56 protein-coding genes and 4 tRNA genes (1 of these 60 cut by a window edge) are annotated in these 55,867 nt (G+C 46.2%); 34 read left to right on the top strand and 26 right to left on the bottom strand.

Translation table 11 applies throughout. The features are described 5' to 3' along the window. Both CBI31_RS08380 and soxA read left to right on the top strand, forming a co-directional pair. Positions 1-183: the 3' portion of a thiosulfate oxidation carrier complex protein SoxZ gene (locus CBI31_RS08380; RefSeq protein ID WP_088525960.1), read on the top strand. It extends 147 nt beyond the left edge of the window; only the last 183 of its 330 coding nucleotides appear in the window; its start codon lies off the left edge, out of view; the stop codon is at positions 181-183. Positions 184-190: 7 nt separating this feature from the next. Then, positions 191-964, top strand: coding sequence for a sulfur oxidation c-type cytochrome SoxA (soxA, locus tag CBI31_RS08375; protein WP_240553866.1), 774 nt, complete (start codon positions 191-193; stop codon positions 962-964). Between the two features lie 8 nt (positions 965-972). Here the strand turns inward: soxA and CBI31_RS08370 are convergent, their stop codons facing one another. The 3 genes from CBI31_RS08370 to CBI31_RS08360 form a co-directional block, all read right to left on the bottom strand. Further along, the gene (locus CBI31_RS08370) at positions 973-1,371 is read right to left on the bottom strand and encodes a hypothetical protein (RefSeq protein ID WP_088525958.1); all 399 of its coding nucleotides are present in this window, start codon (positions 1,369-1,371) and stop codon (positions 973-975) included. Continuing rightward, a complete protein-coding gene (locus tag CBI31_RS08365; protein WP_088525957.1) occupies positions 1,349-1,762 on the bottom strand; it encodes a surface-adhesin E family protein in 414 nt (137 codons plus the stop codon). The genes CBI31_RS08370 and CBI31_RS08365 overlap by 23 nt, the downstream gene beginning before the upstream one ends. 77 nt (positions 1,763-1,839) lie before the next feature. Continuing rightward, a complete protein-coding gene (locus tag CBI31_RS08360; protein WP_088525956.1) occupies positions 1,840-4,299 on the bottom strand; it encodes a penicillin acylase family protein in 2,460 nt (819 codons plus the stop codon). A gap of 134 nt (positions 4,300-4,433) precedes the next feature. Between CBI31_RS08360 and CBI31_RS08355 the strand changes: the two genes are divergently transcribed. Together CBI31_RS08355 and CBI31_RS08350 are read left to right on the top strand one after the other, a co-directional pair. Beyond that, positions 4,434-4,522 (top strand) — tRNA-Leu (locus tag CBI31_RS08355). 148 nt (positions 4,523-4,670) lie between these two features. Then, positions 4,671-5,015: a hypothetical protein gene (locus CBI31_RS08350; protein WP_240553864.1), complete on the top strand. Its 345-nt coding sequence runs from the start codon at positions 4,671-4,673 to the stop codon at positions 5,013-5,015. A gap of 3 nt (positions 5,016-5,018) precedes the next feature. On the opposite strand, the gene CBI31_RS08345 is transcribed toward CBI31_RS08350, so the two are convergent. The 5 genes from CBI31_RS08345 to CBI31_RS08325 are packed head-to-tail and all read right to left on the bottom strand — an operon-like array spanning position 5,019 to position 9,161. Further along, positions 5,019-5,432, bottom strand: a complete 414-nt coding sequence (locus CBI31_RS08345; protein ID WP_088525954.1) for an ExbD/TolR family protein — start codon at positions 5,430-5,432, stop codon at positions 5,019-5,021. 2 nt (positions 5,433-5,434) lie between these two features. Further along, complete coding sequence (locus CBI31_RS08340) at positions 5,435-6,127, bottom strand: MotA/TolQ/ExbB proton channel family protein (RefSeq protein ID WP_088525953.1); 693 nt, start codon at positions 6,125-6,127, stop codon at positions 5,435-5,437. A gap of 8 nt (positions 6,128-6,135) precedes the next feature. Next, positions 6,136-6,822, bottom strand: coding sequence for an energy transducer TonB (locus CBI31_RS08335; protein ID WP_088525952.1), 687 nt, complete (start codon positions 6,820-6,822; stop codon positions 6,136-6,138). After that, positions 6,819-7,625, bottom strand: coding sequence for a glutamate racemase (gene murI, locus CBI31_RS08330; RefSeq protein WP_088525951.1), 807 nt, complete (start codon positions 7,623-7,625; stop codon positions 6,819-6,821). The genes CBI31_RS08335 and murI overlap by 4 nt, the downstream gene beginning before the upstream one ends. A 12-nt stretch (positions 7,626-7,637) precedes the next feature. After that, positions 7,638-9,161 carry a fumarate hydratase gene (locus CBI31_RS08325; RefSeq protein ID WP_088525950.1) on the bottom strand — a complete coding sequence of 508 codons (1,524 nt, stop codon included), beginning with the start codon at positions 9,159-9,161 and terminating at the stop codon, positions 7,638-7,640. A 165-nt stretch (positions 9,162-9,326) separates the two neighbouring features. On the opposite strand from CBI31_RS08325, the gene acs reads away from it, so the two are divergent. From acs to CBI31_RS08300, 5 genes are all read left to right on the top strand, one after another. Then, positions 9,327-11,300 (top strand): acetate--CoA ligase, encoded by a 1,974-nt coding sequence (gene acs, locus CBI31_RS08320; RefSeq protein ID WP_088525949.1) that lies wholly within the window; start codon positions 9,327-9,329, stop codon positions 11,298-11,300. 48 nt (positions 11,301-11,348) lie between these two features. Continuing rightward, positions 11,349-11,439: transfer RNA gene (locus tag CBI31_RS08315), tRNA-Ser, on the top strand. Positions 11,440-11,535: 96 nt separating this feature from the next. Next, on the top strand, positions 11,536-11,841 hold the full coding sequence (locus CBI31_RS08310; protein ID WP_088525948.1) for a YciI family protein: 306 nt from the start codon (positions 11,536-11,538) through the stop codon (positions 11,839-11,841). 60 nt (positions 11,842-11,901) lie between these two features. Next, entirely contained in the window at positions 11,902-12,219 is a 318-nt protein-coding gene (locus tag CBI31_RS08305; RefSeq protein ID WP_088525947.1) for a toxin-antitoxin system TumE family protein, read from the top strand. A 36-nt stretch (positions 12,220-12,255) separates the two neighbouring features. Next, on the top strand, positions 12,256-12,606 hold the full coding sequence (locus CBI31_RS08300) for an HVO_A0114 family putative DNA-binding protein (RefSeq protein WP_088525946.1): 351 nt from the start codon (positions 12,256-12,258) through the stop codon (positions 12,604-12,606). A 1-nt stretch (position 12,607) separates the two neighbouring features. Here CBI31_RS08300 and CBI31_RS08295 read toward each other — a convergent pair whose 3' ends face one another. Beyond that, the gene (locus CBI31_RS08295) at positions 12,608-13,201 is read right to left on the bottom strand and encodes a 3-keto-disaccharide hydrolase (RefSeq protein ID WP_088525945.1); all 594 of its coding nucleotides are present in this window, start codon (positions 13,199-13,201) and stop codon (positions 12,608-12,610) included. A 129-nt stretch (positions 13,202-13,330) separates the two neighbouring features. Here CBI31_RS08295 and CBI31_RS08290 point away from each other — a divergent pair, with 129 nt between their 5' ends. From CBI31_RS08290 to nadB, 4 genes are all read left to right on the top strand, one after another. Next, the gene (locus tag CBI31_RS08290; protein ID WP_088525944.1) at positions 13,331-13,549 is read left to right on the top strand and encodes a hypothetical protein; all 219 of its coding nucleotides are present in this window, start codon (positions 13,331-13,333) and stop codon (positions 13,547-13,549) included. A gap of 173 nt (positions 13,550-13,722) precedes the next feature. Then, on the top strand, positions 13,723-15,525 hold the full coding sequence (locus CBI31_RS08285) for an NAD(P)H-dependent oxidoreductase subunit E (protein WP_206075477.1): 1,803 nt from the start codon (positions 13,723-13,725) through the stop codon (positions 15,523-15,525). A gap of 1 nt (position 15,526) precedes the next feature. After that, positions 15,527-18,421 carry a formate dehydrogenase subunit alpha gene (gene fdhF, locus CBI31_RS08280; protein WP_088525943.1) on the top strand — a complete coding sequence of 965 codons (2,895 nt, stop codon included), beginning with the start codon at positions 15,527-15,529 and terminating at the stop codon, positions 18,419-18,421. A gap of 79 nt (positions 18,422-18,500) precedes the next feature. Beyond that, the gene (gene nadB / locus CBI31_RS08275; RefSeq protein WP_088525942.1) at positions 18,501-20,156 is read left to right on the top strand and encodes an L-aspartate oxidase; all 1,656 of its coding nucleotides are present in this window, start codon (positions 18,501-18,503) and stop codon (positions 20,154-20,156) included. 5 nt (positions 20,157-20,161) lie between these two features. Here nadB and CBI31_RS08270 read toward each other — a convergent pair whose 3' ends face one another. The 6 genes from CBI31_RS08270 to pgi all read right to left on the bottom strand — a co-directional run bounded on the left by CBI31_RS08270 (position 20,162) and on the right by pgi (position 25,749). Then, complete coding sequence (locus tag CBI31_RS08270; RefSeq protein ID WP_112218919.1) at positions 20,162-20,434, bottom strand: BrnA antitoxin family protein; 273 nt, start codon at positions 20,432-20,434, stop codon at positions 20,162-20,164. Further along, positions 20,394-20,606 carry a BrnT family toxin gene (locus CBI31_RS08265; RefSeq protein ID WP_240553881.1) on the bottom strand — a complete coding sequence of 71 codons (213 nt, stop codon included), beginning with the start codon at positions 20,604-20,606 and terminating at the stop codon, positions 20,394-20,396. The genes CBI31_RS08270 and CBI31_RS08265 overlap by 41 nt, the downstream gene beginning before the upstream one ends. Before the next feature lie 225 nt (positions 20,607-20,831). Beyond that, positions 20,832-21,686, bottom strand: coding sequence for a carboxylating nicotinate-nucleotide diphosphorylase (gene nadC / locus CBI31_RS08260; protein ID WP_088525939.1), 855 nt, complete (start codon positions 21,684-21,686; stop codon positions 20,832-20,834). Positions 21,687-21,689: 3 nt separating this feature from the next. Continuing rightward, positions 21,690-22,817, bottom strand: coding sequence for a quinolinate synthase NadA (nadA, locus tag CBI31_RS08255; protein ID WP_088525938.1), 1,128 nt, complete (start codon positions 22,815-22,817; stop codon positions 21,690-21,692). 38 nt (positions 22,818-22,855) lie between these two features. Further along, the gene (locus tag CBI31_RS08250; protein WP_088525937.1) at positions 22,856-24,241 is read right to left on the bottom strand and encodes a phosphomannomutase/phosphoglucomutase; all 1,386 of its coding nucleotides are present in this window, start codon (positions 24,239-24,241) and stop codon (positions 22,856-22,858) included. 8 nt (positions 24,242-24,249) lie between these two features. After that, positions 24,250-25,749: a glucose-6-phosphate isomerase gene (gene pgi / locus CBI31_RS08245; protein ID WP_240553862.1), complete on the bottom strand. Its 1,500-nt coding sequence runs from the start codon at positions 25,747-25,749 to the stop codon at positions 24,250-24,252. A 100-nt stretch (positions 25,750-25,849) separates the two neighbouring features. Between pgi and CBI31_RS08240 the strand changes: the two genes are divergently transcribed. Together CBI31_RS08240 and CBI31_RS08235 are read left to right on the top strand one after the other, a co-directional pair. Continuing rightward, a complete protein-coding gene (locus tag CBI31_RS08240; protein WP_088525936.1) occupies positions 25,850-26,983 on the top strand; it encodes an NAD(P)/FAD-dependent oxidoreductase in 1,134 nt (377 codons plus the stop codon). Between the two features lie 20 nt (positions 26,984-27,003). After that, a tRNA-Ser gene (locus CBI31_RS08235) sits at positions 27,004-27,093 on the top strand. 30 nt (positions 27,094-27,123) lie between these two features. On the opposite strand, the gene CBI31_RS08230 is transcribed toward CBI31_RS08235, so the two are convergent. Next, positions 27,124-28,362, bottom strand: coding sequence for a CaiB/BaiF CoA transferase family protein (locus CBI31_RS08230; protein WP_088525935.1), 1,239 nt, complete (start codon positions 28,360-28,362; stop codon positions 27,124-27,126). Between the two features lie 77 nt (positions 28,363-28,439). Between CBI31_RS08230 and CBI31_RS08225 the strand changes: the two genes are divergently transcribed. Both CBI31_RS08225 and CBI31_RS08220 read left to right on the top strand, forming a co-directional pair. Continuing rightward, on the top strand, positions 28,440-29,429 hold the full coding sequence (locus tag CBI31_RS08225; protein ID WP_088525934.1) for a Bug family tripartite tricarboxylate transporter substrate binding protein: 990 nt from the start codon (positions 28,440-28,442) through the stop codon (positions 29,427-29,429). 9 nt (positions 29,430-29,438) lie between these two features. Then, entirely contained in the window at positions 29,439-30,236 is a 798-nt protein-coding gene (locus tag CBI31_RS08220) for an enoyl-CoA hydratase/isomerase family protein (protein WP_088525933.1), read from the top strand. A 16-nt stretch (positions 30,237-30,252) separates the two neighbouring features. Here CBI31_RS08220 and hemW read toward each other — a convergent pair whose 3' ends face one another. The 3 genes from hemW to rph are packed head-to-tail and all read right to left on the bottom strand — an operon-like array spanning position 30,253 to position 32,793. Then, complete coding sequence (gene hemW, locus CBI31_RS08215) at positions 30,253-31,437, bottom strand: radical SAM family heme chaperone HemW (RefSeq protein WP_420812077.1); 1,185 nt, start codon at positions 31,435-31,437, stop codon at positions 30,253-30,255. Beyond that, positions 31,437-32,027, bottom strand: a complete 591-nt coding sequence (gene rdgB / locus CBI31_RS08210; RefSeq protein WP_088525932.1) for an RdgB/HAM1 family non-canonical purine NTP pyrophosphatase — start codon at positions 32,025-32,027, stop codon at positions 31,437-31,439. The genes hemW and rdgB overlap by 1 nt, the downstream gene beginning before the upstream one ends. Before the next feature lie 34 nt (positions 32,028-32,061). Continuing rightward, positions 32,062-32,793, bottom strand: a complete 732-nt coding sequence (gene rph, locus CBI31_RS08205; protein ID WP_088525931.1) for a ribonuclease PH — start codon at positions 32,791-32,793, stop codon at positions 32,062-32,064. Between the two features lie 54 nt (positions 32,794-32,847). On the opposite strand from rph, the gene CBI31_RS08200 reads away from it, so the two are divergent. The 4 genes from CBI31_RS08200 to CBI31_RS08185 all read left to right on the top strand — a co-directional run bounded on the left by CBI31_RS08200 (position 32,848) and on the right by CBI31_RS08185 (position 37,096). Beyond that, complete coding sequence (locus CBI31_RS08200; RefSeq protein WP_088525930.1) at positions 32,848-33,774, top strand: YicC/YloC family endoribonuclease; 927 nt, start codon at positions 32,848-32,850, stop codon at positions 33,772-33,774. Positions 33,775-33,790: 16 nt separating this feature from the next. After that, positions 33,791-34,429, top strand: a complete 639-nt coding sequence (gmk, locus tag CBI31_RS08195) for a guanylate kinase (RefSeq protein ID WP_088525929.1) — start codon at positions 33,791-33,793, stop codon at positions 34,427-34,429. A 45-nt stretch (positions 34,430-34,474) separates the two neighbouring features. Beyond that, positions 34,475-34,678, top strand: coding sequence for a DNA-directed RNA polymerase subunit omega (gene rpoZ / locus CBI31_RS08190; protein WP_088525928.1), 204 nt, complete (start codon positions 34,475-34,477; stop codon positions 34,676-34,678). 84 nt (positions 34,679-34,762) lie between these two features. Beyond that, the gene (locus CBI31_RS08185) at positions 34,763-37,096 is read left to right on the top strand and encodes a RelA/SpoT family protein (protein WP_420812078.1); all 2,334 of its coding nucleotides are present in this window, start codon (positions 34,763-34,765) and stop codon (positions 37,094-37,096) included. A 14-nt stretch (positions 37,097-37,110) separates the two neighbouring features. Here CBI31_RS08185 and greB read toward each other — a convergent pair whose 3' ends face one another. Further along, a complete protein-coding gene (gene greB, locus CBI31_RS08180) occupies positions 37,111-37,611 on the bottom strand; it encodes a transcription elongation factor GreB (RefSeq protein ID WP_088525926.1) in 501 nt (166 codons plus the stop codon). An 18-nt stretch (positions 37,612-37,629) separates the two neighbouring features. On the opposite strand from greB, the gene CBI31_RS08175 reads away from it, so the two are divergent. The 7 genes from CBI31_RS08175 to CBI31_RS08145 all read left to right on the top strand — a co-directional run bounded on the left by CBI31_RS08175 (position 37,630) and on the right by CBI31_RS08145 (position 44,640). Next, positions 37,630-37,706 (top strand) — tRNA-Arg (locus CBI31_RS08175). Between the two features lie 132 nt (positions 37,707-37,838). Beyond that, a complete protein-coding gene (locus CBI31_RS08170; protein WP_088525925.1) occupies positions 37,839-39,002 on the top strand; it encodes an ABC transporter permease in 1,164 nt (387 codons plus the stop codon). Then, complete coding sequence (locus tag CBI31_RS08165) at positions 39,002-39,778, top strand: ABC transporter ATP-binding protein (protein ID WP_088525924.1); 777 nt, start codon at positions 39,002-39,004, stop codon at positions 39,776-39,778. The genes CBI31_RS08170 and CBI31_RS08165 overlap by 1 nt, the downstream gene beginning before the upstream one ends. Next, entirely contained in the window at positions 39,775-40,707 is a 933-nt protein-coding gene (locus CBI31_RS08160) for an MlaD family protein (RefSeq protein WP_088525923.1), read from the top strand. The genes CBI31_RS08165 and CBI31_RS08160 overlap by 4 nt, the downstream gene beginning before the upstream one ends. Beyond that, positions 40,704-41,330 (top strand): PqiC family protein, encoded by a 627-nt coding sequence (locus CBI31_RS08155; protein WP_088525922.1) that lies wholly within the window; start codon positions 40,704-40,706, stop codon positions 41,328-41,330. The genes CBI31_RS08160 and CBI31_RS08155 overlap by 4 nt, the downstream gene beginning before the upstream one ends. Before the next feature lie 44 nt (positions 41,331-41,374). After that, on the top strand, positions 41,375-42,160 hold the full coding sequence (locus tag CBI31_RS08150; RefSeq protein ID WP_088525921.1) for an SDR family oxidoreductase: 786 nt from the start codon (positions 41,375-41,377) through the stop codon (positions 42,158-42,160). Next, a complete protein-coding gene (locus tag CBI31_RS08145; protein ID WP_088525920.1) occupies positions 42,157-44,640 on the top strand; it encodes an ABC transporter permease in 2,484 nt (827 codons plus the stop codon). The genes CBI31_RS08150 and CBI31_RS08145 overlap by 4 nt, the downstream gene beginning before the upstream one ends. Here the strand turns inward: CBI31_RS08145 and CBI31_RS08140 are convergent. Genes CBI31_RS08140 through CBI31_RS08125 form a run of 4 tightly spaced genes read right to left on the bottom strand, consistent with a single transcriptional unit; the run spans position 44,623 to position 46,846 of the window. Continuing rightward, on the bottom strand, positions 44,623-45,159 hold the full coding sequence (locus CBI31_RS08140; RefSeq protein ID WP_088525919.1) for an RDD family protein: 537 nt from the start codon (positions 45,157-45,159) through the stop codon (positions 44,623-44,625). The genes CBI31_RS08145 and CBI31_RS08140 overlap by 18 nt on opposite strands. A 27-nt stretch (positions 45,160-45,186) precedes the next feature. Next, positions 45,187-45,804: a DUF3106 domain-containing protein gene (locus CBI31_RS08135; RefSeq protein WP_088525918.1), complete on the bottom strand. Its 618-nt coding sequence runs from the start codon at positions 45,802-45,804 to the stop codon at positions 45,187-45,189. 14 nt (positions 45,805-45,818) lie between these two features. Further along, positions 45,819-46,280: a DUF3619 family protein gene (locus tag CBI31_RS08130; RefSeq protein WP_088525917.1), complete on the bottom strand. Its 462-nt coding sequence runs from the start codon at positions 46,278-46,280 to the stop codon at positions 45,819-45,821. Then, positions 46,277-46,846: an RNA polymerase sigma factor gene (locus CBI31_RS08125; protein ID WP_088525916.1), complete on the bottom strand. Its 570-nt coding sequence runs from the start codon at positions 46,844-46,846 to the stop codon at positions 46,277-46,279. The genes CBI31_RS08130 and CBI31_RS08125 overlap by 4 nt, the downstream gene beginning before the upstream one ends. A 192-nt stretch (positions 46,847-47,038) precedes the next feature. On the opposite strand from CBI31_RS08125, the gene CBI31_RS08120 reads away from it, so the two are divergent. From CBI31_RS08120 to CBI31_RS08095, 6 genes are all read left to right on the top strand, one after another. After that, positions 47,039-48,826, top strand: coding sequence for an acetolactate synthase 3 catalytic subunit (locus tag CBI31_RS08120; RefSeq protein WP_088525915.1), 1,788 nt, complete (start codon positions 47,039-47,041; stop codon positions 48,824-48,826). Then, positions 48,826-49,317, top strand: coding sequence for an acetolactate synthase small subunit (gene ilvN / locus CBI31_RS08115; protein ID WP_088525914.1), 492 nt, complete (start codon positions 48,826-48,828; stop codon positions 49,315-49,317). Before CBI31_RS08120 ends, ilvN begins: the two co-directional genes overlap by 1 nt. Before the next feature lie 56 nt (positions 49,318-49,373). Beyond that, positions 49,374-50,390, top strand: coding sequence for a ketol-acid reductoisomerase (ilvC, locus tag CBI31_RS08110; protein ID WP_088525913.1), 1,017 nt, complete (start codon positions 49,374-49,376; stop codon positions 50,388-50,390). 43 nt (positions 50,391-50,433) lie between these two features. After that, entirely contained in the window at positions 50,434-51,081 is a 648-nt protein-coding gene (locus CBI31_RS08105; RefSeq protein ID WP_088525912.1) for a phosphatidylserine decarboxylase, read from the top strand. A gap of 27 nt (positions 51,082-51,108) precedes the next feature. Then, positions 51,109-51,972, top strand: a complete 864-nt coding sequence (pssA, locus tag CBI31_RS08100) for a CDP-diacylglycerol--serine O-phosphatidyltransferase (protein ID WP_088525911.1) — start codon at positions 51,109-51,111, stop codon at positions 51,970-51,972. A gap of 229 nt (positions 51,973-52,201) precedes the next feature. Continuing rightward, positions 52,202-53,749 (top strand): 2-isopropylmalate synthase, encoded by a 1,548-nt coding sequence (locus CBI31_RS08095; protein ID WP_088525910.1) that lies wholly within the window; start codon positions 52,202-52,204, stop codon positions 53,747-53,749. A gap of 16 nt (positions 53,750-53,765) precedes the next feature. Here the strand turns inward: CBI31_RS08095 and CBI31_RS08090 are convergent, their stop codons facing one another. Both CBI31_RS08090 and CBI31_RS08085 read right to left on the bottom strand, forming a co-directional pair. Further along, a complete protein-coding gene (locus CBI31_RS08090) occupies positions 53,766-54,356 on the bottom strand; it encodes a lipid-binding SYLF domain-containing protein (protein WP_088525909.1) in 591 nt (196 codons plus the stop codon). 38 nt (positions 54,357-54,394) lie between these two features. Beyond that, complete coding sequence (locus CBI31_RS08085) at positions 54,395-55,783, bottom strand: efflux transporter outer membrane subunit (protein ID WP_161491195.1); 1,389 nt, start codon at positions 55,781-55,783, stop codon at positions 54,395-54,397. Positions 55,784-55,867 lie beyond the last annotated feature (84 nt).

The raw sequence follows: 55,867 nt of genomic DNA, 5'->3' as shown, positions 1-55,867 counted from the left end.
CGTGTCTTTACGTGTAGCTATAACAATGTTGAAGTGTTCAAGGCCGACTTCTATCCTGGTATCGGCGCTAATCCACTAATTATTTTTACTACCATTGCAACGGAATCAGGAACCCTAGAGTTCAAGTGGCTTGGCGATGATGGCTATACAGCAGTTAATCAAGCCCGTATTACGGTTGTCTAGGAGCTCTGTGCGCGTAGCAAGATCTCTTTGTTTTACGGCTTTTTGCTGCTCCGTGTTATTAGCGGCACCAGCTTCTATAGCTGCCAACACCAAGCAATCTAGTTACGAGCTCATGTCTGCTGAAAATAAGGCGATGCAGGATGATCCGTCTCTTAACCCTGCAATGTTTTGGGTCGCAGAAGGCGAAAGCTTATGGCAAACCAAACTAGGCCCAAAAAATATGGCCTGTACTAGTTGTCATAGCGATGCCAAAAAATCAATGCGTGGTGTGGCAACCCAATTTCCGAAGATGGTCAAAGGTAAGCTGCAAACTCTGGAAGGGCAAATTAATCAATGTCGATCTACAGCACAAAATGCACCAGCACTTGCTTATGAGAGCAAAACCTTGTTGGCCTTAACTGCTTATGTTGCAGTTCAGTCAAAAGGAATGCCGATTACTGTCAAAGAAACGCCAACCAATCAAGCGGAATTAAAAAAAGGCCGTCAGTGGTTTAACGAAAGAATGGGGCAGCTTAATTTATCTTGTGCTCAATGTCATGATGATAGGTCGGGATTAAAGCTGGGTGGTAGTCTAATACCGCAAGGCCACCCCAATGCATACCCCATTTATCGCTTGGAATGGCAAACCTTGGGATCTTTACAGCGCCGCTTACGTAATTGTATGAGCGGGGTGAGGGCGCAGCAGTTTGAGTATGGTTCGCCTGAAATGGCTCAGCTAGAACTCTTCTTGATGTGGCGAGCCAGGGGCATGCCTTTAGAGGCTCCAGGGGTCAGGCCTTAGCCAGAGGGTTACTGCTTGACTACTTCCATACTTTGATCTGCAGGACCCAATAGGGGTGTGCTGTTATCAGTTACCTTCGGTACGGATATTTCCATGCAGATGGGCTGTCCTGAGAGCGGGTTAAAAAAACTACATTCTTTTTTGGTGGCTGCTGACGCTGCATGCTCTAAGGGAGATTTACCCGTGGCTGCAGTGGATGCAAGGCTTGCCGCTGTTGCTGGGCTTGAAACTGCAGCAGTAGCTACGGCACTTCCAGTTGTACTAGCGGCAGTTGTGCCAGAAGCGCCAACAGCTGCAAGTGGAGCAATACAACCCTGTAAACCTAGACTACAAAAGATGGGGATTAGGCAAACCCCAAAATTGAATTGAGACTGCGTATGCAGGCTATTTTCTTTGGCAGACAACATTAAATACTCCGGCTGTCCATGACTCATTAATGATCGGTTCAAACTTGCTATCAGGAGTATTGTTATCAGAAACTACTTTGCCAGTACCTTTGCTTCCAGAAAATTCTTTAAAGGCAATTGGGCGATAACTAATCTCAGGACAGCTATATTCATTAAGGCCAACAATAGAATTTACAGTCTCTTTATTACTTGGATTTTTTCCAGGTTTCTTCAAATCCAACATTGACATGACTTGTGTCTTCTCGCCACTAGTCCTCACGGTATCTAAATCAACATAAACAACCATCACCTCGTTAAAGCCTAACTCTTTCCATTCCGCATAGGCATTACCAATGCCAGACATCGATGCGGTAAAGATGGTAGCAGTAATTAAGTGAGTCAATTTTTTCATGGGTCAAAGTCCTAATGAGTGACTGATTTATTGCAATAAGACATTCTAAACGCCATAGCTAGCACTTCTAATAAGTCTTATTTGTTATTCAATTCTAGCTGCCGTTTACTGCTTTCGGGCTTCATTTGTAATGGGAGGTATTCACTCTTCGCCCATAGAGTGTTCATATTACGATAGAGCTTGCTTTGAACCCATCCTGATTGGCCGGTCTGATAGATAAAGAGTGATTTTTCTAAATCAGATAGGTCATAAACAGCTCGCATGCTGGGGCCCTGGACAGTCTCATACGGATTCTGAGATTTTAGAAACTCAGGCCTTCCAACATTGACAGTGTAGGCATCACCAGGGAAGGGCGTTGTAATATTAAAGAGACTTCCCAATACAGGAACTTTGCTGAGTGGACGATGTTCTGAAATGGCAATATGGGCTTTGCCCCATGACCAACTTTTTGGATCATTACCGTACTCTTTGCTTAAGTACTCCAGTGCCTTATCAAAGGCATTGTTGGATGACTCCAAACATGATTCCACGGGTTTTGTTTTGGGATCATCACACCAAAGGCTATCGGGGCTTTGTAATGCCAGCAACAAAGGCTGTCTAAAACTTCGTGAACCATAATTCTCAGTAAAGAGATAACTTAAGCGTGAGAATAGATTGCGAGTAAGCTGATCGGCCCAGGCGTTAAAAATGAGAGCGCCAGCACTATCGACTTTCATATCACCATCAAAGTTCTGAATGATTTCTTGTGCTTGAGAAGCTAGCTTATGACTTGGCTTACTGGATTTAAATAAACCTAATAGTGGCGTAGCCCCTAGCGATAGCGTATCTGCCTGCATCGTTTTCATGTAATCAAGATCATGGCTATTTCTAGATTTAATGAGCTCAGCGATGCGGTCGTAACGCGTTGGCAAATCCCAGTCAGCTGTTAATGGATTTGGATCATTGGTGGCAATAATTCTTTGATTGGCTGTAGCAAGCCATCCTTGTTCTGGGTTATTGCTAGCTGGTAATTGCTCAAAAGGAACATAGCCGTTCCAATCAAATTGTTTTTCCCACCCGAGGGCAGGGGCAACACCATATAAGCCCTGATGCAAGATGCGTTTAGGCGCAACACCTGCTGCCTGATAGATGATATTGCCTTCGGTATCTGCCATTACAACGTTTTGCATTGGGGCATAGTTTTTGCGAAGCGCTTGTTTAAATGAATCAAGATCTTTTGCACGATTCATTTCTAAAAGGCCTACGACGGATTGATTTTCAATATCCAATGCTGTCCAGCGCAGGGCTAAAGCAAATCGTTTGGTATCGATACTTCTTTTAGCGCGTGCATGGGAATCAGAGATCACGGGCCCGTGACGTGTTTCCTTCACTAAGAAGGTTAGAGAAGGAGCGCCTTTGATATCAATGATTTCTTGATGCACCTTAAAAGGTAAGAGTCCATCTGGACCGCGATACATACCCGGATTATTAAGGTCAATCTGCTCAATATATAAATCTTGAACATCAGGATTGGTATTGGTAAAGCTCCAGGCAAACTTATCCGTTCTTCCAAGGACAACCGCTGGTATGCCTGGTAGGGTGCTACCAATCACATTCATGCCGGGCGCATCGAGATGGGCAAAATACCAAATCGCTGGGGCCGATAATCCCAAATGAGGATCATTCGCTAGCAAGGGCTTCCCGCTAGCGGTGAGCTTGCCACTCAGGGCCCAGTTATTTGATCCAATACCCTCTTTACCGCCAGGAAGCCCGAAAGAGCCAAGCTCGGTAGAGGGAAGATTTTTCGATTTACCTTCAGCAGGTCCTGCCGCAGGATTAAAGATATTGAGATCTTTGTACATCTTAGCGAAATCGATATTACTTACAGGTGAGCCTGGTTCGAATGAAGGCAGGATTTCCCAGATTTGTTTAGTCGTGAGGAACTGGGATAGTTCAAGTCGTTGCAATTCTTTATCCCAGTTGCCGCCAAGATCGTATGCCATCATTAACATCCAGGCAACACTATCAGTAGGCGACCAATGTCCAGGCTTCGAACCTGTTAAGAAATACTCTACTGGTAGTGCCCAGCCTAGTTGGGCGTTGCCAGTATTCACGCCATCGGCATAAGCTTGGAGCAAACGTTTAGTGGCAACGGGGTAATGATCAAATTGACGCTCGGCGGCGCGCTTAACGCCGAGCGTGCGAATAAAGCGATCAATTTTGACAGTCTCGTTCCCTAAAATTTCAGAGAGGCGGCCACTAGCTAGGCGTCGATTCACCTCCATTTGCCAGGAGCGCTCGGTAGCATGCAGATAACCTAAGGCAAATATTGCATCGGTTTGTGAATTCGCTTTAATGTGCGGAATGTCAGACTCATCAAAGGTAATGATTACCGAGTCACCGATGCCTTTAATGACACGCTTGCCTGAAGGGGAGCTCTGGGCCGAATACAAATAGGCGATTGTAGTGATTAAGCAGATCGCCAAGACACTAGCAATAATCCAAAAAACCGGGCGCAAGAGCTTGCCAAGTCCGGTTAATTTGCTATCCAATTTCATGGCAACAGTTTAGTGGTTTTGGCTTGCACAAGCCACAAGTCAGCCTAGGGCTTGCTTCCTGAGGCTTTCTGGGCTTGCGTGCTAAAATTTGACTTGTCTTGATTTATTTAGCGCAGCAGTTTCTGTTTGTGCGAGCCCGAGTGGTGAAATCGGTAGACACAGCAGATTTAAAATCTGCCGACTCAAAAAAGTCGTGCCGGTTCGATTCCGGCCTCGGGCACCATCAATTCAGTCTTTTCCTCTTTCAGATCTTGAGAAAATTACATTTAATCTTCCTCACATTACTTTCTTGCACAGTTACTTCGGTGATGGGGCAGTCTGCTTTCTTTGGCTGCAAAAGATCTGAAAAGGATTATGTTGAAGAGTATTCAATGCAACTGACGCTTGCTTCTAAAACCCAGAAAGCAAAAGTCTATTTGGATGGCCGAGATTTGGATCAGTCTGATTCCTTTGGGGCACAAGTCGTTAAGAGTGTGACACTTGCCAAGCCGAATATTTTTATAGTGATAGAGGCGAATTTTGCACCCGAAGATATTATGGGTGTTGTATATCCCGCTGGCACAGTGTTAACCCACATTACCCTAGATCCGGCTACCGGCAAATTAAAGAAGGTTGAAAAAATACAGGGTGGTATCTTGGGTGCATCTTTAGGAAACGGAACTCACACAAGTGAAGAAACCTGTTTCCCAGCCAAGGCACCTTCAAAACCTAGGTAAGACTTAATCAGGTTCAGTTACAAAGCCCAACTTCGTCAAGCCAGCGCGACGAGATGCGGCCAATACTTGAGCGACATACTCATATTTCACAGATTTGTCAGCACGCAAGTTTATTTCTGGTTGCGGCTCTTTTTGAGCAGCTTTCTGCGCATATCCATCAAAGGTTTTTAAGTCAATAGCAGTGCTATTCCAAAAGATTTGACCTTTACCATCAATCGTTAGTTGCACAGATTCTGGCTTTACCTCATTACGTACGCTATTGGCTTTGGGAAGTTCGATCTTGACTGCTTGCTGGATGACAGGGAGGGTGATGATGAAAATAATTAATAAGACCAACATCACGTCAACCATCGGCGTCATATTGATCTCAGACATGATGCTGTCATCACTTCGATCATCTTGGATATTAAAAGACATATTTATTCTCCAGATTTAACGCGGGCACCAGTAGCAAAATAGGCCAGAAGGTCATTTCCAAAGCGATTAAGATCGGCAACCATTAATTTGTTAGCGCGATTAATGGTGTTGAAGGCTAATACCGCCGGAATCGCCACTGCTAATCCAAGGGCAGTCATGATGAGGGCCTCACCAATCGGGCCTGCAACCTGATCTAGCTGCGCGCTGCCAGAGCTGCTAATTGCAATGAGGGCGTGATAAATGCCCCATACCGTCCCAAATAAGCCGATAAATGGTGAGATCGCACCAGTCGATCCAAGAAAGGTAAGCCCTTTCTGAAAGCCTGCAGCAATACCATCAATACTGTTCTTTAAGCTTCTAGCCATCCACTCGGAGTAATTGAGTGTTTGTAATAGCTCACGATGATCATGTGCTTGATTTTGATGATGTGCAGAAGCGGTAGCTGCAGATTTGGCAAGATGATAGAAGGGGTTTAGGCCTTGATTGCTAAATGACTGCAGACCTTGCTCATACGATGTCGCTCTCCAGAATTGATCTAACTCAGGCTTCAGTTTGCGAATGTTGCGCAATTCCCAAAAGCGAGTTAGCAAAATGACCCAAGTAATGATTGAGCAGACGAGAAGTGCAATAGCCACAAAGCGGGTAACGAAATCGCCCTCAAGCCAAAGATTTGCTATGCCAAATGGTGTATTCATAATGATGTTTACTTAAGATTAAATTTAATTAAGAGATTGGTGGAAATTCTTTGTGGTGAACCATTCACCAAATAAGGCTTAAAGCGATAACGTCTCCCGATTTCAGTTGCTGAACGATCAAGCCTTGGGAAGGAGCTTGATTGCAAAAGGACAACATCTTCTACATTACCATTTTGATCAATAATCAAACGCACTATCACCGTACCTTGTTCGCCAGATCGCTTTGAGAACGACGTATAGTAAGCATCTGCATCAGGTTGATAGAGCACCTCCAGTTTACCAATGTCAGTTTGAATCGGTGTGCCACTCGTGCCCCCACTGGTTGAGGGGGCAACAGCAGCGCTTTGAGGCTGGGAGTCGCTCTTGGACTCTGCTTGCTTTTGGGTAGCTGTCGATTGTTTGGGCTCCGCTTGCTCAGGTTTTAGAGTTAGCTTTTCTTCTATCTTTTTCTTGGGTTCTTCTTTTGGCTTTGGCGGTGGCGCTTTAGCTGCGGCTGGAGCCTCTTGGCTTTTAGCTGGTGAAGGACTTACTAAATTTGCCATGACCCGATCGTCATCCATCTTGGGTGGACGAGCGCTGAGATGGATGAACTCTAAAGCCGGCAAAGCATGTAATACCAAAACAATCGCAATAATGATGCGTTCTGATTTGGTAAATGGCAGACGGGAGCTCAACCTTTGTAAGAGGGTGCTCATGACACATCACCCAACAACACAGTACTAGTGAAATGAAGATTCAAATCACTTGATAGTAGATCTTTAGCCATCGTTAGCAGTGATGCCTCATTCTTGCTGCTGATGAAGGCAACAGATCCACGTTCTTCAGAGTCAGGATTTAGACCTAAGCTTTCGAGTTGACGCCCAAGCTGTCTTACAACGGCATCACTAGTATCAATCAAGGTGATGGTGTCACCCAATAGCTTGCGAATGGGTTTTCTTAAAAAAGGGTAGTGCGTACAGCCCAGCACTAAGGTATCTGAGCCTGCATCTAAGATGGGCTCAAGATGCTTGCCTAATAAATCGAGCGTTTCTTCGCTATTTGCTTTGCCAGCTTCAATCAGAGGTACTAGACCTGCGCCAGATTGTTTAATGAAACGACAGTTACTAGGAAGAGTTGCTAATAGGGCATTAAATTTATCGCTGTTCAGAGTGGCTTCAGTAGCTAAGACGCCCACGATGCCATTTTGAGATTGCATGGCTGCTGGTTTGATTCCTGGCTCAACTCCAATGATTGGAATGCTCAGCTCAGCACGAATCTGTTTGATTGCTTCGGCTGTCGCAGTATTGCAAGCGATCACAATGGCATCACAGCCCTTACTTGCTAAGTATTTACAGAGGATCAGGCTGCGGGCTGCAATCCACTCACTAGATTTTTCTCCATAGGGTGCATTGGCTGAGTCCGCAAGATAAATATAGTCATGCTGGGGAAGCTGGCGCAAAGCCTCATCCAATATGGATAAGCCTCCTACCCCAGAATCAAAAACCCCAATGAGTGCCAATGCAGTGCTAGCTTAGATAATCTTGACCGGAATGCCGGCAATTTTTACTTGCCATTCTTTTGGGCCAGTCTCGTGCATTGAGATGCCTTCAGAGTTCACGGCAACGGTCACCGGCATGTCTTTGACATCGAATTCATAAATGGCTTCCATGCCTAAGTCGGCAAAGCCAACTACTTTGGCAGACTGAATGGCTTTTGATACCAAGTAAGCAGCACCACCTACGGCCATTAGATAAGCAGATCGATGCTTCTTGATCGCTGCGATTGCTTCTGGACCACGCTCAGCTTTACCAATCATCGAAATTAAACCTGTCTTGGCGAGCATCATCTCGGTGAACTTATCCATGCGAGTAGAGGTCGTAGGGCCTGCGGGGCCTACTGCTTCGTCACGCACAGGATCAACAGGGCCAACGTAATAAATGATGCGGTTCTTAAAGCTCACTGGCAATTCTTCGCCCTTAGCTAGCATATCTTGGATGCGTTTATGAGCGGCATCACGACCAGTCAAAATCTTGCCATTCAATAACAGGGTATCACCTGGTTTCCAGCTTGCTACCTCTTCAGGGGTCAGCGTATCAACATTGACATGCTTCGATTTTTTAGTATCAGCAGTCCATGTGACGTCTGGCCAATCAGACAATGAAGGTTTTTCTAACTTAGCAGGACCATCGCCATGCAAGTGGAAATGAATGTGACGGGTAGCCGCACAGTTCGGAATCATTGCCACTGGCAGAGATGCAGCATGCGTTGGGTATTCCATGATCTTGATATCGAGGACAGTTGCCAAGCCACCGAGGCCTTGCGCACCAATACCCAATTTGTTTACTTTGTCATAGATCTCAAGACGCAGCTCCTCAGCACGAGTCTTCGCGCCACGGGCAATGAGTTCTTGAATATCGACTGGGCCCATCAAAGATTCTTTTGCCATCAACATGGCCTTCTCAGGAGTGCCACCAATACCAATACCCAGAATGCCAGGAGGGCACCAGCCAGCTCCCATGGTTGGAACGGTTTTCACTACCCAATCCACAATCGAGTCAGAAGGATTGAGCATCACCATCTTGGCTTTGTTTTCTGAGCCACCACCTTTGGCGGCGCAAATCACTTCAACATCATCACCCGGAACAATTTCATAGTGGATGACAGCAGGGGTGTTATCACCCGTATTTTTACGCTTGCCAGCTGGATCAGCTAAGACCGAAGCGCGAAGCATATTTTCTGGGTTGAGGTAGGCGCGACGCACACCTTCATTGACCATATCAGAAACACTCATCGTGGCATCAGGCCACTGAACATTCATACCAATTTTGAGGAAGACAACGGCAATACCAGTGTCTTGGCACATCGGGCGGTGGCCTTCAGCGCACATCCGGCTATTGGTCAATATTTGCGCCAAGGCATCTTTAGCAGCTGCACCTTGTTCAAGTTCGTAAGCCCTGCCCATGGCGCTAATGAAGTCCTTGGGGTGGTAGTAAGAAATGAACTGAAAGGCATCTGCAACGCTTTGAATGAGGTCGTTTTGTTTGATATTTGTCATGGTTTTCTGCTTAATTTTTCAGGTTTGCGCTATTTTAAGGGTTTGCCATAGAGCAAATCCTGGGTGTTTTCACTTATCTTGGAGTGTCGTGAGTGTCTAATGCCACCATTTTGCGACATTTTGGCAAAAATAGACGACTGATTATTTGATTGAGGGCTGTGAAGTATGGAACCATTAAAGCAAGAAAACCGCGTTTTTCACCCACCTGCAGATTTTATGAAGGGTGCTGCAGTTCCTGGCATGGATGCCTATAACAAGCTTTGCGCAGAGGCGAATGCTGATTATGACGGTTTTTGGAGTCGTCTTGCCAAGGAGAATATTCACTGGAAGCAACCTTTTTCAAAAGTATTAGATGAATCCAAAGCGCCTTTCTATAAATGGTTTGAAGATGGCACAACTAATGCCTCTTATAACTGTTTGGATCGCCAAGTCGCAAATGGTTTAGGTGACAAAAAAGCGATTATTTTTGAAGCTGATGATGGCACAGTGACCAACGTTAGCTACAAAGAGCTGCTCGAGCGCGTTTGCAAAATGGCAAACGCCTTACGCAAAATGGGCATCAAGTCTGGTGACCGCGTCATTATTTATATGTCAATGTCGATTGAAGGCATTGTGGCGATGCAGGCTTGTGCCCGTATTGGTGCAATTCACTCGGTCGTGTTTGGCGGATTTTCTGCCAAGTCATTGCAAGAACGTATCGTTGACGTAGGCGCATGCGCAGTGATTACTGCTGATGAACAATTACGCGGCGGTAAAGCTTTGCCACTCAAAGTGATTGTGGATGAGGCTCTTGCATTAGGTGGATGCGAAAAAATTAAAAACGTGATCGTCTACAAACGTACCGGTGGCAATATTCCGATGGTTGCGGGCCGTGACTCCTGGATGCATGAAGTAACTGCCAATGAGGCAACTACTTGTGAGCCAGAGTGGGTCAGTGCAGAGCATCCACTATTTATTCTTTACACATCTGGCTCAACTGGTAAGCCAAAGGGCGTACAACACTCCACTGGTGGTTATCTCTTGTGGGCAATTTTGACAATGAAGTGGACTTTCGATATCAAGCCAGACGACGTGTTCTGGTGTACGGCAGATATTGGTTGGGTAACAGGCCATTCTTACATTACCTATGGCCCACTTGCAGTTGGCGCCACTGAGATTGTGTTTGAAGGTGTGCCGACTTATCCCAATGCTGGCCGTTTCTGGCAGATGATCCAAAAACACAACGCAACCATTTTCTACACAGCACCAACAGCGATTCGCTCTTTGATTAAAGCGTCAAGCAATGATGAGGCTGTGCATCCGAAGAGTTACAACTTATCTTCCTTGCGTCTCTTAGGCTCTGTAGGTGAGCCAATTAATCCAGAGGCATGGATGTGGTACTACGAAAATGTGGGCGGTTCACGTTGCCCTATCGCCGACACCTTCTGGCAAACCGAAACTGGTGGCCACATGATTTCACCATTACCAGGTGCAACGCCAATGATTCCGGGTTCATGCACCTTGCCATTGCCAGGCATTCAGGCGGCAATCGTGGATGAGGCGGGCGCCGATGTACCCAATGGTCAGGGCGGCATCTTGGTTGTGAAGCGTCCGTGGCCTTCTATGATTCGAAATATTTGGGGTGATCCGGACCGTTTTGTGAAGTCGTACTTCCCAGAAGAATTGGGTGGGACTTTATATCTGGCGGGTGACGGTGCAATCCGTAACAAGGACACTGGCTACTTCACGATTACTGGTCGTATCGATGACGTCTTGAACGTTTCAGGTCACCGCATGGGAACCATGGAAATCGAATCTTGCTTGGTGGCTAATCCATTGGTTGCTGAGGCAGCGGTAGTTGGTCGTCCAGACGAGCTCACTGGTGAGGCAATTTGTGTGTTTGTCGTGCTGAAGGGTGGTCGCCCAACTGGAGACGCTGCTAAAAAGATTGCGACTGAACTGCGCAACTGGGTTGGTAAAGAAATTGGCCCCATTGCGAAGCCAAAAGACGTGCGCTTTGGTGATAACTTACCAAAGACCCGTTCAGGCAAAATCATGCGCCGCCTCTTGCGGGTGATCGCTAAAGGCGAGGAAATTACGCAAGATACCTCTACCCTTGAGAATCCAGCGATTTTGGAGCAACTCAAAGAGGCTCTTTAAGCGCTTCTGACTAAAACCCTTTCGGGAAACGTATAATCATTCCTTTCCGGAAGGGTGGATGAGCGGTTTAAGTCACACGCCTGGAAAGCGTGCGTAGGTTAATAGCCTACCGCGGGTTCGAATCCCGCCCCTTCCGCCAAGTAGCATCGAAACCATCTTCGGATGGTTTCTTTATTTCTACTTCCCGTAAGATGCTAGTTAGAAATTCATTAAACAAAATCAACATGGAGACACTATGATTTTTGCAATCTTATTAATGGATCGACCAGGCACCGCACAATTACGAGTAGAGGTAAGACCGGAGCACCGCGCCTATCTTGCTCAGCAGGCGGAGCGGATGGCTTTTGCTGGGCCGCTCACCTCAGAGGATGGTAAAACCGTTGTAGGCAGCTTATTAGGAATGGATTTTCCAAGTAGGGCAGATGTCGATACTTGGTTGAAGGATGAGCCATTTACCAAAGCAGGTGTTTATGAAAAACCGATCATCCATGTCTTTAATAATATGTGGGAGCAAAAGGTTGGATTTCCGCCGGCGAAGTAAAGCCATCGTTTAAGTAGGGATGTTACTTTTGGTATATCATCAGGTGATATATTAGAAGGAATGCGAAAACGTGGGATTGCGACTCTTTTAGATCTTCATCAAGAAGTCATAGATCAGGATGATGGTTACTGGGTGAAGATTGAAGCCTGGGAAGTACAAGCGAGTGATGCAGTGCCACATGGGGTGCGGTATTCATTAACTTTGCACAACCCAAAGGGTTTAAGAATTCTGGGTTATGACAATGCTCATTCTGTGAAGATGAGATCGGGTTACTCTGGAAGAAGGCTGGCATACGATCACAAGCATCGAAGTGCCACTGACCCAGGGATTCGATATGAGTTCAGAGACGCACACCAACTATTGTGTGATTTTTTTTGAAGACGTTGACAGGACCTTAACAGCGGAAAAAGAAATATGAAAATAATCAAAATAGGGATTGCATCACAAAAAGATATTAGGGCGCGCATACTCGCCATTGCTAAAGGCGATCTAAAGCCGAAAGCAGGCGATCCAAAAATATGGTTTACCTCGATGCGCTCTTTGGCGCAGGTCTTGAGTGATGAAAATAGAGCTTTGTTACATGTTATACGTGCATCTAAGCCAGTATCGATTTCTGAGTTAGCAGAACTTACCGGCAGAAAACAGGGGAACTTATCTCGAACATTAAAAACAATGTCGAATTATGGTTTAGTCAAAATGCTACAGGAGGCTAAGGCCTTAAGGCCTGTAGCCTGTGGCGATCGTTACGAAATAACACTTCACTAATTTAAATCGGCTTAATCTCTAACTTCCTAAACTTAATAGTGCCGCCAGCAGATTGCAAAGCGATTGGCCCATCTGCAAACTTACTATCTTTCACATCAACGGTTACTGCGCCGTTCATAGATACTTTTAGCCCAGAGCCGTTAGCAACGATTTCCATCGTATTCCAACGACCGCCGGCTTTATGGATAGGATTTACTTTAGCCACATCCACAATTGCTCCAGTAGAATATTCTTGGCCAGGGCGCGTATCCCAAATATTGACCTCATATGAAGTTGCTGCGGCAATCTTAGTAGAGTCTTGGCAACGAAGAAAGATTCCACTATTGGTGTTGGACTCTGCCCAAAACTCTGCGCGAATAATAAAATTTTTATAACTTTTCGTGCTGACTAAAAATCCATTCGGTTTATTTCCTTCGATGATTCCGTTGCCGATTACCCAATTTGCATTGCCAACAATGTTCCAGCCTTCTAAGCTGACCCCATCAATCAGGTTGGTATAGCCACTAGACGATTGGGCATTTACAGTGTTGATGGAAAGTAGGGCGCTGGCAAAAGAAAAGACAATTGCTGCAATCCGTTGCTGGGTCGATTTCATGAAGTTCTCCCGATTGAATATTGTGATTTTTAATGCTGCCTCCAATGATTATTGTTGCTGAGTTTGCCAAAACATGACAAGTCAATACTTTCCCTTAACCCCCATTCAATAATCCAGTAGACTTCAGGTATGAATTTAAGAAAACTACCCATTCTCCTTGCGGCCACCATGATTGCAATGCTCTCAGGCTGCGGCTCGATTGAATCTGCGGCCCAAGACGACTGCACTTCTATTGGCTGGGTGATTGGTAGCAAGGGCTATCAAGACTGCTTCAAAGCCCGGGTATATGAGCGTAAGCTCGATTACTCTAATCCTCCAGGCGATAAGCCATCCCCATCCCTTTTATAGACTAGGGTAAACCCTTAATTAATTCCCTTGAGCGCCGTCAAGGACTTAAGGGGTGAAATAACCCAAAATCGAGCGATTATTTGAATATCTAGTACGGTAAGTTCAATCTTGCCCAGCTTTGGGATGCTCAGACGCTTAAATGCAATGCCAGTAAAAATTAGAGATTACACACTATGAATCACCCAAAGCCTTCCGATGCAGTTAAAGCCGTTGCGGTTGCTACTGCAGATGATTTAAGGGAGACCATTCGACGCAAGAGTAAACTCAAGGGCCGTCAAGCGGATGATGCTTCATTAGCAGAAGTGCGACAACTGATTGGAGATGCTGTTCATCGTCGTGATTTGTTGATTGAAAATCTCCATCAGCTCAATGATGAGTATCGCGCTTTGCATGATCGTCATTTAGTTGCACTGGCAAAAGAAATGAATTTGCCGATGGCTGAAGTATATGAAGTAGCCACTTTCTATCACCACTTTGAAGTAGTGCGCGGCAACGATCCTGTAGCCGATATCACTGTGCGCGTATGCGATGGGATTGCCTGTGAATTGGCTGGTGCACAAAACCTACTAGCAAAGCTCCCGGAAATTTTAGGCAATCCTAAAGTGAAAGTGATTGCAGCTCCTTGTGTTGGGCGTTGCGAGCAAGCGCCTGTAGTGGTAGTACATCAGTATCCAGTGCTGTTTGCAACGACAGATAAAGTGCAAGCCGCAGTAAAGAATAATTTAATAACACAGCCGATGGCTAAAGATGATGCTGTCTTTGATCCAGCATCATTAGCAGAGCAGGGCATCTCCCACCAAGGCGAAAATCAAGCAGTGTCTCCTGGCTATGTTGGCTACGAGGCTTATCGCGCGCAAGGTGGCTACGCTCTTGCCAAAGAAATTATCGATGGCAAGCGTGATGCGGAAAGCGTCATTAAGGCAATGGAAAGTTCTGGCTTACGCGGTCTTGGTGGCGCAGGTTTCCCAGCAGGGCGCAAGTGGCGTATTGTGAAAGATCAAGTAGCGCCAAAACTGATGGCCGTCAATATTGACGAAGGAGAGCCAGGAACTTTTAAAGACCGTACGTATTTAGAGCGCGATCCTCACCGTTTCTTAGAAGGCTTATTGGTTGCTGCAAACGTAGTTGGTATCGATGCTTGCTATATCTATTTGCGTGATGAATATCACGGCTGCCGTGAACTCCTCGAAGCAGAATTAGCTAAGCTTAAAGCAAATCCCCCATTTACATTACCGACGATTGAATTACGCCGTGGTGCAGGCGCCTACATCTGCGGTGAAGAGTCTGCCATGATTGAAAGTATCGAAGGCAAGCGCGGTGAGCCACGGATGCGGCCACCTTACATTGCTCAAGTGGGTTTATTTGGACGCCCAACACTAGAACATAACTTTGAAACCTTGTATTGGGTGCGCGATATTGTGCAGCGTGGCCCTGAGTGGTTTAGCTCTTTTGGTAGGCATGATCGCAAAGGTTTGCGTAGTTTTAGCGTTAGTGGCCGTGTCAAAAAGCCAGGCGTAAAGTTGGCTCCAGCGGGGATCACGATTCAAGAGCTCATTGATGAGTACTGTGGCGGCATGCAAGATGGCTACAAGTTCTACGGTTATTTACCAGGCGGAGCATCAGGCGGTATTTTGCCTGCCACCATGAATGACATCCCATTAGACTTTGATACTTTGCAGCCCTATGGTTGCTTTATCGGTTCTGCAGCAGTGATGGTATTTAGTGATAAAGATAAAGCGCGTGATATGGCGCTCAATGTAATGCACTTCTTTGAGCATGAGAGCTGTGGTCAATGTACGCCATGCCGTGTTGGCACTGGTAAGGCGGCAACATTAATGCAAGCCAAATCATGGGACCAAGCTACTTTAGAAGACCTAGCAACCGTGATGGTCGATGCATCTATCTGTGGCCTCGGTCAGGCAGCACCTAATCCGATTCGTTGTATTGCGAAATATTTCCCGAACGAAGTAGCCTAATATGAACGCACCAACCAATCCAAAAGAACTCGAATTACCAACCGTAGAGTTCAAGCTAGACGGCAAGACCATAGTTTCCTATGAAGGCGAAACCATTCTCAAGGCCGCCAAACGTCACGGTATTGATATTCCGTATTTGTGCTTCAAAGATGGCTATCGCCCTGATGGCAATTGCCGTGCTTGCGTAGTTGAAATTAATGGTGAACGCACCTTAGCCCCGAGCTGTTGTAGAAGTGCTACCCCAGGAATGGAGATCAAGGCCAATAGCGAGCGCGCTGTTAGGAGTCAGAAACTCGTACTAGAGATGCTCCTCTCCGATATGCCCGATGTAGGCTTTAAGTGGGTAGGGGATAGCAAAGCAGAAGAACTACAGAATCAACATGGTGAGCTCAGTACTTGGGCTACTCGCATGGACGTCACAGTGCGCCCAGAGTTAAAAGCCTTGCGTCGCGAGAAAGTTGCGCACGACATATCCCATCCGGCGATGGCTGTAAATCTAGATGCTTGCATTCAGTGCAACCGTTGTGTCCGTGCTTGTCGTGAAGAGCAAGTCAATGATGTGATCGGCTACGCCATGCGCGGCTCTCATAGCGAAATCGTCTTTGATCTCAATGACCCAATGGGTGATAGCACTTGCGTTGCTTGTGGCGAGTGTGTGCAAGCTTGCCCAACCGGCGCATTAATGCCTAAAGGTTTAATCGGTTCGCAAATGGTTGATCGCAAAGTGGATTCTGTTTGCCCATTCTGCGGCGTCGGCTGCCAAATTACTTACAACGTCAAAGATGAAAAGATTGTGAGTGTAGAGGGTCGCGATGGCCCAGCAAACCATAATCGCCTTTGCGTTAAAGGTCGCTTTGGTATGGATTACATTCATAACCCACAGCGTCTTACTAAGCCATTAATTCGTAAGGCGGGCGTCCCAAAAGACGAGACTGCCACTCAGAACCCTCAGGATTGGTCTAGCATCTTCCGTGAGGCAAGCTGGGAAGAAGCATTGGAAGTTGCTGGTGGTGGCCTGAAGAAGCTGAAAGACAAACACGGTTTAAAAGTATTGGCTGGCTTTGGTTCTGCTAAGGGTAGTAACGAAGAGGCTTATTTATTTCAAAAGCTAGTACGTACTGGGTTTGGTAGCAATAACGTCGACCATTGCACGCGCCTTTGCCACGCCTCTTCTGTAGCTGCATTACTTGAAGGCGTTGGTTCTGGTGCCGTAAGTAATCAAGTGAATGATGTTGAGCACTCGAGCATGATTTTCTTGATTGGCTCAAATCCGACTGCCAACCACCCCGTAGCAGCAACGTGGTTTAAGAATGCCGCTAAACGTGGCGCCAAAATTGTCTTGTGTGATCCACGCAGTACTGAGATCAGTAAGCATGCTTGGCGTACGATGCAGTTCAAACCCGATACTGATGTGGCAATGCTTAATGCGATGATCTATACGATCATTGAAGAAGGCTTGGCTGATCAAGAGTTCATTCAAAATCGTGCCAATAATTTTGAAGCTTTAAAAGAAAATATCAAGGGCTATAGCCCTGAAGCTATGGCGCCGATCTGTGGTATCCCAGCAGAAACTTTGCGTGAAGTAGCAAGAGAGTTTGCGACTACAAAATCGGCAATGATCCTGTGGGGCATGGGTGTGAGCCAACACGTTCATGGTACGGATAATGCGCGTTGCTTAATTGCGCTGGTGAGCATTACTGGTCAAATTGGTAAACCCGGTTCTGGTTTGCATCCATTACGCGGTCAAAACAATGTGCAAGGCGCCAGTGATGCTGGATTAATACCGATGATGTTCCCGAACTACCAACGTGTAGACAATCCAGAGGCGCATGCATGGTTTGAAAAATTCTGGGGTATGCCATTAGATAAAAAGCCTGGCTATACCGTAGTCGAGATCATGCATAAGATCACAGCCCCAGATAGTGATCCCGATAAGATTCGTGGCATGTATGTCGAAGGTGAAAATCCTGCAATGAGTGACCCCGATTTAAATCATGCACGTCACGCATTGGCATCCTTAGAGCATCTCGTAGTACAAGATATCTTCATGACAGAGACCGCTTTACTGGCGGACGTTGTTTTGCCAGCAAGTGCTTGGCCAGAGAAGGTGGGTACAGCAAGCAATACCGATCGTATGGTGCAGATGGGTAAAAAAGCAATTGATCCTCCTGGCGATGCCAAGCCGGATCTTTGGATTATTCAAGAGATTGCAAAACGGATGGGCCTGAATTGGAATTACCAGGGCCCTGATGCCGGCGTAGCTGCAGTCTATGACGAAATGCGTCAAGCGATGCACGGGGCTATAAACGGTATTACTTGGGAGCGCCTGGAAAAAGAATCTAGCGTTACTTATCCTTGCCTTTCTGCTGAAGACCCAGGTCGCCCCATCGTATTTGATGACTCCTTTGCAACTCCTGATGGCAAGGTCAAGCTAGTACCAGCAGATATCATTCCTGCAAATGAGCGTCCAGATACCGAGTACCCATTTGTGCTGATTACAGGACGTCAGTTAGAGCATTGGCATACCGGTAGTATGACAAGACGCGCTACTGTGCTTGATGCGATTGAGCCTATGGCTACTGTCTCGATGCATGGCGAAGATATGACTCAGCTAGGTGTTACTGCTGGTGATGTGATTACTGTGCAATCTCGTCGTGGTGAAGTCGGTATTCATGTGCGTAGAGATGATGGCACTCCAAGAGGTGTAGTGTTTATTCCGTTTGCTTACTATGAAGCTGCAGCAAACTTGATCACCAATTCTGCTTTAGATCCATTTGGCAAGATTCCAGAATTTAAGTATTGCGCAGTCAAGCTGGCGAAGGGTGGGCAGGTAGCTAAGGTGATGGGTTATGGCACCAATAATACTAAGCTCAATCAGGCGGCAATCACCACCTAAGCATTTGCTTTAACATGCGCTAAAACCCAAAAAGGCTTCACTGTTGGAGCCTTTTTGTATTTGCCCAGTAGAATGATCCATGGCCAGTTCAAAACCATCCTCCTCACAAGTCCAAGCTGAGTTACCCGTTCTGATCATTGGTGCAGGCCTTGCGGGCTTAACTGTTGCCTTGCATATGGCTGAGACCCAGCCAGTGATTCTGATGGCTAAGCGTGGTCTAGGTGATGCTGCTACTGCCTGGGCACAGGGTGGCATCGTAGGGGTAGTGGATAAGGAGCATGACAGCGTTGATTCTCATGTTGCTGACACCATCGATGCAGGCGCAGGACTCGTAGTCGAATCTACCGCACGCTATATTGCCGAAGAAAGCGCTGATGCAATTAAGTGGTTGGTAGAGCAAGGGGTGCCATTTACAACCGACGAGTCTGGTCCGATGGGTTTACATTTAACTCGTGAAGGTGGACATAGTCATCGTCGTATTGCACATGCTGCAGATACAACAGGCAAGGCAATTCATGAAGTTCTTTTAGATAAAGCAAGAGCCCATAAAAATATTCAGATCTTAGAACATTGGATTGCGCTTGATCTGATTACCAATCGTCATCTTGATGCTAAGACACAGCGCACTAAACCGAATCGTTGTTACGGCGTATATGCCTTGGATATTAAAAATAATCGTGTAGAAACGATTCAGGCAAAGTCAGTGGTCCTTGCTACTGGTGGCCTAGGAAAAGTATATCGCTACACCAGTAATCCTGATACCGCTACGGGAGATGGTATTGCGATGGCTTGGCGTGCAGGCTGCCGTGTCGGCAATATGGAATTTATTCAGTTTCATCCGACTTGTCTGTATCACCCTAACGATCGCACCTTCTTAATTACTGAAGCTATGCGGGGTGAGGGCGGACTCTTAAAATTACCAGATGGTACTCCTTTCATGTCAGAGCACGACGAGCGTAAGGAGTTGGCGCCACGTGATATTGTTGCAAGAGCAATCGACTTTGAAATGAAAAAGCACGGTTTAGATTATGTTCATCTTGATGCCACCCATTTAGGGGAAGTCTTCATCAAAGAACACTTCCCCATGATTTATGCGCGCTGCTTAAGTCTTGGTCTAGATATTACTAAAGAGCCAATACCCGTAGTGCCTGCTGCTCACTATGCCTGTGGTGGCGTGGTGACTGACCTCAAGGGCAGAACCGATCTACCAGGGTTATATGCAGTCGGAGAAGCTACCTATACTGGATTGCATGGCGCTAATCGCCTAGCAAGTAATTCATTGTTGGAGTGTGTGGTCATTGGTAAGGCCGCCGCAGAAGATATCTCTGGACTTAAAACACCAGCGATGCCAAATCTTCCACTTTGGGATGAAAGTCAGGTGGAAGATGCTGATGAGCAGGTAGTGATTGCTCATAACTGGGATGAATTGCGTTCTTTGATGTGGAACTATGTTGGTATTGTGAGAACCAATCGAAGGCTAGAGCGTGCATTACATCGTATCAAACTCCTGAGATACGAAGTGCAAGAGTATTACGCGAACTTTAAAGTGACGCGAGATCTGATTGAACTACGCAACTTACTTGAGTGTGCCGAGTTGATTGTGAGATCAGCACTCATGCGCAGAGAGAGTAGGGGATTGCATTACAGCCGCGATTACCCTGGTACTTGGGCGGTCTCGTACCCAACTATCTTGACCCCTCAAGCAGAGGGTGCAGAAAGTAAAAAAGAAACTTAGTCAACTTAAAGAGCTCCTTTTAAAACTGCCTCTTTGATATGTTTGCTCAAACGTGTTTGCCATCCCTTACCACTGGCACGTAATCTTTCCAGAACATCAGAATCTAGTCTAAGACTGAGCATTTCTTTCGCGTTCTTAATGGGTGGACGACCAACACCTCTTTTAATAAGGGTATCGCCAATATAGACGTGAGCATTTCTGAACCATTCTTCATCTGCTTCTGGTGCATCGTCTGGATCAACCCATTCTTCCTTCATATTTTTTGATTTCACGTTCATTTGCTCTCCTCATGCTAATGATTCTTCTATTAGAGCCCCTATAGGTCCAAACAATAAATACTGGTTTTGAATCTAGGTAGCCAAATGTTCTGATTCTTAGTTCTCCATAATCTTTTCTATAGTCAATTTGATCCATATGGGACGCTTCAAATATCTCATTTGCTCTAGCCATATCTAAGCCTCGAACGAACAAGGTGATTTCACGCTTCACATCATCAAACTCAATCAAATATCTACCCTATTAATGTATATACATAAATAATTAATGTCAATACAAAAATTGAGAAAAAAGGACTTAACCCAAGCAATGTATGGGCTTTAGTCTAGAAATGAAAAACCCCACTGAATATCGGCGGGGTTTGAAGAGTTTGTCAGCTAACGCCAACGAAGGGGGGTATTACAAAATGCGCATCGAAAAATCAACTGCACTAACATCCTTGGTTAACTTCCCAAGCGAGATGCGATCAACACCAGTCGCAGCAATAGAGCGCATCTGATCTAGATTAATGCCACCAGAAGCTTCTAGCAATGCACGGCCTGCTGTTAAGGCTACCGCTTGCTTCATTTGATCAGTGGTGAAGTTATCAATCAAAATACTTTTAGCACCTGCAGCGAGGGCTTCTTCTAATTCAGAAAAGTTTTCCACTTCAATCTGAATATCAACGCCGGCATTAAGTGCTTGAGCATTCTTGAGCGCTGCAGTGACACTGCCAGCTGCAGCAATATGGTTTTCTTTAATGAGGATGCCATGCCAAAGGGCAAGGCGTTGGTTTTGACCGCTGCCAACACGTACTGCATATTTCTGGGCTTGGCGTAAGCCTGGAATCGTCTTGCGAGTATCTAGTACTGCACAGCCTTTAGGGTTTGGGCTAACGCCTGCTATAGCCTCAACATGCTGGCGAGTGATGCTGGCAGTCCATGAAAGTGTCTGCAGAAAGTTGATGCAAGTACGCTCAGCAGAGAGCAGGGCTTGAGAATCAGCTTCGATATCGCAAACCTTAGTATCGGCTTTCATGAGATTGCCTTCTCGGTAATACCAGGTCACTTTGGCATTGGGATCGAGCTTCTTGAGGGTGCCCTCAAACCAATCCACACCACAGAGAACTGCCGCTTGGCGGACGATGAGTTGAGCCCGAACAGTTTTGCTGGGTACCAACTTAGCAGTCCAATCGCCAGTACCAATATCTTCCATTAGTGCATCAGCAATATTGCGTTGGCGAGCTTGTTCTAGGGATTCGTTGTAATCAAACATAAATTAAGCAGCGCCAATATTCTTCACAAAGCCATGCTGGGCTTTGGCTAGAAGGTCAGGGTGATTCTTAGTGAAATCGAGCATACGATCAATACAGGTCAATGCTTTAGCACGCACCGACTCTTCAATGAAGATTTCGCCAGAGGCGTTCTCCAGGCAATCCAAGATTCCTTGCAAACCATTCATGGCCATCCAAGGGCAGTGGGCACAGCTTTTACAAGTAGCGCTATTACCAGCGGTAGGTGCTTCAATTAATTTCTTGTTTGGAGCCAACTGACGCATGCGATGCAAGATACCTTTATCAGTAGCAACAATATATTCAGTAGCACTACCGTCGACTACTGCTTTGATCATGGCTGAAGTAGAGCCAACTACATCGGCTAAATCAACGACAGCTTGTGGAGATTCAGGGTGAACCAAAATCATGGCATTGGGATGGGCAGCCTTCAGAATCTCTAGCTCAGCAGCCTTAAACTCATCGTGAACAATGCATGCACCATTCCATAACAACATATCAGCGTCAGTTTGCTCTTGAATATATCTACCAAGGTGACGATCTGGCGCCCACAAAATCTTTTTACCTTCCATTTTGAGTTGATGCACGATCGCTAATGCACAGGAGCTAGTGACCATCCAATCGGCTTGTGCTTTTACAGCAGCGCTGGTGTTGGCATAAACCACGACAACACGATCAGGATGCAAAGAACGGAACTTAGCAAAATCAGTTGCATCACACCCTAAATCTAATGAGCAGGTGGCCTCTAAGTCAGGCATAAAGACGCGTTTCTCAGGGCTGAGAATCTTAGCTGATTCGCCCATAAAGCGAACGCCAGCAACAATGAGATTCTTGGCGGGATGATTTTTACCAAAACGCGCCATCTCTAAAGAGTCGGCAACAAAACCGCCGGTTTCCATGGCCAGATCCTGAATGTCACCGTCGACATAATAGTGAGCGACCAAGGCAGCATCTTTTTCAATCAGTAATTGTTTAATGCGAGCAATTACAGATGCCTTTTCAGCACCATGAAGATGGGGCGGCGTCTTTGCCCATGCTTGGGCAGTACAGGTGACTCCTGCAGCATCTTGCTGGGGGTAATCAAAGGCAATTGGGGCGCTAACGGGTGAATTCATACGAAATCTTAATCGAACCTTCGTATTTATGTAGAGAGTTAAAACGGCAACTTCGCATCTGGCTTGGCTGCCAGTAAAACAGCCTTAAACTCCGCCTGAATACGGGCAATTGCCTCTTCACTGTCTGCCTCAAAGCGCATTACCACGACTGGAGTGGTATTCGATGGTCTGGCAAGTCCAAAGCCATCGGCGTATTCCACGCGGACGCCATCGATCGTATTGATGGACTCAGAGGTAGGAAACTTGGCATTCGCTTTGATAGTCTCAAGCAATGTAAAAGGCTCACCTTCAGCGCAAGCGAGTTGTAATTCTGGAGTGCAGATGGCGTTAGGTAAATCATTGAGGGTTTTGTTGGGGTCTTTTTCTTTAGAAAGAATCTCCAAAAGACGTGCGCCGGTGTATAGGCCATCATCAAACCCAAACCAACGGTCTTTAAAGAAGATATGGCCGGACATTTCACCGGCTAGTGGTGCACCGGTTTCCTTGAGTTTTGCTTTCACTAAAGAGTGACCGGTCTTCCACATCAAAGGCTCACCACCATGCACTTTCACATAAGTTGCTAGATTGCGGGTGCACTTGACGTCATAGATAATCTGGCCACCAGGATTGCGAGAGAGCACATCTTTAGCAAAGAGCATCATTTGACGGTCAGGGAAAATCACTTGTCCATCTTTAGTCACAACGCCCAGACGATCAGCATCACCATCAAAGGCGAGACCTAATTCGTTATCGGTAGTTTGTAAGTTTTTAATGAGATCTTGCAAGTTCTCAATATGTGCAGGATCGGGATGGTGATTGGGGAAGTGGCCATCAACTTCACAAAAGAGTTCTTGGACTTCACAGCCCAAAGCTCTAAATAATTTGCCAGCAAATGCGCCACCCACACCATTGCCACAATCAACTGCAATCTTCATAGGACGAGCCAACTTCACATCGCCAACGATGCGCTCTAAATACATTGGGAAGACATCAAAGGTAGAGCGGCTACCTTGGCCGGAAATAAACTTCTTTGCTTCAATTCTTTTGCGCAAAGCCTGAATCTGCTCACCGTAAATGGCGGCACCACCCAAAACCATTTTGAAACCGTTGTAGTTTGGTGGATTATGACTACCGGTGATCATGATGCCCGACTTAGGCTGTTTACCATCAAGTACTTGGTTAGCTCCAAAGTACACCATCGGTGTGGCAACCATGCCCAAGTCAATGACATTGATACCGGTAGAGAGCAAACCTTCGGTTAATGCCTCAATTAAAGAGGGACCAGATAAGCGCCCATCACGACCAATCACAATCTCGGTTTCACCAAGCCCACGCATCTCAGTTCCAAAAGCCTGGCCAATAAGCTTTGCAATGGATGGATCTAAGGTTTCATCAATAATGCCGCGAATGTCATAAGCTTTAAAAATGGAAGGGGATAGCTGCACGGTAAATCCTAACTATTTAATAAATTAATACGCGCTGCGGTAACAGCATCAATATTGTCATTGGCTTCTACATGTGAGTCGCCTAGAAGTGCTTTCTCAATCGGCTTCGCAAGCACTTTGCCATATTCCACTCCAGGTTGATCAAAGCTATTGATATTCCAAAGTGCACCTAGACTAGCAGCACGGTTTTCATAAAGAGCCAAGAGAGCTCCTAGATAAAAAGCATTGAGCTCTGGCAAAAGGATGAGGTTGCTTGGGCGATTACCTGGATAAACATCATTTGGATTCTCAGCCTTTTTGCCGTGTGCTAAGGCTTGGGCTTGAGCTAAACAGTTAGATAAGAGGATGCGGTGATGTGCGACAGCTTCTGGTCGATCACTCATTGGCTTGCGCACTGCAATGAAATCAATAGGGACAACATCACTACCCTGGTGAAGGAGTTGGAAGTAGGAGTGCTGCGCATTGCTGCCTGCACTACCAAAGACTACTGGTGAGGAGTGCTTTACTGGCTTGCCATCTCTATCAACGGACTTACCATTACTTTCCATATCGAGTTGTTGTAACCATTTGGGAAACCAATCTAAGGCATCCGCATACGGAATCGCTGCATAAGCTTTAATACCCATGGCTTCTTGTTGGTGCAATAAAGCTAAAGCCATAATGACTGGCAGATTTTGCTCTAAGGGCGCATTCTTAAAATGCAAATCCATCGCATGAGCACCAGCCAAAAATTGCTCAAAATTTTTGAAGCCATATTGCAAGGCAATAGGAAGTCCAACTGCAGACCAAACTGAATAACGACCACCGACCCAATCCCAAAATGGATAAATATTTTCTTCCGCAATACCAAACTCTCTAGCAGCAGGAATATTGGCAGTGACAGCATATAAAGAATGTGCAATTTGACTATGGGTACAGTCGCTATTTTTGAGCCAATTGACTACTGCCTTGGCATTCATGGTGGTTTCCAAAGTGGTAAATGACTTTGAAACAATGATGACGCGGGTGCTGTTGGGCTGAGCGCGATCCAGAATGCGTGCTAGCTCGGCAGTGTCAATATTGGCCAAGAAGTGCATGCGCATGCCACGACTCGCAATGCCGGGAACATGGGCTAATGCTTCAATGGCCAAGCGGGGGCCAAAGTCAGAGCCACCAATACCAATGTGAATGACATCCGTAATGCCTACCCATTTATTGCAGAGGGCTTCAATACGATGCCATACCTCGGTAACTGCTGGCATAACATCTTTGCCATCGAGCATGACAGGTGATTTAGAAAGATTGCGCAGCGCAGAATGCAAGGCAGGGCGATCTTCGCTTAGATTGATATGTTTGCCGGCAAACATATCGGCAATAAAACCTTCTAGCTTAGATTTGCGAGCAACGGAGAACAGCTTTTCCCACTGTGCCGGACTGATATTTTGGTAAGCAGTATCGAGCACCACATCGACAGCTATATGGGTACTGGCAGCGATATTTTCTGGGTTTTGCATGGTGCTAGAAGACATTTCTAGATTTTATCAAGAAGGACCCCTAAATCTCCTAAAACGCTGAAATTGCTAGGAATTCGGTATATTCCTAGTTATGAATGCAAAGATGGGCAAATAGATGGAGCAAGTTGACTGTGTCGTAATCGGCGCTGGGGTGGTTGGCCTGGCTGTCGCTCGAGAAATGGCTCTCCAAGGCCGTGAAACCATTCTGCTTGAGAGAGAAGGCTCTTTTGGCACCATTAGCAGTGCTCGTAATAGCGAAGTGATTCATGCCGGCATCTACTATCCAAAAGACTCACTCAAAGCAAAGCTTTGCGTTGAAGGCAATCGACTCCTATATGAATATTGTCGTACTCATCTAGTAGGAACTCGGCCTTATGGCAAGCTCATCGTTGCAGAGGACTCACAGATTGATGACTTGCAAGCGATTCTTTACAAGGCCCAAAACAATGGAGTACCTGACATTAAGATGATTTCAGGTGAAGAGGCAAAGCAACTCGAACCGAAATTAAAATGTTCAGCAGCAATCCTTTCTGCAAGCACAGGCATCATAGATAGCCATGCTTATATGCTTTCACTTTTAGGTGGCTTTGAAGATGCCGGTGGCATGATTGCCTACCATTCACCTCTGATCAGTGCAAGGCCTATTGGACAGGGAGCAGAGGGTGGTTTTGAATTAAGCATCGGTGGTCCTGATGGCATGAAATTACAAACGAAATTATTGATTAATTGTGCCGGGATGAGTGCACCGGCGGTGGCTCAAAAGATTGAAGGAATAGAGAAGGATCAAATACCAAAAGCCTACTTTGCAAAAGGGAACTATTTTTCACTCTCGGGTAAATCACCATTTACCCATTTGATTTATCCCATTCCAGAACCAGGCGGTCTTGGGGTTCATCTCACTTTAGATATGGGTGGACAAGCGAAGTTTGGCCCCGACGTGGAGTGGCTTGATATAGACAATGAAGAGCAGATTGATTACACGGTAGACCCAAAAAGAGGGGAAGGTTTCTATGAGGCCGTAAGGCGCTATTGGCCAGAGCTCAAAGATAACTCCTTACAGCCAGATTATTCGGGCGTAAGAGCCAAAATAGTGCCACCCAATAGCGCTGCAGAAGACTTCTGTTTCAATACTCCCCAAGACCATGGCCTGCAAGGACTCTACAACTTATATGGCTTTGAGTCCCCAGGATTAACCTCCAGTATTGCGATTGCTAGGTATTTAGAGGGAAAAATCAAAAATTCCTTATAATCTAGGGCTGAAATCGCAAAGGAAGAGTGGCAGAGCGGTTGAATGCACCAGTCTTGAAAACTGGCGAGGATGAAAGTCCTCCGTGAGTTCGAATCTCACCTCTTCCGCCACAAACATAAGCCCTAACTCATCAGCTTGGACTATGGCGTAAAAGCGCCTCCAGCTTCGAGTGCTTTCAGTTCATCACCAGCGATTCCAAGCTCAGCAAGAACTTCGCTTGTGTGTTCGCCCAGCAAAGGAGGATGCATACGCACCTGCTGGGGTGTACCCATCATCTTGACTGCAAAACCAATATTGGGAACAGTTCCTTCAATCGGATGATCAATGTCCATGCGCATATTGCGATGACGACCATGTTCACTATCAAATGCTTCTGGGTATGTATTAATTGGTCCTGCCGGAATACCTGAAGCTAATAAATCATCTACCCATTCATGGCTCGTTCTAGTGACGAAAGTTTTTTCAAGTTCAGTTGCGAGCTCTAAACGATTAGCTAAGCGCAAAGGGTTGGTTTTAAAACGGGCGTCTTCAATTAACTCGGGACGGCCAATTTTGTCGCAGAGTAATTTCCACAGCTTTTGATTGGTAGCGCCCATCACAAAGTAGCCATCAGCAGCTTTCATAGCCTGATAGGGTGCGCTCATGTGATTTGCAGTTCCAAGCTTATAGGGCTCAACCCCAGTACCCCAATATTGCGCGGTATCCCAGATGGAAAATGCTAAAGCAGAGTCAAATAGCGAGGCGTCGATAAATTGACCTTCACCTGTTTTGGTTTTACCAATGTAGGCAGATAAAATTCCGTAGATCGCGAAGAGCGCGCAACCAATATCAGCTACCGGAACGCCAGCTTTTACTGGCGGGCCATCGGGATAACCAGTCACACTCATCACACCTGACATGGCTTGTGCCATCAAATCAAAACCAGGTCGATCTGCCCATGGGCCGGTTTGTCCAAAACCAGAGATGCTGGCATAAACTAAACCAGGGTTGATGGGTTGAAGTGAAGGGTAATCAATTCCCAGCTTTTTCATGACACCAGGACGATAGTTTTCCACCAAAATGTCTGCTGTCTTCACCAATTCAAAAAAGACTTTTTTGCCAGCCTCGGTTTTGAGATTGAGAGTCAGGCTGCGCTTATTGCGGTTCATGTTCAGAAAGCCCATGCTGTCTGAACCTTTCATCTTGAAACCCATCGCCCCGCGGGTCTGATCACCAGTTCCAGGCGGCTCAATCTTAATGACATCGGCGCCTAAGTCGGCTAAGAGCATGCAGCAGTAGGGGCCAGCCATGACTTGACAAACATCTAGTACCCGCACACCAGCAAGGGGTAAAGGTCTGGTTGACCCCTTTAAAGAAGGGCTGATGGGTGTTTTGCTCATTGTCTCGCTTGTTTTTTATATGATTAGAATGATTATCCAATAGTATCAAAAACGACTTAAATAAATTTGGAGGCTGTATGTTGGTTCAATTACCTAAGTGGGTGCTACGTAGCCTGATTGCTGCAACCCTGAGTTGTGCTTCATTTCTTGCGCTCGCTCAGCAAGCCTTCCCAAGCAAACCGATTCGACTAATCGTCGGATTTGCTCCAGGTGGCGGCACGGATATTGTGGCTAGAGCCATCGCACCGAAGATGGGCGAGATTTTGGGTCAAAGCGTTATTGTTGAAAACAAATCAGGAGCAGCTGGAACGATCGCTGCAGATCAGATCGCTAAAGCTAATCCAGATGGTTACACCTTGTTGGTTGGCCACTCTAACTCCAATGCTATTGCACCATTTGTTTTAACCAACGTTCCTTACAATCCTGCAACCGATTTCACGCCCATTACCTACTTAGGTTATGTGCCAAACGTATTGGTTGTTAAATCATCATTGCCAGTGAATTCCGTAGCGCAATTGATTTCGCTTGCTAAATCCAATCCAGGACAGATGACCTACGGTTCATCTGGTATCGGTAGCACACAGCATTTAGCGGGCGCGTTATTTGGCAAGATTGCTGGCATTCAAATTAATCATGTGCCATACAAGGGTAGTGGCCAAGCCATTATCGATTTGCTTGGTGGTCAGATTACGATGAACTTTGATACTTTGCCTCCAAACTTACAGCAAATTAACCAGGGTGGCCTAAAAGCATTGGCGATCTCTACTCCTAAACGTTTATCAATACTTCCTAATGTTCCAACATTTAATGAAGTCGGCATTACTGGATTTGATGTGACTAACTGGTATTCCATCATGGGGCCTAAGGGCATGGATCCAGCGGTAGTAAATAAGATCGATCAGGCAGTAAAAGCAGCGATGGCGGATCCCCAAATCAAGAAGACATTAGATTCACAGGGATTGCAGCCTGAAGGTCCTGCAACTCCTGCAGCCTTTAGCCTCTTCTTGGCTGGCGAGCTCGCTAAATACCAGCGCTTGGTTAAGAGCTTAAACATTAAAGCTGAATAAGTTTTCTCCATGACAGAAAAAGATCAAGAGGGTAAGGTTGCGCAAGTAGTTCTTGAGTTGCGTGGCAAGATTGCGTACGTTACCTTCGATCATGCAGCTGCGCGTAATGCCATGACGGTAGCTATGTATGAAAGCCTGAAATCAATCTGCCAGGACATTGCTAAGAATCCTGATATTCGGGTGGCTATCTTTCGCGGTGCTGGGGGCAAGTCTTTTGTCTCTGGCAGTGACATTGCGCAATTTACGAGTTTTCAAGATGGTGAAGATGGCGTTCGTTACGAAGCAGCCATTCATGACTATTTAAACCCCTTAGCAACATTGCCAATACCCACGATTGCCGTGATTGACGGAATGGCGGTGGGTGGCGGTCTTGCTATTGCGACATGTTGCGACTTTAAGATCTCCACGCCCGACGCGAAGTTTGGTGTACCGATCGCTCGAACCCTTGGTAACTGCCTCTATCCCGGCAATATCGCCTGGTTGGTTGCTCACATGGGTATGAATATCGTTCGGCGCATGCTGCTCTTAGCAGAAATGATTCCAGCAAACGAACTGAAAGCCCAAGGCTACTTGCTGGCTACGTATGATGCCGATCAACTTGGCAAAGAAGCAGATGCTTTAGCAGAGCGCTTGTCAAAACTGGCACCCATTACTCAAAAGGCTAGCAAACTCATCATGGCCAGAATCATTGCTAACCAACTACCTGATTGCGAAGATCTGATTCGGGAAACGTATGGCAGTGCTGATTTTAAAAACGGTGTCGCTTCCTTCTTAAAAGGTGAGTCGCCCGTGTGGGCTGGTAAGTAATCTCAAAGCTAGCAAGTTACTCTAAGAACATTTCTTGTAAATTGTTCAAGTAGCGAAGACCCAAAGGGGTTGCTTTGAGTTTGCTCGGGTTCTCATCTAATAAACCTTTTTTACTCGCTGCCTCCAGACCTTTGCTAATCACACTCAAAGGCAGGCCAGTGCGCTCACTGAAGGTATTCGTATCAACGCCATCTGTCAGCCTTAAGGTGTTGAGCATAAATTCAAAGGGAAGATCTTTGGAAGCAATGTCGCGGGACTCAATGAGGGCGTTGCCTTTTGTCTCCATGGCCTGCATATAGGTTTCTGGATGACGCTCGCGAACTTGGCGAGTAATTTTCCCCGGATAAGAAATCTTTCCATGGGCACCAGCACCAATGCCCGTGTAATCGCCAAAGCGCCAGTAGTTCAGGTTGTGCTTACATTCCTGATCTTTCTTGGCATAAGCAGAGACTTCATAACGCTGATAGCCTGCTTTGGTGAGGAGTTCTAAATTTTGCTCAAAGATCGCATCAATCTCATCATCATTGGGTAACTTTGGAGGAAAGTTCGCAAAGTAGGTGTTGGGCTCAAGCGTGAGGTTGTAAAGAGAAAGGTGAGGGGTCTTAAAAGACAGGGCAGTCTCTATATCCGATCTTGCCGCCTCAAGACTTTGATTGGGCAAACCATACATCAGGTCTAAATTAACAGATTTGAAGTAATCCAATGCAATTTGGACTGCACGTTTTGCTTCAGCCCCATTATGAATTCGCCCTAAAGCTTTGAGCTGTGCATCTTGAAAACTCTGAATGCCTAATGAAACCCGATTGATCCCAGCTTTAGCAAAGCCAGCCAATTTATCCGCTTCAACAGATCCAGGATTAGCTTCCATCGTAATCTCTGCGTCTGGCTCTAGATTAACTCTGGCACGTACAGCGCAGAGTAATTGATCCATGCCTGCAGCAGATAAGAGACTAGGTGTGCCGCCGCCAATAAAGATGCTGTGTACTTGGCGCCCCCAAATATTGGGTAACTCAGTTTCAAGGTCGGTAATGAGAGCATTGATATAGCGCTGCTCATCAAAACCACCTGTATGTTTTGTGCCATCTTTAATTTGATGTGAATTAAAGTCGCAATAAGGACATTTCTTTTCACACCACGGAAAGTGAATATACAAAGCCAGAGGTGGTAAGGCTGTCAGCGAAATTTTATTCACCATACTCATTAAACACGAGTCTGTAATTGGCTCATGAGCTCGCGCAGCGCTTGACCGCGATGGCTGATTGAATTCTTTTGGGCAGGATCAAGTTCTGCAGCGGTCAGATTGAGTTCAGGTAAGAAAAAATGCGGGTCATAGCCAAAGCCATTAGTTCCTTTTGCTTCATCCACAATGACGCCATACCAGCTAGATTCAACAATCATGGGATTGGGGTCATCAGCACTATTAACTAGCACCAGAGCACAAACATAATGCGCGCTGCGATCAGATTGATTGTTTAATTCAGAGATGAGTTTTCGATTATTGGCGAGATCATTGGCAGGCTCACCAGCATAGCGAGCAGAGTGCACTCCAGGTCTGCCGTCTAAAGCATGAGCGCAAATACCAGAGTCATCTGCTAAGGCAGGTAAACCACTGGCGCTACTCGCATGACGTGCTTTAGCAAGCGCATTCTCTACAAAGGTGTGATGAGGTTCCTCAGCCGCAGGTATGCCTAAGACTCCTTGTGGAATGACTTCAAAATTCAATGGCGCCAAGAGCGCCTGAAATTCTTTCACTTTCCCAGCATTGTTGGAGGCGAGAACGAGCTTATGCATTAACTAATAAATATGAATTATTACCAAGCAATAGTTACTTCAATGCTTCTATTTGTAGCTGGCTTAGTTCCCGAATGCCTTGTTCAGCTAAGTCGAGAAGGGCATTGAGTTCAGTTCTGGAAAATGCTGGGCCTTCTGCAGTGCCTTGAACTTCAATCATGCCGCCTTTGCCGGTCATGACCACATTCATATCTGTATCGCAAGAGGAGTCTTCTGGATAGTCTAGATCTAATACGGGAGTGCCTTGATAAATGCCAACCGAAATAGCGGCAACGCTATCTATGATCGGGTCTTGAGTCAGAGCTCCACTTTTGAGTAAGTGATTGACTGCATCTCGCGCAGCAACATAAGCTCCAGTAATCGAAGCAGTACGTGTGCCACCATCGGCTTGCAAGACATCACAATCTAAATGAATCGTGCGCTCACCCAAAATTTCTAGATTGAAGATGCTGCGCATTGCGCGACCAATCAGACGCTGAATTTCTTGGGTGCGACCAGATTGTTTACCTCGCGCCGCTTCTCGATCACTACGGGTATGAGTAGAGCGGGGCAGCATGCCATATTCAGCAGTAACCCAGCCTTCACCTGAGCCTCTTTTATGTGGTGGCACCTTATCTAGAATGCTGGCAGTACACAGCACCTTGGTATCCCCAAAGGCGATCAGGACGGAGCCTTCAGCATGCTTAGTAAAGGCCCTGGAAATCGTGACAGGGCGCAGGTCTTTTGGCTTGCGGCCGCTTGGACGGGTGATAGATTGGGTGCTCATCAAATTTTGCCTAAAGGTTTGGGTTGGAACAAATAAAGAATCTACAATGTCCCTATGATATCGAGCATGACTGGTTATGGCAGCGCTTCTCGCCAAGTATCCCTAGGGGCTGGCGTAGTTGCTGATCTGCAGGTGGAATGTCGGGCTGTTAACAGCCGCTTTCTGGATTTAGGATTTCGTCTTCCAGACGAATGCCGTGGGGCAGAGCCCGTCTTACGGGAGTTGGTGACTCAGAGCCTTTCTCGGGGAAAAGTCGAATTTAGAGCAGCCTGGCGGATTAATAGCAGTAGCGGAGCTGCCAAAGCCAACCCCCAAGCCCTGGGAGCATTAAATCAAGATCGCTTAGATGCGCTTAAAATCTTTCAATCCCAGGTGCAAAAAACCTTTGCCAATGCTCGAGAGCTCAGTATTTCTGATGTACTCCGCTGGCCAGGGGTTGTTTCTGAGCCGCGCGGCGAGGAAGAGGGTTGGATCGCCGCTACTGTCGAGGCTGGTAAAGCAGCCTTAACGGTTTTAACCGAAAGCCGAAATGCCGAAGGCAAGGCTTTGGTTGGCGTTCTCACCAATATCACAGGCAAGATGCGTGCGATCGTGAAAACGATTGAACCAAAAGTTCCAGAGTATGTGGCTCAGTACCAAGCAAAACTTACCGAACGTTTATCAGAGGCTTTAGCAGTTCAAGAGCAAGCCAAGTCCGGCACAGAGCTGATGGAGCGTATTCGTCAAGAGGTTGTGCTCTATGCAGTGCGTATTGATGTCGCAGAAGAATTTGCTCGCTTAAAAACACATCTACAAGCAGTTGACACTGCTCTGGCTGGCAAAGGCCCTGTTGGTAAGCGTTTGGATTTCTTAATGCAAGAGCTCAATCGTGAGGCTAATACCTTAAGTTCCAAGTCTGTTTCCGAAGAGTGCACCCAGGCCGCCCTGGAACTCAAACTCTTGATAGAGCAAATGCGCGAACAAGTACAAAACTTAGAGTAATCCGTACAATTGAATCATGACTAAGGCAAACCCAACTCCAGCATATCAAGGCAGCATGTTGATGATTGTTGCGCCATCTGGTGCAGGTAAATCTTCTTTGGTTGATGCGCTGCTGCAAGCGGATGCGGGATTGACTCTCTCTTTATCAACTACAACACGATCACCTAGGTCGGGTGAAGTGGATGGCAAAAATTATCGCTTTGTTTCCAAAGAAGAATTCCTTCGCGAGAAAGAACAAGGTCACTTTTTGGAATGGGCAGAAGTGCATGGTCATTTTTATGGGACCTCTAAACCTTGGATTGAATCACAAATGCAAGCGGGTAGCGATGTCGTGCTTGAGATCGATTGGCAAGGGGCGCAACAGATTCGCAAGCTCATTCCCTCCGCTCAGTGGATCTTCATTTTTCCCCCTTCAATTGAAGCTTTAGAGGAGCGCCTTCGTAAGCGCGGGCAGGATGATGAAGCCACTATTGCAAGGCGTTTAGCTGCGGCACACGTCGAGCTGCTGCACGCCCATGAGGCTGACTATATTGTGGTGAATGACTCTTTCGATCAGGCTCTGGTTGATCTTAAGCATATTTTGGCAGCCAGCCGCCTGCGTTCTGGGCCTGCTATGGCCAGAAATCCAGCCCTTTTAAGACGCCTCGGGGTCTAATCAGTTATCCTATGGGTATTGAAGCTAAAGTTAAGTGAGTTCAGCATGGCCCGTATCACTGTAGAAGATTGTCTTAAAACCATCCCAAATCGTTTTGAACTGGTTTTGGCTGCGACTTATCGCGCTCGCCAATTAGTTCAAGGTCACTCCCCACGTGTCGAGTCCAAAGATAAAGCAACGGTAGTTGCGCTGCGTGAAGTTGCAGCTGGTGTGACCGACCGTGACATGCTGACCAAAGTACCTTTGTAATTTAGGAGTTCCGGTGTGGAGCTCCCTCTAGGTACAGCAAAAACATCGGAATTAGTAGGAGGGGTCTCGCCCATTGAATCCTCGATGGGGGCTATCCAAACTGAGTTATTAAATACATCCTCAGATATACCCAAGTACATTCATCAAACCAGCAGTTCACAATCTGTTTTGGCGTCATTGCTAGCGCAATCGAGTCGTCATTTATTCGGGCCAACCTCTGCACCCAGTAAGCCCTTAAAACATCAAGTCGTTTCAATTGAGAATTTACTCTCGAAACTGACTTACTTAAAGCCTGATGAAGTTGTACAAATTAAAAAAGCGTTTCAGTTTGCAGATACTGCTCACTTAGGCCAATACCGCCATAGTGGTGAGCCTTATATTACCCATCCAGTTGCTGTAGCAGAACTCTGCGCTACTTGGCGTTTGGATGCGTCATCCATCATGGCTGCTTTATTGCACGATGTGATTGAAGATACTGGGTCTACCAATGCTGACTTAGTAGAAAAGTTTGGCACTAAGATTGCTGAATTGGTAGAAGGTCTAACCAAGCTCGATAAATTAGAGTTCCAGAGCCATGCAGAAGCGCAAGCGGAGAGCTTTCGTAAAATGTTTATGGCCATGGCGCGTGATGTACGTGTCATCTTAGTCAAGCTGGCTGATCGTACACACAATATGCGCACTCTGGATGCAGTTCCCATGGAGAAGCGCCGCAGGGTTGCTGCAGAAACGATTGAAATTTATGCGCCGATTGCACACCGCTTAGGCTTAAATATTATTTATCGCGACTTACAAGACCTGAGCTTTCGTTATTCCATGCCAATGCGCTTTCGGGTGATTGAGGCATCGGTCAAAAGGGCACGTGGCAATCGTAAGGAAATGATTGAAAAGATTTTGCAAACCTCGCGCTTAGCGTTTGCAAAAGTCAATCTCGAAGTGGATCTGCGTGGTCGTGAGAAAACACTCTATAGTATCTATAACAAAATGCGTATTAAGCACGTGAGTTTTTCTCAGGTTTTGGATGTGTATGCCTTTCGCGTTACGGTACAAAGTATTGATGCTTGCTATCGTGCACTTGGGATCTTGCATTCTCTCTACAAGCCCATGCCTGGCAAGTTCAAAGATTACATCGCCATTCCTAAGCTAAATGGCTATCAATCACTCCATACAACGCTATTAGGCCCATCAGGCGTACCAGTAGAGTTTCAGATTCGTACGGCGGATATGCATGCGGTAGCCGAGGCTGGCGTTGCGGCACACTGGGCCTATAAAGATGGCTCACCGGATATGAGTGAAGTGCAAAACCGCGCTCATCAGTGGTTGCAATCTCTGATTGATATACAAGATAGCAGTGGCGATTCACAAGAATTTCTGGAGCACGTCAAGATTGATTTGTTCCCTGATGCAGTTTATGTTTTTACTCCTAAAGGGCAAATTAGAGCACTTCCGAGAGGGGCTACTGCGCTTGACTTTGCCTATTCCATTCACAGCGATCTTGGAAATACTTGCGTTGCAGTCAAGATTAATGGCTTGCAGCTGCCATTGCGCAGCGAGCTAAAGAACGGCGACATTGTTGAGGTGGTCACTTCAGCCAGCTCACAGCCCAACCCTGGTTGGTTAGTCTTTGTGCGTACCGGTAAAGCCCGCGCATCGATACGACATTCTTTAAAAACTAAGCATTATTCTGAATCATTACAGCTAGGTGAGCGTCTCTTAGCAAATAGCCTTCGTCAGCAAGGTGTTGATGCAGCGCTTCTGACTGCAGAGCTTTGGGAAAAACTCATTCATTGGACGGGTGATAAAACCCGCGAAGAAGCCTGTGTGAATATTGCTTTAGGTCGTAGGTCACCACAAGAGTTAGCCATTCGCCTTAAGATATTGATTGACGATGAAGGCGGCAGTGATCAGATGCGCTTAGGTGCATTAGATTGGATAGCGGCTACCTCAGAAGCGCACCACCATCAGCGTCAGGCTATTTTGGTTGATGGCCGTGAAGGAAACTCTATTCACTTTCAGACTTGTTGTCATCCAATACCAGGCGATAACATCATTGGCTACCTCGGTAAGGGTGAGGGTTTACAAGTTCATACGAATGACTGCCCAGTTGCGCTACGCATGCTCTCAAAAGATGGCGATAAGTGGGTAGAGGTAGAGTGGGGTAAAGAAGTTCATCGTGAGTTTGAAGTAGATTTAGCGATTGACACTCGCCAAGGCAAAGGGGTGCTTGCACGGGTTGCCAGCAGTGTCACCTCTGCGGATTCAAACATCATGAATGTATCGATGGAAGATCGCTACAAGGAAGATTCAGTCACCATTCGTTTTACGATCCAGGTATACGATCGCTTGCATTTATCAAAAGTGATGCGTAGTCTGCGCACCAATCACGATGTCATGCGAGTAACTCGTACCCGAGCAGTTTAAAGTTTGCAAACTGCCTAGAGATACTCGACTGCGAGTATTTCAATCTCAGAAGGACCCGTGGGTGTTTGGATCACAACACTATCTCCCAGCCTTGCTTTAATTAATGCCTTAGCAATCGGTGATACCCAGCTCACATGATTTTTTTCAAGGTCAACCTCTTCGACCCCAACAATGGTGACCACCGTTTCTTTTCCAGCTTCCGATCCCTCCAGTGGGGAGTAGGTCACTGTAGCTCCAAAGAAGACTTGTTCAGCATCCGAATCTCCATTTTTTCGGGCTGAATTATCGACAACTACGGCAAATTCCAGACGTTTATTGAGAAAGCGTATACGGCGATCAATCTCCCGTAGGCGTTTCTTGCCGTAGATATAGTCCCCGTTTTCTGAGCGGTCGCCGTTTGAGGCTGCCCAATGAACCACCTGGACAATTTCAGGCCGATCCACGTTTAGAAGCTTGAGAAGCTCGGCTTTGATGCGTTCGTGGCCAGGGGGCGTAATGTAGTTTTTCTCTTCCATGGCATAATTATGGCTGTTGCGGCTGTAGCTCAGCTGGATAGAGTACTTGGCTACGAACCAAGGGGTCGTGGGTTCAATTCCTGCCAGCCGCACCATCTCATTGAGGGCCTAGTTGAAAAACTGGGCCCTTTTCATATTCATCAAGCCATCACCAGCATCCCTTATAGTTGGGATAAGATCATTTCAAGTTCTGCTAAATAACCCTAATAAAACCCTTTTTGCTGACAATGCCCACCAAAATAGACAGCCCCAGCGCTGATACTTCCATTGCGAAGTGGGTAGCGGTCGACTCGGCTACAGCAAAAATTGTGATTACTGGCAAAGTGGATGTCTATTCACTGGCAAATACATGGACCCAAATACGGTCTGCGCAAGACGAGTGGCTAAAGAAAGCAGGAAGCCATTCCTTAACATTTGATGCTTCTGGTATTTCTTCATTGGATGGTTCAGGCATTGCTTTTTTAATTGACCTAGAAGAGGCCCAGAAAAAAGCTGGCGGCACATTTTCAGTAGTAGGATTAGATTCCCGATATCAGCCGTTGCTAAAAGAATTTGATCCCATCTCAAATTTATTCCCAGTTCCCGTAGTCAGCCCCAAAAGAGGTTTTGTAGTTAGCACTGGAATGGCGGCGCAAAATTTAATCGATGATGCAAAAGGCTTAACCACATTTACCGGACATCTGTCTGCAGATTTGATTTGGTCAGTGCGCAATGTCAAACAAGTGCGTTGGAGCGATTTTGTTAATGCAGCTGTTCAGGCGGGTATTGCTGCCTTACCCATTGTTGGTCTGGTGTCCTTCTTAATTGGCGTCATCTTATCTTTTCAAGCAGCTATTGGTATGAAACAGTTCGGCGCCGTTTCTTTTGTTGGTCCTATAGCGGCCCTCGGTATTGTGCGTGAGATGGGGCCTCTCGTCACGGCTATCTTGCTTGCTGGTCGCTCATCAGCAGCATTTGCTGCTGAGATTGGTACGATGACCGTGAATAGTGAAGTCGATGCTTTAGTGAGCGGTGGCCTAAGCCCAATTCGCTTCTTGGTAGTGCCTCGCGTCCTCGCCGGAATTTTGGTCATGCCGGTGTTAACTTTGTATGCTGACATCGTGAGCATTTTCGCCTCGATGATCACCATGCTGGCATACGACATTCCATTCATTAATTTTTGGAACGGGATGCTGCAGATAGTCACGATTGAAGATATTGGCTCTGGGCTGATCAAGGCCACCTTATTTGGTGTTGTAATTTCTGCCGTTGGATGTTTACGCGGTATGCAAACGGGCACTGGTGCGGCGGCAGTGGGTATATCAGCTACGCGTGCAGTTGTGAGTAGTATTGTCTTGATCGTCCTGGTAGACGGTGTCTTTGCTTATATTTCTTATAAGACAGGGTTCTGATGAGCGCAATAAACAATACCGGCCCTGCGATTGAGGTACAAAACCTGACGGTAGGCTATGGCTCAACCGTACTGATGCAGAACCTTAATTTCACGGTGAATAATGGTGAAATATTTGTGATCTTGGGTGGTTCTGGTTGCGGTAAATCGAGTTTGCTAAAAAATCTCTTTGGCTTGTATCAACCTTTAGCCGGCGATGTGCTGATAGAGGGCCAAAACATTACAAGGGCGCAGGGGGCTGATCGTCAAAGAATTATGACCAGCTTTGGGGTGATGTATCAGCAGGGTGCCTTATTTGGCTCTATGAATCTGTTAGATAACGTGACATTATTTATGCAGGAATACACCCAACTTACCGATGATCAGATGAATCTGCTGGCTCGTTGTAAGCTTGATCTCGTTGGCTTATTACCTTACGAGTCTTACATGCCTAGTGAAATTAGCGGCGGTATGCAAAAGCGTGCAGCCATTGCCAGGGCTATGGCCTTAGATCCAAAAATTCTCTTCTTAGATGAGCCTTCAGCTGGTTTAGACCCCATTACTTCTGCTGATTTAGATAGCACTATTCAAGACTTATCTAGAAATTTAGGTATTACTTTCGTGATTGTGTCGCATGAGCTGGCTAGTATTTATGCAATAGCAGATAAAGTCATTATGTTAGACAAGGGCGCCAAAGGCATGATCGCCGAGGGCGACCCAAAGGTGTTGAGGGATACCAGCAAAGATCCTCGAGTACATCAATTTTTTAATCGCATTATGAGTAAGGACGCAGCATGAGCAATAACTCAAATCCTAATTATTTCCGTCTCGGTGTGTTTGTGCTCGCTGCAATCGGAGTTTTGGTTGCCGTCATTCTCATATTCGGTTCCGGGCAACTCTTTAAGAAATCCTTTATGGTGGAAACCTACCTAAAGCAATCAGTTACCGGATTGGATACTGGGGCTGCAGTGCGCTTTAGGGGTGTAAAGATTGGTCAAGTCACTTTGGTTGGGCTCTCTGGTGATATCTACGAGAAAGATGTTCCATTTGAGAAACGTCTTCAGTACGTAGTAATTCGTATGCAAATCTTTGGTGACAAGGTAACTGAGGACCAAATTGCAGAGTTTGCTAAAAATAATTTACGCGCCCGTGTCAGGTCGATGGGTATTACAGGCGTTAATTATGTTGAGTTTGATTTCTCGAATGCGCCTTCTGACTATAGTCCGCTCTCCTATAGCTGGAAGCCGGCAGACCCTGTTATTCCATCCCTCCCAAATCAAGCTGACGAAATTATTTCTGGAATGCAAAAATTTGTTTCTACGCTAAATCATGCAGACTTTGAAGGCACTCAGAAAAAGTTCGACTCACTATTAGTTAATCTAAATACACTGATGGCAGGTGATGGTAAGGGTAACGAAGGCCTTGTCCGGTCTGTTCAATCCTTAAACGTCATCATCGAGCGGATTGCTAAAGTGACCGATAAGGATGAGCTCAATATTTTGATGCGTGAATTGATTGGCACAATTGTGTCATTGCGTCAAACTGTGGCGAGTATTCAGGGGGATACAGGTGCGACGATTGAAAATCTCAAGCAAACTACTGAGAATCTCAATGAATTTAGTCGTATAGCTAGCCAATCTCCATCGAGCTTGATATGGGGTGAGCCTCCACCGAAAATAGTGCTACCAATGAATGGCACGCAAGGACAATCTGGAGTCCAAAAATGATGAAGCGCATTCTGATAACTGCCCTAGTCTTGAGCCTATTTGCCTGCTCACTACCAACCCGCGCCCCCGTGACTCCAGCCAGTTATATGGTCAATCCTGAGCGCAGCGGTCCACCTCTAAAGAATCGCACAAGCTATTGGCTGAAGATTGGCCCTGTTTCTGTAGCTGCACCATACGATGGGAGATCTTTGGTGTATCGCTTAGGCGATACGCGTTTTGAAAAAGATTTTTATAATGTCTATACAGCGCTACCTGCCGAAATGGTTTCAAATGCGGAGCGCCAATGGATTAATCAGTCAGGCATTTTCTCTGCGGCTGTAGGGCAGAGCAATACCTTCTTTCCGTATTACACCTTACAAGCTAGCGTTAATGAATTCTATGGAGACTACCGAGTGCGACCAGAAGCAGTAGTCAGTATGGAGTTTTTCCTGACCGTAGAAAATGGTGGAAAGGTCAACCCTATGATTGGTAGTAATCGCTATACCAAGCGGATTGCTCTAAAAGACAATACGCCCACGGCATTAGTCTTGGGTCAGCAGCAGGCTCTTGCTGAGATCTTGAAGGAATATGAGGTTCAGCTAGACAAATATGCCGCTAATCTGCCTAAGCCCTTAGGGCATTAAGATTAAGATAAGCGGTATCTATTAATAGCAGTTTAGGAGATGGTATGGATTTAGGAATCAAAGGCAAAGTCGCATTAGTTATGGCATCTAGCCGTGGTTTAGGTCAAGCAATGGCAGTCTCGTTGGCGCGTGAGGGCGTCAAGGTTGCTGTTACTGGTCGAAGTGCAGAGGGCTTACAAAAATCAGTTGAACTGATACAGGCTGCTGGTGGTACAGCCCTAGCACTGAGCTGGGATCTCTCTGATGCATCCGTGATTGATAGCTTGGTTTCAAAGATAGAAAAAGAGCTTGGCCCAATTGATATCTTGATCAACAATACCGGTGGACCGCCACCAACGCCCGCTGCTGGACAAGATCCTGCGCTTTGGCAAAAAAGCTTTAACGATATGGTTCTATCCCTCATTGCGATTACTGATCGTGTTTTACCTGGTATGCGCCAGCGTCAATGGGGCCGAATTATTACTAGCACCACCTCAGGCGCCATTGCCCCGATTAAAAATTTAGCTATCTCTAATACCTTGCGTGCTGCTTTGCTAGCGTGGTCTAAAACATTGGCTGCAGAAGTGGCTCACGAAGGCATTACTGTGAACATCATCATGCCTGGGCGTGTCGCAACGGATCGCTTGCGTCAATTAGATGAGGCCAGAGCAAAGCGCGAAAGTACTTCCTATGAAGAGGTTGTGAAATTAAGTTTGAAACAGATTCCGATGGGTCGCTATGGCGATCCTCAAGAGTATGGCGATGCTGCTGCCTTTTTAGCCAGTCAGAACGCATCCTTTATTACTGGTACTGTCATGCGCGTAGATGGCGGCCAGACACAGGCAATTTGAACAATTCATTAGTGAGCTTCCTACGGGGTTTAAAGCAGGAGCTGCGTTCTCATGAGCTAGCCTGGTTATTTGTAGCGCTCACACTTTCAGTAACTGCTTTATCTAGCGTCAGCTTCTTAGCTGACCGGATGCAAAGGGCGTTTCAGTTTGACGCTCGCCAATTGCTGGCCTCTGATGTGCTGATTGCAGCAGATCAACCCTTGCCAGAGCTTTTTCTGATGGAGGCTCAAAGTAGAGGGCTGCAAGTTGCGCAAACGATAGTGTTCCCCAGCATGGCAACTGTTGGGACGCGCAGTAAGTTAGCCTCTTTGAAAGCAGTCAGTTCACTGTACCCCTTGCGGGGCGCATTGCAGGTTCAGTCCAGTAATGCCACTTTGAAGTCAGGGCCACCAACAGGATCCGTTTGGGTTGATCCAGTGATGTTAGCCAGTTTGCAAGCAAAGCTAGGCGATCAAATGAGCCTAGGACAGAAGACTTTTCTTATTGCCGGTGTACTTGAGCGTGAAATTGATCGTGGCGCAGGTTTTATGAACTTTGCTCCTCGCGTCATGATGTCGTTAGATGATTTGCCAGCAACGGGTTTGATTGGTCTTGGTAGTAGGGTGACCTATCGATTACTTCTTGCCGGGACTGACGAGCAGATTCAGTCATATGAGAAGTGGGTAAAGGCCTATATCGATTCTGAAGGCCTACGCGGTTTGCGGATTGAGACCTTAGAAAACGCCCAACCTGTGATGCGAAAGACTCTAGAGCGAGCTGAGCGCTTCCTATCCTTAATAGCGGTCTTAACGGCAATGGTTGCTGCCGTAGCGATTGCCTTGTCAGCACGGCGTTATTCACTGAAACAAGCCGACAGCTGCGCTGTCCTCAAATGCTTTGGGGCTACTTCAGCCATCATTTTAAAAAAACAAATCACCACGATTCTCAGTTTAGGGATCTTTGCTGCGGCCTTAGGTTCAGCTTTTGGATATGTGGTGCAATTGGCGCTGACTTTCTTATTGGGCAATTTGATTTTGACAAGCTTGCCTAGTGTGTCAATCTGGCCGATTGTATGGAGCTCTCTCTTTGCTTGGTTCTTACTCATTGGCTTTGCCGGTCCGCCACTATTTGCATTGGTTCAGGTTTCACCGATACGGCTGATTCGTAAAGAATTTGAAGGCATCAATCGTTCTTCTATTTGGGTTGCTATCTGTGGCTTAGGCACCGCCGCGACTTTAATTGCGCTGGCTGCAAAAGATTGGAGGCTAGCATTTTGGGCAGGGCTGAGTTTTGGTAGCGCAATTATTGTTATTTCTGGAATTTCTTGGCTAGTATTAAAACTTCTCGCCAGAATTCAGACCAAGAATTTCGCTATTCGTTTTGCAATCACCCTACAAAGTAGACGCTCTGGCTATGCGGTCATGCAAATTACCTCGCTAGGTATTGCCTTAATGGCGCTATTGATGATCTTGCTATTGCGGCAAGATCTGCTCAACACATGGCAGGGCAATATCCCAGCAGATGCTCCTAATCGTTTCATGATTAACGTGCAGGGTGAGCAAAAAGAAGACATTACGAAGTCGCTCGTGAATGCTGGCGTGTCAACACCAGATTTTTATCCGATGGTACGAGGACGTTTGATTGCAATCAATGAGCGCAATATTTCTCCTAATGACTTCTTGGAGGATAACGCCAAGCGCTTAGTGGATCGAGAATTTAATCTCTCGTATACCGATCAGTTGCCGCCAGGCAACCGCATCACTGAGGGTAAATGGATCACAGGTAGTAGCCCACAAATCTCCATGGAAATTGGCATCGCTAAAAACTTAAAGCTCAAGATGGGCGATCAAGTCACTTTTGAGGTGGCAGGCGAGAAAATTACTGCCCCTATTACTTCGCTGCGCAAATTGGACTGGGGGTCCATGCGGGTTAATTTCTTTGTGATTATGCCGCCCGGCCAATTAAGCGCCTTGCCACATTCTTGGATTACTTCCTACTATCAAGCCCCGGAGCAAGAAGCTCTTGATTTTCAGGTAAGTCAAGCTTATCCCAACCTCACGGTCGTCGATGTATCAGCTTCTTTGAAGCAGATACAAGATGTCTTAAATAAACTCTCTGCCGCATTGGGCTTATTGTTTGCATTTACGATTGCTGCAGCAGTATTAGTTCTCATCGCTGCAATTTCTGCCACTCAAGATGAGCGCTTTAGAAATGCCGCATTATTAAAGGCAATAGGGGCATCGCGTAAAACATTGGCGAGTATTGCTCGCGTAGAGCTACTAGTCATTGGTTTAGTTGCTGGCACCTTAGCTGGGCTTGCAGCTGGAGCCGCTGCTTGGGCGCTAGGGCGCTATGTCATGGAGATTGAATTCAATGCCTTTGCACAGGCGCTCTTCATGGGAATTGTTTTTGGTGTCATTGCCTGCCTGGCTGCAGGTTATCGCTTTGGACACAAAATTCAGGGCGCTACTGCGATTGAATGCCTAAGAGAGAGTTACTGAGTTTTTAGGCAATTCTACGAGGCGGGTGCCTGCAAACCGATCACTTAAAGCCTGACGTTGCATTGGGTCTTTGCGGTCTAAATAAATCGTGAGAGGCCAAAAAAAGAGGGCTACTGCAAAGAGCATTTCAATAATGTGCCATTCCTCTAAATGAAAAGCCCACTGTAATAGAACGCAAGGAATGACCCAGAGAGAGCCATAGAGGTAGCGCAATAAAGCTTGACGCCTTTTAAGAGTGTGACCCTGTTGATCAATCATACGAATACGCCAGGTTTGCATCGCCAACGTTTGTCCGGAATTTGTCCAATACCAAACAAAGTAAAGTCCTAAGACGGCATAGAGATATAAAAAGCTTAGCCAGCTTGGTAAAGAGACTCCGAACAAAACACCTAGAGCAAGATTGGGGACTAAAAAGGTCAGGGCAATCACTCCCAACAGCACAAGTTGCTCATATAAGCAGCATGAAACACGGCGCCAAAATTGTGGAGAGGGTAATACGCTGAGTTCAGCAGGAGTCATAGCGCTGCTTTAGGATAAATTGAAAATCTAATTGTTAGATGAACCGCTTTCGGGAGCGGGAGGAGCTTCTGCAGTTGGGATGCTTCTGGGATTTGGTGTAGGTGGTGGTGGAGTGCCACTGAGATTAACTGTATGTTGTTGCAGTGTAGGTGCGTTGATGACGCTAGGCTTTTTCTTAGTTTGTACATCAGCTAACTTTTTCTTTTGCTCATCACTGAGTTTTTGATAAGCAGTCCAAGCCTCTGCTTTTTTCTCGGCAGGGAACTTCAAGCTGCTTAAATAATTTTCACGGGCAATACGACGCTCTTTCTGAGAAAGCTTTGACCAGCTAGCCATGCGTGATTGCAAACGTTGTTGATCTTGCTCGCTCATCTTGGGGTAGATATTAACTACCTGCATCCATTTCTTGCGGCTATCGGGAGGCATGTAATCCCAATCACTTTCCAGTGGAGCCAGAATTTGTTGTTGCGAAGGCTTTAAGCTTTCCCATGTACCATCCGGTTTTTTTGCTGGAATAGCGGCAGTCTTCCCATGGGCAGCAGTTGGCGCAGATTGCGCTACGGCACTAGAAATGCCTAAACCCAACACGCACATCACCAATGCTGCAGAAGCACCAGCAATGAATGACCTCGGTATACGTAACATCTAATGTTGTGGAATTATTTGCTTTGCACTGAGTCTGTAGCATCATTGCCAGAGTCAGATAGAGGGCCATTTTTAAGGAAGGCCAAGAAGCCACCATCTGCATAAGCGTCTGGCGGGACGTCATCTGACAAGAGTGCTGCATCTACTTCGGCGATATCGTTAATACGTGAATCATCTTGCCACTGGGCAATTCCAATAAGTCCAAAAACTAAGACCACTAGCGGGGCTATCCAGCCTACGGTGTCCCACATTCCATTTGATCCAATATTCCAGTTGCCGGAAATGCCAGCCAAAGCTGGTTTTTGAGCCAGCACTTTTTCTGCTTTTCTGACTGAAAGTGCCTTCATGCGGGCAGCATGGAGGCGGTCTTTAATGCCAGCAGACAGATTCTGCGTACTCTGGCTCAGCAGGGCAGCGCTAGCGCGACCAAATTGGTCTGCTTGGGTCTCGGTAAGTTGGTCATTAAGGTGTTTCACAGGGTAATTCCTTTTAATTTCAATGCTTTAGCTAGGGTTTGTGTGGCTCTAGAACAATGGGTTTTGACGCTTCCTTCACTACAACTCATTGCTTTAGCGGTCTCAGTAATACTTAGCTCATCCCAATAACGCATCAGGAAGGCTTCTCGTTGACGTACAGGTAATTTAGCAATTTCTGACTCCAAGGCCTGTAAAAGCTGACTCTGTTCGAGCTTTCGTGCCCCATCTTGGTGAATGTCACTGTCATCTGGAGCTGAAAGTGACTCTAAAGGGTCAAAATCATCATTGTCATCGGCTTTCTTACCCATGTTTGAAAACAGGGTGACCCAGGTATTTCGGACCTTTTGACGCCGAAACCAGTCATGGATGCGGTTTTGCAAGATTCTAGTGAATACGAGGGGAAGTTCAGCGGCGGGCCTATCACCGTATTTTTCTGCCAACTTGATCATGGCGTCTTGAACAATGTCTAAGGCAGCGTCTTCATCACGGACGGCATAGATCGCTTGCTTAAAAGCGCGCTTCTCAATACTACTCAGAAAATCGGATAGTTCTTGGGCTGATGCCATGCGATGAATTAGACCTGAAGCAGTAAGAATTGGGCTATTTTAGGGGATTGCTATAGAATATAAGGCTTACTACCTAGATTCTCATTTACGAAGTGGTTTTTCCGGTAGCAGCGCCGTTCGAACTCGGGCCATAAGCAAGGGATAGAACAGACCAAACAATTTTTTGCCGAAAATTGCAAAGGACGAAAGAAAATGAATACAAGCAGCGCCGAATTTTTAGCCACAAAAGCTAATAAAGACTCAGCAAATCCAAATACCGTAGCAGCACCTCCAGAAATGATTGGTGCAGAGATGCTAGTGCAAGCTTTGCACAAAGAAGGGGTTGAATACGTTTGGGGTTACCCAGGCGGCTCCGTTCTGTTTATCTACGACGAAATTTTTAAACAAGACAAGTTCGAACATATTCTGGTTCGCCATGAGCAAGCAGCAGTTCATGCCGCCGATGGTTATGCGCGCGCATCCGGTAAGGTTGGCGTTGCACTAGTCACATCTGGCCCAGGAGTAACCAATGCGGTTACTGGCATTGCAACTGCTTATACCGACTCGATCCCCATGGTGATCATCAGCGGTAATGTACCAACCTATGCCATCGGTGAAGATGCATTCCAAGAAGCTGATACGGTTGGTATTACACGCCCCATTGTTAAACACAACTTCTTGGTAAAAGATGTTAAAGATTTACCTTTGGTGTTGAAGAAAGCCTTTCATATTGCTCAGACTGGTCGTCCAGGTCCAGTATTGATCGACATCCCAAAAGATGTCTCTGCAGCTAAGGGCCCCTTCGTTTATCCAGAAACTTTGGAGATGCGCTCCTATAACCCAGTAGTGAAGGGGCATAGCGGTCAAATCCGTAAAGCAATCACTTTGCTACAAGAGGCACAGCGTCCCTACATCTATACCGGTGGCGGCGTGATTCTGGCTGACGCAGCGCCAGAGCTTAAAGAGTTTGCTGATCTACTTGGCTATCCAGTTACTAATACCTTGATGGGGCTTGGTGGATTCCCGGGAAGTAGTCCGCAATTTGTAGGCATGCTTGGTATGCACGGCACCTATGAAGCCAATATGGCAATGCAACACAGTGATGTGTTGATTGCGATTGGTGCGCGTTTTGACGACCGCGTGATTGGTAACACCGTTCACTTTGCAAGTCATCCACGCAAAATCATTCATATCGATATCGATCCTTCTGTGATTTCTAAGCGCGTGAAGGTCGATGTTCCCATTGTTGGTAATCTCAAAGAGGTGCTGCAGGAAATGACTGCGCAACTGAAGGCTGCTGGCCCACGTAAAAACGGTGAGAAGGTTGCCGCGTGGTGGGAGCAGATCAATGAGTGGCGTAAAAAAGATTGCTTAAAGTATGACGAAGCTTCACAGATCGTGAAGCCGCAATATGTTGTACAAAAGCTGTATGAGCTCACCGGTGGCGATGCCTTCATCACCTCTGATGTAGGCCAACATCAAATGTGGGCTGCACAGTTCTACAAGTTTGATAAGCCTCGTCGTTGGATTAACTCTGGTGGTCTTGGCACTATGGGCGTAGGCTTGCCTTATGCCATGGGTATTAAGAAGGCATTTCCAGACAAGGATGTTTTCACCATCACTGGTGAAGGCTCTATTCAGATGTGTATTCAAGAGCTTTCTACTTGCAAGCAATATGACACACCAGTGAAGATTGTTTCATTGAATAACCGTTACCTAGGTATGGTTCGTCAATGGCAGGAGCTTACCTATAACAAGCGCTATTCCAGTTCATACATGGATTCTTTGCCAGACTTTGTGAAGTTGGCAGAAGCCTATGGTCACGTTGGCATGCTGATTGAGAAGAAGTCAGATGTCGAGGGCGCTCTTAAGGAAGCCATCAGATTGAAAGATCGCACTGTGTTTATGGACTTCCAAACCGACCCAGAAGAAAACGTTTGGCCAATGGTTCAAGCGGGTAAAGGAATCACTGAAATGCTTTTGGGTAGTGAGGATCTTTAATGCGACACATTATTTCCATTCTGATTGAGAATGAGCCAGGTGCATTGTCACGAGTAGTGGGTTTGTTCTCCGCTCGTGGTTACAACATTGAGGCCTTAAGTGTCGCTCCTACCGAAGACTCTTCTTTGTCCCGCATGACCATTGTCACCTTCGGGTCTGATGATGTGATCGAGCAAATTACCAAGCATTTAAATCGCTTAGTTGAAGTGGTGAAGGTATTTGATCTAAGTGAAGGCCCACATATCGAGCGTGAGCTCATGATGATTAAGGTTCGTGCTGTTGGTAAAGAGCGCGAAGAGCTTAAGCGCACAACCGATATTTTCCGCGGCCGCATTATTGATGTAACAGATAAGAGCTACACCATTGAATTAACAGGTGATGGCGCTAAGTTAGATGCCTTCATTGATTCAATCGATCGTGCATCCATTCTAGAAACAGTTCGCTCAGGCGGTTCTGGTATCGGACGTGGTGAGCGCATTCTCAAGGTTTAATTTTTTAACTGATGTATTAAGTAATACACCTATATTTTTCAACACAAGGAAATAGCATGAAAGTTTTTTACGATAAAGACGCTGATTTATCCCTCGTTAAGGGTAAAAAAGTCACCATCATTGGTTACGGTTCACAAGGCCATGCACACGCATTGAACCTAAAAGACTCAGGCGTGAACGTCACTGTTGGTTTGCGCAAAGGTGGCGCATCTTGGAGCAAGGCTGCTAATGCTGGCTTGACAGTAAAAGAAGTTGCTGATGCAGTGAAAGATGCGGACATTGTCATGATGCTATTGCCTGATGAGCAAATTGGCGATGTATATGCCAAAGAAGTGCATGCCAATATCAAGCAGGGCGCTGCACTTGCTTTTGCCCATGGCTTTAACATTCACTATGGTCAAGTTCAGCCACGCGCTGATTTAGATGTAATCATGATTGCTCCTAAGGCTCCTGGGCATACTGTCCGTGGTACTTATTCACAGGGCGGCGGCGTTCCTCATTTGATCGCTGTCTATCAAGATAAATCTGGCTCTGCCCGTGATGTTGCCTTGTCCTATGCAACTGCTAACGGTGGCGGTCGTGCTGGCATCATTGAAACAAACTTCCGTGAAGAAACTGAAACTGACTTGTTCGGTGAACAAGCTGTTCTTTGTGGTGGCGCAGTTGATCTAATTAAAACTGGCTTTGAAGTATTGGTTGAAGCTGGTTATGCCCCAGAAATGGCTTACTTCGAGTGCTTGCATGAGCTCAAGTTAATTGTTGACTTGATCTACGAAGGCGGTATCGCAAACATGAACTACTCCATCTCCAATAATGCTGAGTATGGTGAGTATGTGACAGGCCCACGTATTGTGACTGCAGAAACCAAGAATGCAATGCGTCAGTGCTTAAAAGATATTCAGACTGGTGAGTATGCAAAGAGCTTCATCTTAGAAAACAAAGCAGGCGCTCCAACCTTAATGTCTCGTCGTCGCTTGAATGCTGAGCATGAAATTGAAATTGTTGGCGCTAAGTTGCGTGCGATGATGCCTTGGATTGCTAAGAACAAATTAGTAGACCAAACAAAGAACTAAGCATTCCAATAATCGTAGCTCCATAAAAAGGCTTAGAACAAAGATGATGTATCCACATCCCATTATTGCAAAAGAAGGTTGGCCGTATTTAGCGCTAGTGGGAGTCGTGACTTTATTAGTCCACTTTCTAGGTGGTATTGCATGGTCATGGCCACTTTGGATTATTTTTATCTTTGTTCTACAGTTTTTCCGCGATCCGCAGCGTATTCCCGCAATTGGCCGTGACCTAGTTTTATCTCCAGCTGATGGTCGGATTGTTGTAGTAGAAAAAGCCAACGATCCTTATGCTGGTCGTGAAGCGCTCAAGATTAGCGTCTTCATGAACGTATTTAACGTGCACTCCAATCGCAGCGCTGTTAATGGTTTAGTCAAAGAGGTTCAGTATTTTGCTGGCAAGTTTGTGAATGCAGATTTGGATAAGGCCTCTACTGAGAATGAGCGTAACGCGGTTGTGATTGATGCCAATGGTCAGATAGTGACTTTGGTTCAGGTGGCTGGTTTAATTGCGCGCCGAATTCTTTGCTACATCCATGTGGGCGATCGCTTAAAGGCAGGTGAGCGCTATGGCTTTATTCGCTTTGGTTCACGGGTGGATGTTTATTTGCCTCTCACTGCTGAGCCGTTAGTCAGTGTTGGCGATAAAGTATTTGCTACCAATACGGCTTTGGCTCGTTTGCCAGGTCTCGATTAATTCGATCACTCTTTTACTAGGACTATCTTGCCAACATTTCGCCGTCGTGGACGCATCGATCGTAGTCGACTAAACCACTCCCGCTCAGATCGCACGCCAAATGACTGGGCGGATGAAGTTGGTGATGGCGTTGATTACGAAGTAGAAGAGCTACATCCTCCAAAACCTCGTTTACGTAGCAAGGGAATTTATTTACTTCCTAATGCATTCACTACTGCGGCCTTGTTTTGTGGTTTCTTTGCGATTGTGAATGCGATGAACCATCAGTTTGAAGTTGCAGCGATTGCGATCTTTGCCTCTTTGGTGTTGGATGGCATGGATGGCCGAGTAGCTCGTATGACCAATACCCAAAGTGCTTTTGGTGAGCAATATGATTCACTGGCTGATATGGTGTCATTTGGCGTAGCGCCAGCTCTAGTCGCTTATGAGTGGGCTTTAAAAGATTTAGGTAAATGGGGTTGGTTAGCTGCATTTACTTATTGTGCTGGGGCTGCTTTGCGCTTGGCACGCTTCAATGTGAATACTGGGGTCGTTGATAAGAAATTCTTTCAAGGTTTGCCAAGTCCAGCAGCTGGCGCCTTAATGGCTGGATTTATTTGGCTTGCTGATGACAACAAGATTCCAGTGCGCGATACTGCGATTCCCTGGGTTACCTTCTTTATTGCGGTCTATGCTGGCCTAACCATGGTCTCTAATGCCCGTTTTTATAGTGGCAAAGCCTTAGATGTCCGCTACCGTGTCCCATTTGGCGTGATGGTCTTGATGATTTTGACCTTCGTATTAATCTCCTCTAATCCGCCCTTGACCTTATTCGGTGTTTTTGTCGTGTATTCCATCTCTGGCTATGTGATTTGGGCCTGGGAGCACCTTAGCGGTAAGCGTTTTAGCTAATTTCAGAATTTTCGGGTATATTAATTCCATGTTGATCAATTTCTCACCTTTAACAGGTCTCCTTCTGCTAGCACTAATCCTAAAGCTTGGGGCGGGTAAGGCCTGAGTTGATGAGATCAGAATAATTCATTAACCACCAGATACCAGCCCCAGCTAATTGCTGGGGTTTTTGTTTTTCAGATTCAAATTGAGCAATTATTATTAGCGTATTCCAAACCGGAGAGTAGTGATGAGCGATAAAGTAATCATTTTTGACACCACCTTGCGTGATGGTGAGCAATCCCCTGGCGCCTCAATGACCAAGGATGAAAAGGTTCGCATTGCCCGTCAATTAGAGCGTCTCAAGGTTGATGTGATTGAAGCGGGCTTTGCTGCCAGCTCCGAAGGTGACTTTCAGGCGATCTCTGCGGTAGCCGCAGCCATCAAAGACTCTATCGTCTGCTCCTTGGCAAGAGCCAATGAAAACGATATTACCCGTGCGTCAGATGCCTTGAGGGCTGCTAAAGCCAAACGTATCCATGCATTCTTGGCAACCAGCCCATTGCATATGGCAGTCAAATTGCGAATGTCTCCGGAAGAGGTCTTGGAGCAATCGAAGCGCTCCATTCGCTTTGCCCGAAATTTGGCTGATGATATTGAGTTCTCCGCAGAAGATGGTTATCGCTCAGAGATGGATTTCTTGTGCAGAGTGGTAGAAGGCGTTATTAATGAGGGTGCTACCACTATCAATATTCCGGATACCGTAGGTTATGCGACTCCAGAGTTGTATGGTGAATTTATTAAAACCTTACGTACACGCGTGCCAAATTCAGATAAGGCTGTTTGGTCTGTGCATTGCCATAACGACTTGGGTATGGCGGTTGCGAATTCCTTGGCAGGCGTAAAGATAGGCGGAGCTCGTCAGATCGAGTGCACCATCAATGGCTTAGGGGAGCGCGCTGGCAATACAGCCTTAGAAGAGATTGTGATGTCCTTGCGAACCCGTAAGGATTATTTTGATATGGTGTGCGGCATCGATGCCAGTCAAATTGTTCCGGCATCTAAATTGGTTTCTCAAATTACAGGCTTTGTAGTACAGCCTAATAAGGCAGTAGTAGGTGCCAATGCTTTTGCTCATGCCTCTGGTATTCACCAGGATGGTATTTTGAAGAATCGTGAGACCTATGAAATTATGCGTGCAGAAGATGTGGGCTGGTCTACTAACAAGATTGTTTTGGGTAAGTTATCGGGCCGCAATGCATTTAAGCAACGCTTGCAAGAATTAGGCATCACGGTTGAAGCTGAAAAGGAGCTCAACGAAGCATTTGCTCGTTTCAAAGCCTTGGCTGATCAAAAGTCAGAGATCTTCGATGAAGACATCATTGCCATCATGTCTGATTCCGCGGCTGCAGAAGCGGGTGAGCATTATCACTTTATCTCTATGAGCCAGCATTCTGAAACAGGTGAGCGTCCTAAATCACGCGTTACCTTCCGGATGGGGGATAAAGAGGTGAGCTCTGAGGCTGAAGGTAACGGACCGGTAGATGCCAGCTTAAATGCCATCGAAGAGATTGCTAAGAGCGGGGCAGAGCAATTGCTCTATTCAGTCAATGCCATTACCTCAGGCACCCAATCTCAAGGTGAAGTCACGGTACGTTTGGCTAAAGGTGGTCGCATTGTGAATGGTGTTGGTACAGATCCAGACATCATTGCTGCCTCTGCTAAGGCTTATTTATCAGCTTTAAATAAGTTGCATGATCCAAGCCAAGCAAAACTCAATGCACAGATGACGCCTTAATGATCCTCAAAGACGCTTACTTATTTAAGTCGGTGTCTTTGTAGTATTTGGTGCCCTTGCCGGTGATTTCAGCGGCAAGGCCTGTATCGGTGAGTTGGTACATCAGTACACCGGGTGCTACAACAGTAGCGTCTTGGTAAGAAGTACCATTTTTATCATATTTAGCTGCGGCAGTTACTTGCCCACCAAAAGTCCACCCAGAATTGACAAAGTCATTTAAGGCAGCTTCAGTTTGGAATATAAAAATATTCTGAAAGGATTTAATTCCGAGGCCAACCCCTGCCTGAACTTCTGCCATATTCATATAGATGGGCTTTCCTCCTACTTTGTTAATGACAACACCGCTTCCGGTGCCGCCACCAGCAATCAAAATCTTCATACCAAAGTTGCTAAAGCTTGCATAGCCAACCGATTTATCGATCACTTCTTTTGCTTTTGGTTGAACCTTATAAAGATGCTTCAAGATCTCGTCATTCTTTTTAAGAATATCTTCCTTTTGCTGGGCAACTGTCTTGCTGCTGCCAAACGGATTTGAGAATTGTGCGTAAGAATTTAATGGCGCAAGAAGGGCGCAGACGATGGCGCTAATTAAAAGAGTCTTTTTCATATTCAGTAATCGAGGTTGATTGAGGTGCTATTGAAGTTTTATTCAGCAGAGCCACCCAAGGCTAAATAGAGATTGATGCGCTGTGATAGCGCATCAACTTGACCTTGGTGCCAATTGATATCCGTGACATTGGTTTTGATCCGCTGCTGATGAATTTGGCGTTGATCAATTCTTCCAATCTGAAATTCTGCCTCAGTATTTTTCATCACGCGCTGTTGTTCACTAAGTTGTGCCTGTATTTGACCTGTTTTTTCCCGCCAGGATGCCTCGCCACTCAAGGCATTTTCAACATCATTGAAAGCAGCTAATACAACCTTGCCGTAATTGGCCATAGCAGCTTGAGCCTCGGCATTTTGATAGGCAATTTGTGCTTCAATAGCGCCGCCTTGAAATAGCGGAAGGGCAACATTGGCGCCAACACCAAAGCTGGTACTAGCACCATTAATTAAGGTAAAGATCTGGCTATTGATATAACCATATCCAGCCGTGAGGCTAATCTTTGGAAGACGAGCTAATCGTTTTTCATCGGCAAGGTAAAAAGCGCTATTGACCCTAGCCTCTGCGGCAAGCAAATCAGGACGACGTTCCAGTAAATCTGCCGGTAAACCAGGCTCAACTGGTTTTGGTAGGGCGGGTAAGCTAGTGGTTTTGAGTAGCTCTGCCTTTGGATAGCGGCCAAGTAAAACTTCAACAGCGCGCAAGGCTTGATCTCTTGCTGTTGCAGCATTGAGGGCCAGCTCTTGTGCTTGAGCGGCATTCACCTTGGCGATTGCCACATCATTGCTTGAAGATGCGCCAATTTTTTCTCGTACTTGCGTCAAGTCTGCAATTTTTTGAGAGGCTTGCGCATTGTCCTTAGCTAGCTGCGCTTGCTCTTGGAGACTGCGTGCTAGCCAAACTGATTTAGCCAGCGTGGCAATTAAAGAGAGGCGCGCTGCATCTTGATCGGCATTGATTGCTTTAGCATTTTGTTCTGCTCTAGCAACTGCGGTTCGGACTCGACCCCAGAGATCTAATTCCCAATTGGCGCCAATATAAAAACCCGTTAAGCCAGTTCCACTAGAGCCTACTTTGCCTCCTGAATTACCAATGGCGCTAACCCCTGGATATTGGGCTCCACCTGCAGCATTAATGAGGGCTTCTGATTGGAGGCGCCTTGCAGCAATAACCCGAATGCTGGGATTATTTTTCAAGGCCTCAATCACTAAGGCATTGAGTTCTGGATCGTTGAATTGCTTTAACCAAGCATCATCAACAGGGGCAACATCTTTGTCGCCGACTTTAACTGCTTGAAACTGCCCTGGAATAGTCGTGTTTGATAATGATTTATCTACTAGCTCTTTATTTTTCTGCAATGGGCTAATCGTGCACGCACTTAATGCGATAGCCCCCAATAAATAGAGCGCAGCTTGATGAAACGCGTTCATACCGGATTTATGCATCTCTATTTTTAATGTAATTTCGGAATGATGTAATTGAGCTTAGTGCTAATCCGTAACATCACCTTGCGG

Origin of the sequence: Polynucleobacter campilacus, assembly GCF_002206625.1 — a bacterium.
GTDB classification, from domain to species: Bacteria; Pseudomonadota; Gammaproteobacteria; order Burkholderiales; family Burkholderiaceae; genus Polynucleobacter; species Polynucleobacter campilacus.
This window is presented reverse-complemented; position numbering and strand designations above follow the sequence as displayed.

Excerpts from the sequence above, each read along its gene's own strand:
- CBI31_RS08270 (WP_112218919.1), bottom strand. The coding sequence starts at position 20,434 with ATGAACGTGAAATCAAAAAATATGAAGGAAGAATGGGTTGATCCAGAC.
- CBI31_RS08125 (WP_088525916.1), bottom strand. The coding sequence starts at position 46,846 with ATGGCATCAGCCCAAGAACTATCCGATTTTCTGAGTAGTATTGAGAAG.
- CBI31_RS08335 (WP_088525952.1), bottom strand. The coding sequence starts at position 6,822 with ATGAGCACCCTCTTACAAAGGTTGAGCTCCCGTCTGCCATTTACCAAA.
- ilvN (WP_088525914.1), top strand. The coding sequence starts at position 48,826 with ATGCGACACATTATTTCCATTCTGATTGAGAATGAGCCAGGTGCATTG.
- CBI31_RS08310 (WP_088525948.1), top strand. The coding sequence starts at position 11,536 with ATGATTTTTGCAATCTTATTAATGGATCGACCAGGCACCGCACAATTA.
- rph (WP_088525931.1), bottom strand. The coding sequence starts at position 32,793 with ATGAGCACCCAATCTATCACCCGTCCAAGCGGCCGCAAGCCAAAAGAC.
- CBI31_RS08340 (WP_088525953.1), bottom strand. The coding sequence starts at position 6,127 with ATGAATACACCATTTGGCATAGCAAATCTTTGGCTTGAGGGCGATTTC.
- CBI31_RS08225 (WP_088525934.1), top strand. The coding sequence starts at position 28,440 with ATGTTGGTTCAATTACCTAAGTGGGTGCTACGTAGCCTGATTGCTGCA.
- CBI31_RS08140 (WP_088525919.1), bottom strand. The coding sequence starts at position 45,159 with ATGACTCCTGCTGAACTCAGCGTATTACCCTCTCCACAATTTTGGCGC.
- nadA (WP_088525938.1), bottom strand. The coding sequence starts at position 22,817 with ATGAATTCACCCGTTAGCGCCCCAATTGCCTTTGATTACCCCCAGCAA.
- CBI31_RS08265 (WP_240553881.1), bottom strand. The coding sequence starts at position 20,606 with ATGGCTAGAGCAAATGAGATATTTGAAGCGTCCCATATGGATCAAATT.
- CBI31_RS08135 (WP_088525918.1), bottom strand. The coding sequence starts at position 45,804 with ATGTTACGTATACCGAGGTCATTCATTGCTGGTGCTTCTGCAGCATTG.
- CBI31_RS08230 (WP_088525935.1), bottom strand. The coding sequence starts at position 28,362 with ATGAGCAAAACACCCATCAGCCCTTCTTTAAAGGGGTCAACCAGACCT.
- CBI31_RS08290 (WP_088525944.1), top strand. The coding sequence starts at position 13,331 with ATGAATTTAAGAAAACTACCCATTCTCCTTGCGGCCACCATGATTGCA.
- CBI31_RS08185 (WP_420812078.1), top strand. The coding sequence starts at position 34,763 with ATGGGGGCTATCCAAACTGAGTTATTAAATACATCCTCAGATATACCC.
- CBI31_RS08370 (WP_088525958.1), bottom strand. The coding sequence starts at position 1,371 with ATGTTGTCTGCCAAAGAAAATAGCCTGCATACGCAGTCTCAATTCAAT.
- CBI31_RS08155 (WP_088525922.1), top strand. The coding sequence starts at position 40,704 with ATGATGAAGCGCATTCTGATAACTGCCCTAGTCTTGAGCCTATTTGCC.
- greB (WP_088525926.1), bottom strand. The coding sequence starts at position 37,611 with ATGGAAGAGAAAAACTACATTACGCCCCCTGGCCACGAACGCATCAAA.
- rpoZ (WP_088525928.1), top strand. The coding sequence starts at position 34,475 with ATGGCCCGTATCACTGTAGAAGATTGTCTTAAAACCATCCCAAATCGT.
- CBI31_RS08285 (WP_206075477.1), top strand. The coding sequence starts at position 13,723 with ATGAATCACCCAAAGCCTTCCGATGCAGTTAAAGCCGTTGCGGTTGCT.
- pgi (WP_240553862.1), bottom strand. The coding sequence starts at position 25,749 with ATGTCTTCTAGCACCATGCAAAACCCAGAAAATATCGCTGCCAGTACC.
- CBI31_RS08165 (WP_088525924.1), top strand. The coding sequence starts at position 39,002 with ATGAGCGCAATAAACAATACCGGCCCTGCGATTGAGGTACAAAACCTG.
- CBI31_RS08295 (WP_088525945.1), bottom strand. The coding sequence starts at position 13,201 with ATGAAATCGACCCAGCAACGGATTGCAGCAATTGTCTTTTCTTTTGCC.
- ilvC (WP_088525913.1), top strand. The coding sequence starts at position 49,374 with ATGAAAGTTTTTTACGATAAAGACGCTGATTTATCCCTCGTTAAGGGT.
- nadC (WP_088525939.1), bottom strand. The coding sequence starts at position 21,686 with ATGTTTGATTACAACGAATCCCTAGAACAAGCTCGCCAACGCAATATT.
- CBI31_RS08120 (WP_088525915.1), top strand. The coding sequence starts at position 47,039 with ATGAATACAAGCAGCGCCGAATTTTTAGCCACAAAAGCTAATAAAGAC.
- CBI31_RS08090 (WP_088525909.1), bottom strand. The coding sequence starts at position 54,356 with ATGAAAAAGACTCTTTTAATTAGCGCCATCGTCTGCGCCCTTCTTGCG.
- CBI31_RS08160 (WP_088525923.1), top strand. The coding sequence starts at position 39,775 with ATGAGCAATAACTCAAATCCTAATTATTTCCGTCTCGGTGTGTTTGTG.
- CBI31_RS08095 (WP_088525910.1), top strand. The coding sequence starts at position 52,202 with ATGAGCGATAAAGTAATCATTTTTGACACCACCTTGCGTGATGGTGAG.
- CBI31_RS08305 (WP_088525947.1), top strand. The coding sequence starts at position 11,902 with ATGCGAAAACGTGGGATTGCGACTCTTTTAGATCTTCATCAAGAAGTC.
- CBI31_RS08345 (WP_088525954.1), bottom strand. The coding sequence starts at position 5,432 with ATGTCTTTTAATATCCAAGATGATCGAAGTGATGACAGCATCATGTCT.
- rdgB (WP_088525932.1), bottom strand. The coding sequence starts at position 32,027 with ATGCATAAGCTCGTTCTCGCCTCCAACAATGCTGGGAAAGTGAAAGAA.
- CBI31_RS08350 (WP_240553864.1), top strand. The coding sequence starts at position 4,671 with ATGCAACTGACGCTTGCTTCTAAAACCCAGAAAGCAAAAGTCTATTTG.
- CBI31_RS08105 (WP_088525912.1), top strand. The coding sequence starts at position 50,434 with ATGATGTATCCACATCCCATTATTGCAAAAGAAGGTTGGCCGTATTTA.
- CBI31_RS08150 (WP_088525921.1), top strand. The coding sequence starts at position 41,375 with ATGGATTTAGGAATCAAAGGCAAAGTCGCATTAGTTATGGCATCTAGC.
- CBI31_RS08085 (WP_161491195.1), bottom strand. The coding sequence starts at position 55,783 with ATGAACGCGTTTCATCAAGCTGCGCTCTATTTATTGGGGGCTATCGCA.
- CBI31_RS08220 (WP_088525933.1), top strand. The coding sequence starts at position 29,439 with ATGACAGAAAAAGATCAAGAGGGTAAGGTTGCGCAAGTAGTTCTTGAG.
- CBI31_RS08300 (WP_088525946.1), top strand. The coding sequence starts at position 12,256 with ATGAAAATAATCAAAATAGGGATTGCATCACAAAAAGATATTAGGGCG.
- hemW (WP_420812077.1), bottom strand. The coding sequence starts at position 31,437 with ATGAGTATGGTGAATAAAATTTCGCTGACAGCCTTACCACCTCTGGCT.
- CBI31_RS08365 (WP_088525957.1), bottom strand. The coding sequence starts at position 1,762 with ATGAAAAAATTGACTCACTTAATTACTGCTACCATCTTTACCGCATCG.
- CBI31_RS08360 (WP_088525956.1), bottom strand. The coding sequence starts at position 4,299 with ATGAAATTGGATAGCAAATTAACCGGACTTGGCAAGCTCTTGCGCCCG.
- acs (WP_088525949.1), top strand. The coding sequence starts at position 9,327 with ATGGAACCATTAAAGCAAGAAAACCGCGTTTTTCACCCACCTGCAGAT.
- nadB (WP_088525942.1), top strand. The coding sequence starts at position 18,501 with ATGGCCAGTTCAAAACCATCCTCCTCACAAGTCCAAGCTGAGTTACCC.
- CBI31_RS08240 (WP_088525936.1), top strand. The coding sequence starts at position 25,850 with ATGGAGCAAGTTGACTGTGTCGTAATCGGCGCTGGGGTGGTTGGCCTG.
- gmk (WP_088525929.1), top strand. The coding sequence starts at position 33,791 with ATGACTAAGGCAAACCCAACTCCAGCATATCAAGGCAGCATGTTGATG.
- CBI31_RS08325 (WP_088525950.1), bottom strand. The coding sequence starts at position 9,161 with ATGACAAATATCAAACAAAACGACCTCATTCAAAGCGTTGCAGATGCC.
- CBI31_RS08170 (WP_088525925.1), top strand. The coding sequence starts at position 37,839 with ATGCCCACCAAAATAGACAGCCCCAGCGCTGATACTTCCATTGCGAAG.
- fdhF (WP_088525943.1), top strand. The coding sequence starts at position 15,527 with ATGAACGCACCAACCAATCCAAAAGAACTCGAATTACCAACCGTAGAG.
- CBI31_RS08200 (WP_088525930.1), top strand. The coding sequence starts at position 32,848 with ATGATATCGAGCATGACTGGTTATGGCAGCGCTTCTCGCCAAGTATCC.